Source organism: Novosphingobium sp. BL-S-19 (genome assembly GCF_055521675.1).
Window position 1 is genome coordinate 830,873 of record NZ_CM145497.1, and the last position, 57,671, is coordinate 888,543.

Sequence of the window (57,671 nt, forward strand, 5' to 3'; positions counted from 1 at the left end):
TGTCGACGGCACCAAGGTCGTCACCCAGAAGCTCGACAACGATACGCCGGGCAAGTTCATGGATGTCGACTATCCGCTGCCGGAAGCGCTGACCAAGGGCAAGAGCCAGGTCAAGGTGCGCATCGTGCCGCATGATCGCAGCTCGGCCGGTCCGATCTTCGGCATGCGCCTGTTCACGGCCAAGCCCGCCAAGTGAGTTCAACGAACATGACTGCCCATAACGAAGTCGCGCTCACGCTCGGCGAAGCCGATGCTCTTGCCCGCAAGGTCCTTCTGGCCTGCGGGCTGGCGCCCGATCATGCCGCCGCCGTGGCTCAAACGATGGTTTCGGGCGAGCGGGACGGCTGCACCTCGCACGGGCTTTACCGCCTGCTCGTCGCCGCAAATTCGGTGGCGCGCGGGGTGGTGGAGCCCGATGCCGTGCCCGAAGTGAGCGAGCCGGCCAAGGCGCTGGTCAAAGTGGACGGCAAGGGCGGCTTCGCCCAGCTTCCCTTCGAACGCGGGATGCCGCTGCTGGTGGAGAAGGCCAAGGCTTACGGCATTGCCGCCATGGCGCTGAACAACGTGGTCCACTTCGCCGCGCTCTGGCCCGAGGTCGAGGCGTTGGCGGAGCAGGGCCTTGTCGCACTCGCCTTCACGCCCAGCCACGCCTGGGTCGCGCCGGAGGGCGGCACCAAGCCGGTCTTCGGCACCAACCCGATCGCTTTCGGCTGGCCGCGTCCGGACCGCGCGCCTTTCGTGTTCGACTTCGCCACCAGCGCGGTCGCGCGCGGAGAGATCGAACTGCACCGCCGCGCGGGCAAGGCGATCCCGCCGGACTGGGGCTATGACGCCGATGGCCGTCCCTCCACCGATGCCAAGGCCGTGCTCGACGGTGCGATGCGCACGTTCGGCGCACACAAGGGATCGGCGCTGGCGGCGATGGTCGAATTGCTGGCCGGGCCGCTGATCGGCGACATGACCAGCGCGGAATCGCTGGCGGCCGACGAAGGCCGCGGCGGCTCGCCGATCGGCGGCGAACTGATCGTCGTGATCGACCCGGCGGGCTTCCTGGGCGACAGCGTGGACGAATACCTGAAGCGTGCCGAGACGATGTTCGAAACCATCGAAGGGCAGGGTGCCCGCCTTCCCGGCGCGCGCCGCCTGCTCGCCCGCGCGCGTTCGCAAGTGGAAGGCGTGCGCATCCCCGCGCAGCTCCACGCCGACATTCTCGAAATTCTCGAAAGGGGAAATTGACGTGAAGAATACGCTTGGCCGCGCGCTGCTGCTGGCCGGCGCGGCGCTTGCCGCGGGCATCGCTCACGCTGCGATTGCCGCCCCCGCCGCCCAGACCGCGCCGAAGACTTCTGGAGCCCAGACCCCCGACGAGGCTTTCGAAGCAATCTACACCGCCGAATACGCCTGGCGCCTGCAGCAGAGCGGCCCCAGCGAGGATGGCCCCAAGGCTGAGCGTCTCGCGCTTCCCGATGTGGGCGCCAAGGCGCAGGCCAACCGCCTTGCTGCGTGGGAAAAGGTTGAAAAGCAGCTTGCCACGATCGACGTCGCCAAGCTTTCGCCTGAAAACCGCATCAACTTTGCGGTCTACAAGGGCCAGATCGACGCCTTCGTCGCCGCCCAGCGCTATCGCGATTACGAAAAGCCGTTCAACGCCGACACCAGCTTCTGGGGCGAACTGGCCGATTGGGCCCGCTCGCCGCTGCGCGACCAGCAGAGCGCCGAAGACTTCGTGGAAATGCTGCGCGAAATCCCGCGCTACTACGACCAGCAGATCGACAACATGCGCGCGGGCCTGAAGCGCGGGTTCTCCGCCCCGCAAGTTACGCTGACCGGCCGCGACAAGGGCATCGAACTCGTCGTCGACGCCAAGACGCCCGAGGACTCGCCGTTCTACGAGCCGTTCAGGAAGCTGCCCTCGACGATCCCGGCAGCCGATCAGGAAAAGCTGCGTGCGGCGGCCCGCGCCGCGATCACCGGCAGCGTCGTGCCCGCGCACGCCAAGCTGCTGACGTTCATGCGCAGCGAGTACGAAAAGCAGGCCCGCAAGTCGCTGGCCGCCTATGCGCTGCCCGACGGCAAGGCCTATTACCAGTCGAAGATTGCCGAGTTCGTCACGCTCGACAAGTCGCCGGAGGAGATCCACCAGATCGGCCTCAGCGAAATGGCGCGCATTCGCTCGCAGATGAACGAAGTGATGCAGCAGGTTCAGTTCAAGGGCGACCTCAAGGCGTTCCTGCACTTCCTTCGCACCGATCCGCAGTTCTATCCCAAGACGCCGAACGAACTGCTCTATCGCGCCGCATGGATCGCCAAGACCTTCGACGGCAAGGCCTCACAGTTCTTCGGCCACCTGCCGCGCAGCCGCTTCGCGATCAAGCCGGTGCCCGATGACGTGGCGCCGTTCTACACCGGCGGCCGTGGCGGCCCGGGCATCTACCTCGTCAACACGTATGACCTGCCCAGCCGCCCGTTCTACTCGCAGATCGCGCTGACGCTGCACGAATCCGCGCCGGGCCATGCCATGCAGATGCCGCTGGCGATGGAGAACAAGGACCTGCCGGCCTTCCGCCGCGACACGTATCTCTCCGCATACGGCGAGGGCTGGGCGCTCTATTGCGAGGCGCTGGGCGAGGACATGGGCATGTATGAGACGCCCTATGACCGCTTTGGCATGCTCAGCTATCAGGCCTGGCGCGCCTCGCGCCTCGTCGTCGATACCGGCATTCACGCCAAGGGCTGGACCCGCGAACAGGCGCAGCAGTACTTGCGTGACAACACCGCGCTTTCCGATCACGAGATCGAGACCGAGGTCGATCGCTACATCTCCTGGCCGGGTCAGGCGCTGTCGTACTACATGGGCCAGCTCGCCTTCATGGACGCGCGCAAGAAGGCGGAAACCGCGCTGGGGCCGAAGTTCAACATTCGCGCTTTCCACGATGCCGTGCTGGAACTGGGCGGCGTGCCGCTGCCGGTGATCGACCAGCGCGTCGATCAACTCATCAAGGACGGCGGCAAGGGGCCTTACCCCGATGAGGAATAGTCTCGCAGTGGTTCTGGCGGCGTGCGCGTTTGCGCCCGCCGCCTCGGCGCCCGTTTTCGCGCAACAGGCACCTGTCGCCCGTGAACTGACCGTTCCGGGCAACCCGATCCTCGCCGACGGGGACTATTACTCCACCGATCCCGCCCCCTTCGTGGCGGACGGCCAGCTCTGGATCCTTGCCGGGCGCGATGAGGCGGCGAGCGACGTCAACGACTTCATCATGCCCGAATGGCAATTGCTGAAGACGGCCGATCCCGCCTCGCACAAATGGACGCACTATCCGGCGATCCTGAAGCCCGAAAACGTCTTCACCTGGGCCGAAGAAGCCCGCGCCTACGCCGGGCAGATCATTCAGGGCCCCGACAAGCGCTACTACCTCTACGCCCCGGTGCTGGAGAAGAACAGCGACGCCAAGGACCGCTTCGCCATCGGCGTGGCCGTGGCGGACAGCCCGCTCGGCCCCTGGCGCGATGCGCATCCGTCCGGCCCGATCATCTCGCAGAAGGTGCCGGTCGCCAACGATATCCAGAACATCGATCCGACGATGATGATCGACGACGATGGCCGGGTCTACATCTACTGGGGCACGTTCGGCCAGCTTCGCGGCATGGAGCTGGAGCGCGACATGATCACGCCCAAGGGGCCGGAGCTGGATATGAAGGGGCTGACCGGCTTCTTCGAAGCGCCGTGGATCATGAAGCGCAAGGGCACCTATTACATGCTCTACGCCGGCAACAAGGCCGGCCCGACTTCGGACTGCACGCCCGCCGTCTACCACGCCTGCATCGCCTACGGCACCGCGCCCTCGCCGATGGGGCCGTGGACCTATCGCGGCGTGGTGCTGAAGCCGGTGTCCTCCACCACCTCGCACTCCGGCGCGGTGGAGTTCAAGGGGCAGTGGTATCTGGCCTACCACACGGCGGACGCGAAAGGCGGGGGCCATTTCCGCCGCAGCGTGGCGCTGGACAAGATGGAGTGGGACGACAGCGTCTCGCCCGCGCGCATCCTGCCGGTCGTGCCGACACTGCGCCCGCAGCCGCCACTCGCGCCCACGCGCAATATCGCGCGCGCCGCATGGGCCACTGCCTCGAACGATCCGGTGCCGGTGCAGTTCTGGATCAAGTCGCTCAACGATGGCGTGGTGAAGGAGGCTCCCCTCCCGCCCGACATGTGGGGTAGCTGGTCACCGAACAATCCGCCAAGCCAGTGGATCGAGTATCGCTGGGACCAGCCGGTAACGGTGAACGGATCGCGCATCCGCTTCTGGAACGACCAGCCCGCCGGTTCGGGCGTGGGCGTCGCTCCGCCGGCGAAATGGCACCTTGAGTACTGGCAGAAAGGCTGGAAACCGGTCCCCGGCGCCAGCGCCTACGGCACTGCGACCGACGCCTTCCAAAGTGTGTCCTTCCGCCCCATCACCACCCGCTGCCTGCGCGCGGTGATGGACGCATCCACCGATGGCAAGACCCATGCGGCACTAGCTGTCCAGGAATGGGAGGCGCTGGCGCCGAAGCCGATGTCCGTCGTCGTACGGAAGGACGCTGGCGCGCCGGATTGCCGCTAAACATCGTAATTCCGCCGGATTCAGCCGGGTTCTTCGCGGGGCGCAAGTCGATGGACTTGCGCCCCGCTTCGCATTCGCATTCCGGAAATTTCACATACCGTCATTACTCAGACAAAAAATCACAATCACTGTCACAATCGTCTTGACTCGATTCAGATATCGTAGGACGTATACGATATAAACATGACAGCCGGAAAGCCCGGCGGCAGGGATCGAAACAGGGGGTTTTGCTATGACATCGCTAAAGATTTTGAAGCTTTCCACTGCGCTCACCACGGTGATCGCGATCGGCGCTGCCGCTCCGGCCTGGGCGCAGGACCAATCCGGTTCCACCACTGAATTGTCGGACCAGACCGAAGCCGCCAGGACCGACATCGTCGTTACCGGCGTGCGCGGCGCGGTCGTCGCGGCGACCGAAACGAAGAAGAAGTCGAAGCAGATCGTGGACTCGGTCGTGGCCGAGGATGTCGGCAAGCTGCCGGACAACAACGTGGTCGATGCATTGGCGCGCGTGACCGGCGTGCAGATCGACCGTGCGCGCGGCCAAGGCCAGAGCCTCACCATCCGCGGCCTTGCCGAAGTGCAGACGACCGTGAACGGCAACAACACCAACCTGGGTGATGGCCGCTCGCTCAATCTGTCCGATATTCCGGCCGAACTTCTGAAGCAGGTGGATGTCTACAAGACCCGTACCGCCGATCAGGTGGAAGGCGGCATCGCCGGCACCGTGAACGTCGAATTGCGCCGTCCGTTCGATCTCAAGAAGGACTGGACGATCGCGGGCAGCCTTCGCGGCTCCTATGACGATATTTCAAAGAAGGTCAGCCCTTATGGCAGCCTTCTGGTGGCGAACCGTTTCGATACCGGCATCGGCGAGATCGGTTTCCTGGTCAACGCCTCGTGGACCAAGACCAATTACCGCGAGAACTATATTGAGAGCGAATCGCCCTTCGAACGTACGCTTGATGATGGTTCGACGGTCGTAATCCCTTACCGCGCTTACTACGGCATCGAACAGGGCAACGTGAAGCGTCCTTCGATCAACGCAGTTCTGCAGTGGCGCGCCAACGACAAGCTCGATTTCGTACTCGAAGGCAGCTACCTTGGCTCGCGCGAAAAGCGTTCGGTAGAGCGTCTTTACGTTCAGGACATGAACGTCACCGGCACGCTGAGCGACGTCGTTCTCATGCCCGATGGTCGCACTGTGAAGTCGGCGACGATCACTAATGCCGCTGGCCTTCCTGCAGGGATCGATACCCAGTACAACAACTTCCACTCGAACCTCTATACCACGAACCTTGAGGCCCACTACAATTCTGGCATCATGCACCTCAATGCCAGCGCGCAGTACAACTGGTCGAATGAGGGCAACTACTTCGTCGAAACGATCATTCGTCCGGGCACGCTGACTTCGGCGAACGTCGACTTCGCATCGGACGTCTACAGCAAGGGCGCACCGTCGATCTCGTTCAACGGCGTCGACATGTCCGACATCTCCAAGTACGTGGTCGACCGCTTCCAGGACAACCGTGGCGGTTCGAAAAACAAGGAATTCGCGGCCCAGGCCGACCTGACGCTGGACATTATGCCCGACGGTCTGCTGCGCAACCTTCAGGTCGGTGGCCGGTTCAACCGCCGCGTGACCAGCCGCTATTACGGGTATCGCGATGGCTTCCCCCGTGTGAACGGCACTTATGCGCCGTTCAGCACGTTCCCGGGCTACGATTCGGCGTCGCTGGTCGGCCCGGACATCGGCGGATCGACGGCGGAATGGTATCGCATTCCCGGTTCGGTCGTAATGTCCAACGTCGCGGCCATCCGCGAGTATATCCAGCAGTACGATCCGGCTGATGCAGAGCGTTTCTCGAGTATCTACCCGCCCAGCGACAACGGCCAGACATTCCGTTCCACCGAGCACAACTTCGCTGCCTATGCGCAATTGAACTATGCGTTCGACGTCGGCACGATCAAGGTGGATGGCCTCGCGGGCGTTCGTTACACCAACACCTGGGGTACGTCGTACAGCTACAACTACCGTCCGGGTGACGCCACCAACGGCTATCAGGATATCGTTCAAGAATCGCCGGGCTTCGGGAACTACTACGATATCCTGCCCAGCTTCACGTCGATCATTCACTTCAACCCGAAGACGCAGCTCCGCCTGTCCTACACGACCAACGTTTCGCGTCCCGGTTTCTATGACATGCGACCGTTCTATTATGCGGAAACGCGTGGCACTTCGCCCGTCATCTATGCAGGCAACCCCGATCTGAAGGCTCAGCGCGAGCACTCGTTCGACGCGAGCGCGGAATACTACTTCGGTCGCGGCGGCCAGATCTCGTTGGCAGGATATTACAAGAAGGCGACGGGCTTCCTGTACTACAGCCGAGAACAGGCGTCGGCAGAGGAACTGGCCAACTATGGTGTCGATCTGTCCCAATATGGACAGAACGCGGTGGGCTACGTCGAGCAGCTGCGCAATGCCGGTGATGGCACGTTCATCGGCATGGAAGGCACTATTCAGTCGTTCTTCGACTTCCTTCCGGGCGTGTTGAAGAATTTCGGCGTCAGCTTGAATGCCAGCCACATCTTCAAGGCGCGCATCGAGTACCCGTATCCCGAGGATTTCCCGGGCGCGTTCGACTCCCCGGACACGTCGAAGTGGACGGCTAATGCGACGCTGTTCTACGATACGCCGCAGTTCAGCGCGCGCGTCGCGTACAATTGGCGTTCGTCGTATCGCATCGGCATCTGGCAAGAAAATCCGGAATACTCGCCCTATCAGGACGATACCGGCAAGCTCGACGCGGCAATCAACTATACGCCGGTGGATTTCATGACGCTCTCGCTCGAAGCGTCGAACATCCTCGGCAACGATATCTATCGGTATCACGGCAGCCAGGAACTTCTGCCGCTCGGCGTGCGCACTCTGGCCCGCACGGTTCAGGGCAGCGTCCGCTTCCGCTTCTGATCGCAGCGCTTCGGCGTGACCGGGAAAGGGGGCGTCGGCGGGAGTCGATGCCCCCTTTTCGCTGTCGGCGCAGGCCCCGTGGGTTTTACCTGGCTGGCGCCAAGCTTCGGATTTCGTTTGACTCCGCACGCACCTGGTGGTGCGAATAATGCAATTGCAGGTTAATTTGTAATATCGTATACGATATCTAGATTAACCAGAAACATCGCAGGACGATTCTCATTATGGCAATTGGTTGGAAGGGTGTGTTCCCCGCGGTCACGACCCAGGTGCGCGAAGACCTCTCCCTCGATCTCGCTGACACCCAGCGCGTCGTTGACGATCTCATCAACGACGGCGTGACCGGCGTGATCGCGCTCGGCACCGTTGGTGAAAACAACTCGCTCGAATTCGACGAGAAGGTTCAGGTCCTCACCGCGATCGTCGAAGCCGTGAACGGCCGCGTTCCCGTCGTCACCGGCGTTTCGGAATTCGATACCCGCCGCGCCGTGCGTTACGCGCAGGCTGCCGAAAAGATCGGCGCCGACGGCCTGATGCTGCTGCCGCCGATGGTCTACGTGCCCAAGGCCAAGGAACTCGTCGCGCACTTCAAGGGCGTGGCCGACCAGACCGGTCTGCCGATCATGCTCTACAACAACCCGCCGGCCTACCGCACGGTGATCGACAAGGACGTGCTGACCGCGCTGATCGATGTGAAGAACATCGTCGCCGTCAAGGAATCCGCGCCGGATACCCGCCGCTTCACCGATTTCCGCAACACCTTCGGCGATCGCTACACGCTGTTCGCCGGCCTCGACGACGTGGCTCTGGAAGGTCTCTACCTCGGCGCGCAGGGCTGGGTTTCGGGCCTCACCAACGCGTTCCCGAAGGAATCGGTCGAACTGGTCAAGGCGTTCGAACGCGGCGACCATGCCAAGGCCATGGAAATCTATCGCTGGTTCATGCCGCTCCTCCACCTCGATGCCGAGCATGACCTTGTCCAGTCGATCAAGCTGGCCGAGCAGGTCATGGGTCGCGGTTCGGAGCGCGTTCTGCCTCCGCGTTACGTCCTTGAGGGCGAGCGCCGCGCGGAAGTGATCGCGATGGTCGAGAAGGCCGCCGCCACCCGTCCCGACCTGACGGTCGCGGCAGCAGCATAAGGGAGCGTCGATGCGGCACACTTTCTTCTGCATCGACGGCCACACAGCCGGTAACCCCGTTCGCCTTGTGGCGGGCGGGGCTCCGCTGTTGAAGGGCGCCTCGATGTCCGAGCGTCGGCAGGATTTCCTGTCGCGCTTCGACTGGATCCGTACCGGCCTCTGCTTCGAGCCGCGCGGGCATGATATGATGTCGGGCGGCTTCCTCTATCCGCCCTGCGATCCGGCGAACGACATCGGCATCCTGTTCATCGAGACCAGCGGCTGCCTGCCGATGTGCGGCCACGGCACCATCGGCATGGTCACGTTCGGCCTTGAGCACGGCCTGATCCAGCCCGCGACGCCGGGCAAGCTGCGTGTCGAAGTACCCGCCGGCGTGATCGAGATCGCCTACGAAACCAGTGGTCCCAAGGTCACCTCGGTGCGCATCACCAATGTCCCCGCCTATGTCGCCGAACGCGGCATTGAGGTGGACGTGGAAGGCATCGGCCCGCTCTCGATCGACGTGTCCTATGGTGGCAACTACTACGCCATCGTCGAGCCACAGGGGAACTACACCGGCCTCGACGATCTCGGCGCCTCGCGCATTATCGAGCTTTCGGGCCGCATCCGCGAAGCCGTGCGCGCGAAGTACGAGCCGGTCCACCCGCTCGATTCCACGATCCGCGGCGTCAGCCACATCCTCTGGGCCGACAAGCCTAAGCACGAGGGCGCCGATGGCCGCAACGCCGTGTTCTACGGCGACAAGGCGATCGACCGCAGCCCCTGCGGCACCGGCACCTCGGCCCGCATCGCGCACCTGCACGCCACCGGCCGCCTGAAGGTGGGTGAGCGCTTCGTGCACGAAAGCTACATCTGCAGCCGCTTCATCGGCCGCGTGGAGCAGGAAGTCATGCTGGGTGACAAGCCGGCGATCATTCCCTCGATCGAAGGCTCGGCCATCGCCACCGGCTTCAACACGATCTGGATCGACCGCGAAGACCCGTTCTGGGCCGGTTTCCAGGTTACGTAATTACGATACCCACCCGATCGGCGGGTCTGCATTCCCTCTCCGCCGATCACTTTTTAGCCCCCGTCGGACTGCCGGCGGGGGCTTTTTTGTGCGGTAATGTTCGTGCGCCCTGCCGCAACACTCTTGCGCAGCCGCTCGGGCGCGTCTATTGGCCGTCTCAGCATCAAGAGTCGGACCGACGTTCGACGCCAACCTGCTCCCCGAGCAAGGTGGTGCCTCCGCAGGGAGGGATGTGGCCGGACCGGCAACTAAACGGGACCTTTCGCCACTGTCATACGTCGATCCGGATCTTGCCACGCAAGATACTCGAGGAAACGCAGCGATGACACAGCACCCCCAGCAGTTCGCAAGTGACAATTACGCCGGCATCTGTCCCGAGGCGCTTGCCGCGATGATGGAGGCGAATGCCGGTTCGGCCGTGGCCTATGGCGACGACGAGTGGACCCTGCGCGCCGCCAACAGCTTCCGCAGCCTGTTCGAGGCCGATGGAGAGGTGTTCTTCGTGTTCAACGGCACGGCGGCCAACTCGCTGGCGCTGGCCTCGCTCTGCCAGTCCTATCACAGCGTGATCTGTTCCTCCTCGGCCCACGTCGAGACCGACGAGTGCGGCGCGCCGGAGTTCTTCTCCAATGGATCGAAGTTGCTGGTCGCCCAGTCGGTGGACGGCAAGCTGACGCCCGAGGCGATCCGCGCACTCGCCGCCAGCCGTTCCGACATCCACTTCCCCAAGCCGCGCGTCGTCACCATCACCCAGCCGACCGAAACCGGGCAGGTCTATTCGATAGACGAGGTCAAGGCGATCTCCGCCGTCTGCCGCGAACTCGGCCTGAAGCTGCACATGGACGGCGCCCGCTTCGCCCACGCCTGCGCCGCGCTGGGCTGCGCGCCGGCGGACATCTCATGGAAGGCCGGGGTGGACGTGCTCTGTTTCGGCGGCACCAAGAACGGCATGGCCGTGGGCGAGGCGATCCTCTACTTCGACCGCGCGCTGGCGGCGGACTTCGACTATCGCTGCAAGCAGGCCGGACAGCTCGCCTCCAAGATGCGCTTCCTGTCGGCGCCATGGATCGGCCTGATCGAAAGCGGCGCCTGGCTGCGCAATGCCGAACATGGCAATGCCTGCGCGCGCCGTCTGGCCGAACTGGTGGGTGATCTGCCGGGGCTCTCGCTGAAGTTCGCGGTGCAGGCGAACTCCGTCTTCCTGGAGGCGCCGACACGGGTGCTGGACGATCTGCGCGAGCGCGGCTGGCGCTTCTACACCTTCATCGGCGGCAGCGCCCGCTTCATGTTCGCCTGGGACAGCGACCTTGCCCGCGTGGAGGAACTGGCGCGCGACATCCGCGAGATCGCCGCCGCGCAAGTGGTCCCGGCCTGATCAGGATGTGCAAAGGCCCGCCCGGTCTTGTGACCGGACGGGCCTCGCACAGATCCCACGGGGGGACACGGCGGCTTTCGGATACGGAACGAAAAGCCGCCGTGCGGGACGGGATCAGAAGTTCGCGGTGAAGCCCACGAAGATGGTACGGCCGAGCGAGTCGTAGACGCCCGGGTAGGTGTTGCCGTTGCCGAACGACTGCAGCAGGCCCGAGTCGAGGACCGGCGGGTCCTTGTCGAACATGTTGTTCACGCCTGCACGCAGGGTGAAGTTCTTGTCGATCGCCTGCGTCAGCGACAGGTCGAAGTAGTTGTAGGCGCCGATCTTGCGGTTCACGGTCGTCTGGTCGGCCGAGAGCAGCGGATTGTCGGTCAGGCTCGAAAGCTTGGTGCCGCCGATATAGCGCCAGGACAGCGAGACGGTCGTGTCGGTCGGCGTCATCCACGAAAGACGCGCGACATGGCGCCATTCGGGGGTCGGCTGGCCGCAGGTGTACCCGAACAGGCCCTTGCAGTCGTACGAGCCGCCGCCGGGGACCGGCTGCGAAACCTGCTCGATCAGGTAGGTGCCGACCACGCCGAGGTTCATGCTGCCCAGCTTGCCGATGTTGAACGTGTAATCGGCATTCACGTCGAGACCGGAGGTTTTGAGGTAGCCCGTGTTCATCGTGGTCGAGATGATATAGCCCGAGTTCTGGCCGAAGACCTGGCCCGAACGCGGATCGCGCACGAACAGACCGCAGTAGTACGGATCACCGGTGGAAGCGCACTGACCCATGATCAGCGAAGGCGCGATCGAGCCGATGTAGTCCTTCACCTTGATGTTGTAGTAGTCCACCGAAACCGAGAAGCGACGCAGCGCCTTCGGCGTGATGACCACGCCAAGCGTGTAGGTGTCGGCAGTTTCCGGCTTGAGCGCGACGTTGCCGCCACCCAGCGCGGAGCACTGGTCGGACGGGCAATTCGGAATGCTGCCGTACATCGACTGCGTCACGCCAGTCGCCTGGCAGACCTCGAACGAGGCGCTGGGGCTGCTGCCGGCGCAGGGATCGGTGCCGTTGACGTTGCCGACCGATTGGGCGGCGAAGAGTTCGGCCACGTTGGGCGCGCGGATCGCGTGGTTGTAGCTGGCGCGGATGCGCAGGTCGTCGACAAGCGCCCACGACAGCTCACCCTTGTAGGTCCACACGTTGTAGCCCGACTTCAGGCCGGTGGAGTTCTGCTTGTTGTCGTAGGACGAATAGCGCAGGCCGCCGTTGATCGTCAGCGAGCGGAAGAACGGCTTGTCCTCGATCAGCGGGACTTCGATTTCGCCGAAGGCCTCGGTCACGGCGATGATGCCGTCGGAAGGCAGCGTGCCGTTCTGCTGGGCGACTTCGTCAGCCGTGAAGTTCAGCGTTTCGCGGCGGCGTTCCACGCCCAGCGCGATGCCGACGCCCTTTTCGGCCCAGGGCAGGGTCACGCCCATCTGGCCGAGATCGCCGCTCAGCGAGCCCGAGATCACGCCCAGCGAGTTGCGCGAAGCGGTGTTGCTCTCGCCGAAGATGTAGGCGGCCTGATCCGCCGTCACGCCGCCGGGGGTGAAGACGTTGATCGGAATGCAGTTCGGATCGGTGCCGTCGATGACCGAGCGGCAGGTCGGCACGCCGTTGACGTTGACCGCATTGAGCGCGAGGCCGGCCTTGGCCTGGTTCACGTCGTTGAGGTACGTCTCCTTGTACTTCACCAGCGAGTACATGTAGTTGACGTCGTAGCTGAAGCCGCTGCCGATATCGCCGCGCACGCCTGCCGAATAGCGATAGTCGTTGAAGCGCAGATTGTCGCGGCGCGGCTGGCCGACCACGCGGTAGCCGACGTTGGTCGGGGCAGTGGCGTCGGTGCCTGCTGCCGAGCCGCAGATGGCGCTAAGCTGAGCGGCGCTGGCATAGGGGTTGTTACAGGAAACGTCGAAGGCCGTGCCGAACCACACTGCCGAAGGCGCCACCTGCGAGAAGGTCTGGTCCTTCATGTACATGAAGCTGCCGTAGACTTCGGCTGCCTTGCTGAACTGGAAGTGCGCGAAGCCGCCCGCCGTGTAACGCTCGTCCGAGCGCTGGAGGTAGTTGTCCGGCGAGGTGTTGTACGCATACGAATTGTCGTATGGCACCAGCGTGCCGCTGCCGTCGCGGTTGTTGATGAGGGTCTGGCCCTTGTAGGGGCTGAGATCCGAGAGCGGAATGAACGAGCCGTAGGGCGTGTTGCTCGAACCGCCGCAGAACAGCTGGTCGAAATTGCCGGAGCCGACGACCGATTCACGATCCTGCAGGGCGCAGGCGGAAACGTCGCGGCTGGACTGGCGGACCGGGCTGATGTGGCGATAGCCGCCATAGACGGTGATGTTACCGCGGCCGTCGGCAAAATTCTTGCCCGCCGCGATAGTGATGTCCTGCTTGCCGCCGTCGGCGACCGAGGACGGGGCCGTGTCGTAGCCTGAGGCGCTTTGCAGCGCGCGGAGCGAGCTGTTGTTGTTATTGTGCTGGGAGAAGCCGGTCTGGGCATCGACGCGAACGCCGTCCAGGTCCTTCTTCAGCACGAAGTTCACCACGCCCGAAAGCGCGTCCGAACCATAGACTGCCGAAGCGCCGCCCGACATGACATCGACACGCTCGATCAGGGCGCTGGGGATGAAGGCAAGGTTGATCGCCTGCGAAGGCATCATGCGCTGGCCGTCGATCAGCGTGAGAACGCGGTTCGATCCGAGGTTGCGCAAGTTGATCTTGGACGTGCCATCCGAACCGTTCGAGACGTTCTCATTGGCGTCGGCGGTGAACTGCGGCAGGCGGTTCAGCACCTGTTCGACCGAGGTCGCGCCCTGGAACTTGAACTCGTCGGAACCGACGACCGTCTGCGGGCTGTTGCTTTCCAGGTCGGCGCGCTTGATGCGGGTGCCGGTAACGACGATGTCGGCGGCGGGGGCCGCTTCGGCTGCATCCTGCGCGAACGCCGTGGTGGTGCTGACAGTCCCGGCGATGAGCGCCGATATTGCTGCAGCGCAATAAAGTGTCTGGTTACGACCCCTCATGGGCATGACTCCCTTGTTCAATGCGCCAGTGTTGCGACACATTTCGCGTCATGTCAAATATAGTATACGAAATAAGTTATCTGTCGTAAAAATGCCGCAATGGCACGCGGTTGCGCGGTTTTCCGGGCTTTGAATGCGCGGTGAAGGGAAAGCGGGAGTCTCTCCGCGGGACATCGAAAGCCTGTTTCGGCCTGCGCAGGGCAAACCGAATCGTCCGACTATTGGTAGCGGCATGCAGTGCCGGTCAGGCCGCGGTGACGCGGATCGGTATGCCGGAAAAGCGCGGCATGAAGTTGATCGGCTCCAATGTCTCGACCAGCGAGGTCAGTTCGCCGGGATTGGAGCCGCCATCGGCGACCGGATCGCCGGAGCCCGTCAGCGCGCCGAACATGTGCGACATCGAGACGACGCCGCGCCGCAGCCGGTCCTCGGCCTGGACGAGCGCACGGATCGTGCCGTGGGGGGAGGCGATCTCCACCAGCGCATCGTCCTCCAGCCCCAGCGCGGCCATGTCGAGCGGGTTCATCCAGGCGGGATTGACCGGATAGCGTTTGCGGGCGGCGCGGGAATCGCGGAACGCACCGTTGAGTGTATGCAGCGTGCGGCGGCTGACGAGGCGCAGCGGATAGCCATCGTTGGGAGGTTCCGTGGCATAAGCGCGGAATTCCGCCGCGACGTCGGCGGGCATGAGCTGCAGCTTGCCGCCGGGATTGGGCGCGGGCTGCACGAAGGCCGGTTCGCCATCTGGGCGCAGGCCTTCGGGATGGGCGGCGAGGCTGTCGAAATCGACTTTGCCCTCGGCCGCCAGAAAGCGGCAGAGCGCTTCGGGATCGGGCTTTTCGGTCAGGCTCAGCGGAAGGCCGCGCGGGATGTCTTCAAAACGCTGGCCATAGCTCCAGGACTTGAACGTCAGCGGCAGGCCCATGCGCGCGGAGACTTCCCAGAAGAACTCCCAGTCATGCAGGCAGCCCGGCGGCTTGGCGACGATCGGCGGGGCATATTGCGCGAAAGCTTCGGGAAACAGCGCGTCGGCGGCGAGGGTAAGGTCGTGGCGTTCGAAAGGCTGGCTGGCGGCGATCAGGTAGTGCGCGCGCTTGCCGGTTTCGTTGATCCGGGAATCGAGCGAGACGAGCAGATCCAGCTTGTCGAACGCGGCACTGGCGAGGGCCGGATCGCCCATGGCCTTCAGGGGATCGCCGCCGAAGACGATCAGCGCGCGGATGCGGTCTGGCGAATCCGCCGTGATCTCGCCCGGTAGCAGGGCGGAAGGAAACTCGCCGAGAAGCTGGCCGGTGTCCGCGCTCAGGCATTTCGGCTCGCGTTCGAAGCTGCGAGAGGGGGAGGCGGCTATCTCGAAGAACGTGCGAGGGCGCAGCGTGCCGGGATTGCGCACGAGGTCGCCCGCGCGGCGATATCCGCCGCAGAGCACGTTCACCAGTTCGATCATGTGATCGGCGAGGTTGGAGTAGGCCGAGAACGAAGGCCCGGTGCCGCTGCCGACCGCTACCTTGCGGGCTTCTCCCAGCCATTGTGCCGCCAGTTCGATCTGCTCGGCCGGCACGTCGGCGCGGTGCGCGGCCCATTCGGGCGTCGCTTCGGCCACCAACGCACGCACATCGTCCAGTCCGGAGCACCACCGATCGACGAAAGTATGGTCGCATGTACCGTCGCGCAGCAGAACATGGGCGATGGCAGCGAAGATCGCGGTATCGTGGCCGGGCAGCGGCTGGATCAGCAGATCGGCATAGCGCGCGGTTTCGGTGCGGCGCGGATCGATCAGGATCAGCTTCATGCCGCGCGCCCGCGCCGTTTCCAGCGCGCGGCCCGGCGCGCCGCTCTCAACCAGCGCGAACGGCGCGCCCTGATGGGTGACGACCGGATTGCCGCCCGCCAGCAGCGCCACGTCAAGATCGCGCAGTGCGTGGCGGCCGCTGGCGAAGGTACCCATCCGCGCCATCGTCACCCACTTGGCCGACTGGTCGATGGTCATCGTCGAGAAGAAATTGGGCGTGCCGAGCGCTGAAACCCACGCCCGTTCCATCAGCCCGCCCAGCGTGCTGCGATAGGCGCCGGTGCCGTGGTAGACGGCCACCGATCGCGGCCCATGCTCGGCCACGAGCGCGGCCAGCTTCGCGCCGATGGCGTCCAGCGCGGTATCTGGCTCTATCGGTGCGAACGCGCCGTCCGCCCCGCGCGCAAGGCACTGGAGCAGCCGGTTTTCCGCCCCGTTATGAAACTCCACCGAGGCAAGGCCCTTGGGGCAGAGGTAGGCGCCGTAGGGAGAAACCGCGCCGTCAGGCCGCACGCCCAGCATCCGGCCCTGATCGACATCGATCGCCATGGCGCAGGAGGCGCTGCAATTGCGGCAGAAGGTGCGGACGGTCTCCATCGCCCAGCGATGCGACCGTCCGCGCTTATAGGAAAGGCCGGGCGGCGGGTCTTGCCGTCAGGGGCAAGCGGGGCCGCCGTCCCGGCTTTACTTGCGGCCCTTCACCGCAACCATCACCACGCCGCGCGCGGGCACCTGATAGCCGGCGGGCAACGCGCCTGCCTTGGCGCCGCTCCACAGATCCTCGACCCCATCGACCGCGGCAAGGCCCGCATCGGCCGGCGTCAGCGACAGCGGTGCCGGCGCATCGCCCCGGTTGAACAGCGCCAATGCCACGCGGCCATCGGACAGCGGCTTGGCCCAGACTTCCATCGAACCCGCCTTGCGCACCGGCTTGCCCTGCACGCCAAGCGTATCCTGATCGACGGCGATCACGCGGCGGTTGGTGAGCATCGCCAGCGTTTCCGGGCTCATCTCGCGAAGGTCATGCCCCATCATCAGCGGCGCGGCGGACATGGCCCAGAGCGACATGTGGGTACGGTATTCGTCCGCGCTCATGCCGCCGTTGCCGATCTCCAGCATGTCCGGGTCGTTCCAGCCATGCGGGCCGGCCCAGGCGGGATTGCCGTTCTTGTCGAAGCCGATCTTGGCCATCGTCGGATAATCGTCCGTGATGTCGCCGGTCGTGCGCCAGAGCACACCGCCCACGTCGCGGCCCCAGCTGCCCACGTCGAAGCGGCCATATTCGCAGAGCGAGAACACGATATCGCGCCCGGTCCGCTTGCCGGCTTCCTGCAGCGCCTTGCCCATTTCGTAGTAGCTGCGCTTCACGGTGTCGGCATCGGCGTAGAACCATTCGCCCGAGCAGAGGTCGTACTTCAGGTAGTCGAAGCCCCAGTCGGCATACGTATCGGCGTCCTGCTTCACATGGCCGTAGCTGCCGATGTAGCCCGCGCAGGTCTTAGGCCCCTGCGAGGAGTAGATGCCGATCTTCAGCCCCTTCGAATGGACGTAGGCGGTCAGCGCCTTCATGTCGGGGAACTTGGCATTGGGCTGGAGCACGCCCTTGGCATCGCGCTCACCCTGCCAGCCATCGTCGATATTGATGTAGATGTAACCGGCATCGCGCAGGCCGGACGAGACCATGGCATCGGCCATGGCGCGCACGGTCTTGTCGTCGATATGATCGGCGAACTTGTTCCAGCTGCTCCAGCCCATCGGCGGGGTGGCGGCCAGCTTGCTGGGGATCGGTGCGCCCAGCGCGGGAAGCGCCGAGAACTGGAAGGCGCGGGCCTTGGCGTCCTTCGCGGTGCCGGGGCGGCCGGTGCTGTCGATTTCCGATTCCCAGATCTGGCCCTTCAGATGGGCGCGGCCGTCCTCGATGGCGACGCTCCACTGGCGGGTCAGGTGATCGCGGTCGTTGAGGTTGCGCGCCTCGAACTTCAGCACGCCGCCTTCGATGTGCGGGTTCATCATCTCGACCGGGCCGTACCACTTGGTCGTCACCGAGCCGGCGATCTTGCCGCCCTTGGAAGTGACTTCCATCATCGTCACGCCGGGGGTGGGCGGCGTATCGTCGAACAGCCAGACGCCGTCATAGGCGGTCTTGGCGAGCGCGGGCGAGGTGCCGGCGAGCAGTGCAGTTGCAATCCCTGCAGCTTTGATAAAGGCGTGTTTCATCGCGATCTCCTTGGACCGTGTCGCATTCGGAAAAGGTGGAGCGGGAAGGGGTGGGGGATGCCGGCCGGGCATCCCCCGAAAAGGTTACGCGGCAGTCTGCGCTTCGAGAGCGGCTTCGCTGCGGGTGCGGCCGTAGAGGCAGTAGGCGACGAGGCCGATGACGTTCCAGGCGCCGAAGCGGACCAGCGTGGTCGAAGGCAGGCTGAACAGCAGGTAGGCGCAGCCCAGGATCGTCAGCGTGCCGACCACGTAAGGCTGCGGGCACTTGAACAGACGCGGCAGCTGCGGCGCGCGGCGGCGCAGGATCATCAGGCAGGCGCCGACCGAGATGAAGGCGATCAGCGTGCCGGCATTGGCCAGCTCGGCAATCTCGTCCAGGCGGAAGATGCCGGCGACGAGGGCGATGGAAATGCCGGTGATCAGCGTGATGCGGGTGGGGGCGCCAGTGCGCGGGCTGATCTTGGCCAGGCTGCGCGGCAGCAGACCGTCACGCGCCATAACAAAGAACACGCGGCTCTGGCCGTACATCATCACGAGGATGACCGAAGGCAGCGCCAGCACGGCGGCAAGTGCGATCAGGTGCGCGGCAACCGGCTGGCCAAGCTGGCGCAGCACGAGAGCGAGCGGCTCGGGCGAGTTGGCAAGCTGCTGGAAGGGCAGGGCGCCGATCGCGGTGATCGCCACGGCCATGTAGATCGCGGTGCAGACCACCATCGAACCGACGATGCCGATGGTGAGGTCACGGCCCGGGTTCTTGGCTTCCTCCGCCGAAGTGGCGACTGCGTCGAAGCCGTAGAAGGCGAAGAACACGATGGCCGCTGCCGCCATCACGCCGCGCTGCATGCCGCCCACTTCGGTGCTGGCAAAGCCATAGGGCATGAAGGGGTGCATATTGTCGGCATTGAAGGCGGGCGCTGCCATGAACACGAAGATCGACAGCGCGACCAGCTTGATGATGACCAGCACGATGTTCAGCGTGGCGCTTTCACGCGTGCCGGCGATCAGCATGCCCATCACCGCCAGCGCCACCATTACGGCGGGCAGGTTGATCACGCCGCCGCCATGCGGGCCGACCAGCAAGGCATGGGGCAAGTGGATTCCGGCGGATTGGATCCAGCCCACCAGATAGCCGGACCAGCCGACCGCCACGGTGGAACAGGCCAGCGAATATTCGAGGATCAGGCTCCAGCCCACGACCCAGGCGATGGTCTCACCCATGGCGGCGTAGGAGAAGGTATAGGCGCTGCCCGCGGCCGGGATCATCGTCGCCATTTCGGCATAGGCCAAGGCGGCGCAGGCGCAGACCGCGCCGGCAACCGCAAAGGCCAGGATCACGGCGGGGCCGGCGCGCTCGGCGCCGACGCCGGTCAGCGTGTAGATACCGGTGCCGACGATCGCGCCGACGCCAAGGGCGATCAGGTGCGGCCAGCTCAGCGTCTTGGCAAGGGAATGTCCGGAATCGCGTTGCGACAGTTTTTCTATGGATTTACGCGGTCCGAGCATTCGGTCCCCCAGGTTTTAGTCGACCGGCTTGGTCAGCCCGTCTGTTCGGCGGTGAAATGGGCACGCAAGTCGTCAAGCGTGCTGGCGATGTGCTGCGTGAGCAGGCCTTTCACCTTGGTCGCATCTCCGGCGAGCCAGGCTTCGAGCAAGTCACGGTGTTCGGTATGCGCGCGGTCCCCGCGGCCGGCCGGCTCCAGATGGGCCAGCACGTAACGTTCGGCCAGAACCTCAAGCCGTTCCACCAGCTGGGTGGTCAGCAAGCGCTTGGCCGGGCGGACGAGCGCGACGTGGAATTCGCGGTTGCGCACGGCCACGTCGTTCAGATTGCCCGATGCGGCGGCGTCCAGCACCTCGAACGCCTTGATCGCGGCTTCCTTGTCAGCCTCTTCCGCCAGGGTGGAGGCATAGGCGGCCGCAGCCGGCTCGATCGACAGGCGCAGCTGATAGATTTCTTCTGCCTGGTCGCTGGACATCGGGCGGACGAACCAGCCGCGATTGGCCTGGCTGGTCAGCAGGCCTTCATGTTCAAGCCGCGCGAGCGCTTCGCGCAGCGGGATCTTGCTCACGCCCAGTTCGGCGGCGAGCGCATCCTGCCTGACCGGCTCCATGACAGGCAGCTTCCCTTCGACGATCCTTTCGCGGATCACGTCGAAAATACGTTCGGCAAGCGTGCGGACGACGATTGTCACCAGAGGGTCTCCATATAGATCGCCCCCATGCGGCGCGATGCCGCGTCAGGGCTGACGTATACGGTAGATGATGTATCACAGGCCCGCAATCTCGCCGTCCACGGTGCAAAGCATTGCACCCGGCTAAGGCCTTGTGCGTATTGGCTGTCCGAACCGGGGAAAACCGGAAGCATGGGTGATGGTCTGCCTTGCGTGGATTCTGGAATGCGTTTATATCGTATACGATCTCATTTCAGCTTTGCAATGGAGTTTTTGTGTCGCGCATAGCAGTGGTCGGCGGAGGGGTAGTCGGCCTGTCGGTTGGCATCGAATTGCTGGAGGCCGGAAACGCGGTTGTCCTGATCGATGCCGATGATGCCGGGCAGGCGGCAAGCTGGGGCAATGCCGGCCATATCGCGGTGGAGCAGGTGGAGCCGCTGGCCTCGCTGGAGGCCGTGCGGTCGATGCCGCAGCGCCTGTTCCTACGCGGCGGGGCGCTGGCGTTTCCGCCTTCCGCTGTCGATGCCTGGCTGCCGTTCGGCCTGCGATTGCTGGCTGCATCGGCGCCTTCGCGGTTCCGCAAGGGCTGTGCGGCGCTGCGCCCGCTGATGGAAGCGGCAATGCCGGCGTGGGTTTCGTTGACCGAGCGGATCGGCGCGCCGGACCTGCTGAAGCAGGATGGTCATTTCGTGCTCTGGAACGAGCCGCGCAAGGCGATTGCCGGCAAGGCAGCGTGGGAAGCGGCCGATACCGGCGTGGCACGGGTTCAGGCGGCGACTCCGGCCGAGCGTGAGATGCTGGGCAAGCTGGGCGCCTTCAAGGTGGCTGGTGCGATCCGCTTTTCGGGGAGCGGCCAGATCGCCGACCTTGCGGATTTGCGCGATGCGCTGCGCGTTGCTTTCGCGGCGCGGGGCGGCGCGATGGTTTCGGGCAGCGCGAAGCTGCGCCGGACCGGCAGCGGCGTCGAGGTTGAGGGCGTCGAGGCGGATCGCGTGGTGGTCTGCGCGGGCGTGCGCTCGCGCGCGATCATGGAAGCGCTGGGGCACAAGGCTCCGATGATCGCGGAGCGCGGGTATCACATCCGCGCCGATGCGGCGGGCTGGCCCAGGGACATGCCGCCGGTGGTGTTCGAGGAGCGATCGATGATCGTCACCCGCTATCGCGACAGCCTGCAGGCGGCGAGCTTCGTGGAATTGGGCAAGGTCGATGCGCCCGCCGATCCGCGCAAGTGGGAACGGCTGGAACAGCATGTCGCCGAACTGGGCCTGCCGGTAAGCGGGCCGTTCCGGCGCTGGATGGGCTGCCGGCCGACGCTGCCGGATTACCTGCCGGCGATCGGGCGTTCGGCGAAGGCGGACAATCTCTACTATGCCTTCGGGCACCAGCATCTGGGGCTGACGCTGGCGCCGATTACCGGAAAGCTGGTTGCCGCGATGATGGCGGGCGAGCAGCCGGCAGTGCCGCTGGAACCGTTCGATATTCGCCGGTTCGGCTGAAAACCGGACGGCAGGAAATCGGGGGCGGGAAATCGAGGGCGGCGGTGCGGAACCGCCGCCCTTTTTCGTGTCAGGGTGCGCCGATGGTGAACGAATAGGTCAGCGGCTTCAGCGCGATGCGATAAGGCATGTGCGCCCGACCATCGAGGTTCCAGCCGGTATCGCCGCCCACGCCCGCCTGCGCGGCATCGATCAGCAGCGTGCCGTTTCCGTGCGGGCGAATGTCAGAGCTATGCGCCTGCGATGGCGGCTTCATCGCCAGATCGGCATAAGGGAACGCCAGCGCATTGACCGAAAGCGGCTGCGCGCCGGTGACGCGGAAGCCGGTTTTGGCACCCGTCAGTTCGATCCAGCGCACATCGGTCTTGTTGCCCGATTCCTGCGGCCTTGCGTAGTCGTGGAACTGCTCGGCCACGGTGCCCTGCCACTGGGCGATCAGGCCGCCGGTCTTGCGATCGGCATAAGTCTCCTGCGGCCCGCGCCCAAACCAGCGAACATGGTCGAGCATGGCAGGCGTCTCGAAAGCCAGCCCCACGCGCAGCGGATCGGGCAGGGTATCGCGCAGCGGCTCGAAATGGACGGTGACGCCCACCGACCCATCGGCGGCCATCGTCCAGCGCGTCTCGGTCTTCACCGAGCCGACGCCCATGTCGTGGTGGACGACGATGGCATTGCCGTCCCGCTCGATGCCCTCGACGCGGCGATGCTCCGAGAAATACTGCCACATCGCATGGCTCTTGGGCACGCCCGAGCCGACGTCATTATCGGTGGGTGAGCGCCAGAAGTTCGGCGCGCCGCCGGTCAGCAGCAGTTTGCCACCGCGCTCGTAACGGGTGACGAGGCCGGTCGCCTTGTCGATCTCCAACACCGCATCGCCACTGGCGAGGCGAAGGGTCGAGGCGGTTTCGCTGGGCGCGACGGTGCCGGCCGCAACCGGCAGTACGGCGGGGGCGGAAAGTTCGAACTGCTCCCAGCCGACGACATGCCCGGCGGGCTGGGTCGGCACCGCTCCGGCCTTGGCACGGGCTCGCAGGACCAGGATTCGTTCGGCTGAGGGGTTCTTCGCCGCCGGGATCGGCACGGTGAGCGGGGCAGAGGCTCCCGGTGTCACGTCAGGTGTCGCCAATGTACCGCTAGCGACATCCTTGCCGTTCTCCATCACCGTCCAGTCGAGCGTGAAGCGCGAGAGGTCGATATGGTCGTGGCGGTTGATCACGCGGTAGCCGCTGGCGTCATGGGTAAAGGCGATCGGCGCCTGCACCTTGGCGAGTTCGTAGTATTCGGGATCGGGCGTGCGGTCCGACTGGATCACGCCGTCACCCACCGGGCTGTCGTCGCCGTGGACGCCGGGCGCCTTGGGATCGGGATCGTAGTCGAGGCCCTGCCCCCAGTAAGTGCGACCCTGCTTGTCCTGCAGCTCCATGGTCTGGTCCACCCAGTCCCAGATGAAGCCGCCCTGCAGCTTGGGATAGGCGCGCATCGTATCCCAATAGCCCTGGAGATCGCCCAGGCTGTTGCCCATCGAATGCGCGTATTCGCACAGGATCAGCGGCTGGGTGAAGTTCGGATCCTTGGCGTAGTCGATCAGCTTTGGCACGTCGTCATACATCGGCGCGAAGATATCGACGTAGCTGTTGGTCGGGTGCCGCCAGTTGCTCATGCTCCAGCCGAGGAAGTTGATCAGGCGGGTGGGATCGTTCGCGCGCACCCATTTGCCCGCCGCCTCGAAATTCGCGCCGACGCCGCTTTCGTTGCCGAGCGACCAGAAGATGATCGAGGGGTGATTGCGATCGCGCTGCACCATGCGCTCCACGCGGTCGAGATGCGCGGCCTGCCACTTGGGATCGTTGGCCAGCAGGTACTTGGGATCGTTGCCGTGTTCCTGCGAGAGGCTGAGATAGCCGTGGCTCTCGATATTGGCCTCGTCCATGACGTAGAGGCCATATTCGTCGGCCAGATCGTACCAGCGCGGATCGTTGGGATAGTGCGATGTGCGCACGGCGTTGACGTTGGCCGCTTTCATCAGTTCGATGTCGCGGCGCATCGTCGCTTCGGAAACGACGTGGAAGGTCTTGGGATCGTGCTCGTGGCGGTTGACGCCGCGGATCATCACCCGCTTGCCGTTCACGCGCACTTCGCCGCCGGCGATCTCCACCGTGCGGAAGCCGATGCGGCGGCTGGTTGCCTCCACCAGCTTGCCGTTGGCATCGAGCAGTTCGACCAGCAGCGTGTAGAGCTGCGGATCCTCGGCCGACCATGTGCGCACGGCGGGAAGGGTACCGTTCAGCGAAACCGTGCCGCCGTTCGCAGCGCCTTCGCGTGTCAAAACCGCGCGCTGCCCGTCCAGCACGGTCGCCCGCACGCGCACGGCGGCGGGTTGGCCGGAAAGATCGACCTTCAGGTCCAGCTTGCCGTCGCGGTAGTCGTTCTCCAGCCCCGCATCGACGGTGAGGTCGCGGATATGCGTGGCAGGGGCCGCGTAGAGCGTGACGCTGCGCTCGATGCCGTTGACGCGCCAGAAGTCCTGATCTTCCAGATAGCTGCCATCCGCAAAGCGATAGAGTTCGATGGCAACGGTGTTCGTGCCCGCATGGGCATAGCGCGTCACGTCGAATTCGGCGGGAAGCTTGGAATCCTCCGAATAGCCGACGCGCTGGCCGTTGACCCAGATGTAATAGGCCGCGCCCGCCGCGCCGACCGTCAGCAGCAGCTTGCGGCCCGACCAATTGGCCGGAACGGTGAACTCACGGCGGTAGGAGCCGACTTCGTTGAGGTCATGCTCGATCCACGGCTGGTTGCGCGGGAACGGATAGCCGCTGCCGACGAAGACCGGGCGGCCGTGCCCTTCGGCCTGAAGGATGCCGGGAACCTTCATCGTCTCCCACCCGCTCACGTCGAAGCCGGGCTTGTAGAAATCGGCCGGGCGCGCCTCGGGATTGGGCGAGAGGTGGAACTTCCAGTCGCCATCGAGCGAGAGGTGATAGCGGGACTTCGTCACGTCACGCGAAAGCGCGCCGGCGCGGGTTTCGAAGCCATCGAAAGTCGTGTGCATGGGCTCCGCGCCCTGGCGGATGACCTCGGGCTGTTCCCATTCCGCCGGCGTGTTTTGGGGCGTGGTTTCGGCATAAGCCGGAGCCAGCGAAAGGCCAAGTGCGAGGCTGCCGATGGCGCAGCCCTGAAGAAGATATCGCATGATCACTGACCCTGAAGGCTGCGGACGAAGAAGGTGGAAAGTCGGCGCGTCACGTAGTCGATCGGGCCGGTAGAGCGGCCCACGGTGTGCTCGCCGCCGGGCACGACAAGGAGGTCGAAATCCTTGTTCGCATTCACCAGCGCGTTCACCACCCGCATGGTGGAGGCAGGATCGACATTGCTGTCCTGCTCACCCACGATCAGGAACAGCTTGCCCTGCAGCTTCGCGGCATTGTCCACGCCAGAGGCATCGGCATAGCTCTTGTCCACCGGCCAACCGAGCCACTGTTCGTTCCAGCTGATCTTGTCCATGCGGTTGTCGTAACAACCCGCCATGGCGACGCCGGCCTTGTAGAAATCGCCATGGAACAGCAGCGCGTTGAGCGTCGATTGCCCGCCTGCCGAGGCGCCGTAGATGCCGACGCGGCTGATGTCGTAGGACGGATCCTTGGCGGCCATGGCCTTGTGCCACAGGATGCGATCGGGGAAGCCCGAGTCCTGCAGGTTCTTCCAGGCCACGTCCTGAAATGCCTTCGAACGGTTGGCCGTGCCCATGCCGTCGATCTGCACGACGATGAAGCCAAGGTCGGCCAGCGCCTGCATGCCGATCACCTTGTCGCCGCCCGAGTGGTAGCCGAAGGGCCAGAAGGTCTTGGGCACGAAACTGTCGTGCGGGCCGGCGTAGATGTTCTCGATCACCGGGTACTTCTTCGCCGGATCGTAGTCGTGCGGGCGCACGACAAGGCCCCAGATATCGCTCTTGCCGTCGCGGGCCTTCGCCGTGAACACTTCGGGGGCGTGGAAACCGGCAGCAGTAAGCCGGCTGATATCGCCCTTGGTGATCGTCGCCACCACGGCGCCGTCGCTGCTGCGGTGGAGTTCGCCGACGGTCGGCATGTCCACGCGCGAATAGGTATCGACGTAGAACTGCATGTCGGGCGAGAAGCGAGCGGTGTGATCGGCGCGCTCGGGCGTCAGCGGGGTGAGGTTCCGACCGTCGAAATCGATGCGGTAGTAGTGGCGGAAATACGGGTCTTCCCCCGCGTTCATGCCGCTGGCGGCGAACCAGATTTGGCGCTTCTTGTCGTCCACCTTGACCACTTCGCGCACGACCCACGCGCCGGTGGTGATGCGGTTCTTCACTTTCCCGGTCTTGCCGTCCATCAGGTAGAGATGGTTCCAGCCATCGCGCTCGGAGGCCCAGACGATTTCGCCCCCAAGCCCGTTCACGTCATGCGCGAAGCGGCGGTCGGCGTAGAAGAAGGTCTTGGCATCTTCGGTAACGGCGGCATGGGCGACGCCGGTCTCGGCATCGACGGCAATGATCCGCGCCTGCCCGAAGCCGCGCTTGTCGTAATCGAACTCGACGCTCTTGCCGTCTGCGCGCCAGCGGGCCTGCGAAAGCTGGTAGGGATTGGGGAACAGCGCGGGACCGACGACCGTTTGCCGCCGATTTGCCACGTCGAACAGCACGGGCTGTTCCTGATCGACCGCATCGCCGGGCTTGGGGTAGAGCTGGCTGCGCAGCGCGGGCTGAAGCTGGCCATCGGGCGCTGCCTCGACGCGCAGGACGTGGCGGGCATAGCCGGGGCGCACGCGGTAGATCATCACATGGCGGCTGTCGGGCGACCACTCGATGGTTTCGGGATCGTAGAAATTGCCTTCGGTGCCGTCGCTGCTGAGGCGTGTCAGGTCCTTCGAACCCGCAGGACGGACGACAAGATTGTTGTCCTCCACCAAGGCTTCCCACTTGCCGTCGGGCGAGGGGCGCGGGTGATTGTCGGCAGGCACCGAGAGATCGCGCACCACGCCGAAGCCGCGCGGGCGACGGGGATCGCTCTGCGCGGTGCAGCGATAGTCGGTCAGCGTGCAGGTCCAGCCCGCATAGTCGATCTCGAAGGCGATCGTCTGGCGGTCACCGGCATAGGAGAACTGCTCGAACGGCAGGCGCAGCGGATCGATGGCCTTGCCCATGGCCTCGCCCAGCGCCTTGGCAAGCCGCTGCTGGTCGAACGCCGCCAACTTGGCCTGCGTTTTCAGGTCGTACGTCTCGAATGCAAAGCCGCCCTCGACCGTCTTGCGATAGGAGAAGGCGTTGCCGTCCGGCGTCCAGGTTGCGGGCCAGGCGATCTCGCGCGTCAGGTATTGCCAGTCCGCGCGGAGCGAAGCCGACCGCGCGATCTCCGCCTCGCCCGGCGCGGCCGTGGCAGCGATCGGCAACAGCACGGCGGTGCAGGCCAGCAGCATGGCGGCAAGACGGGAGCGACGCGGGGGGGATTTCATCGGAAGCGATACCTCGGCTTTTGCCGGGATTCCCGTCCGATCGGCGCTGTCGGTCCGTCACCCGCATGGGTACGAAACGCGCGCGCCTTCGATGATGGCTGAGATACCCCGACAGTGTGACCGGGTTATCGTATACTATATTTCAACATCGGCAACCGGGATATTGACGGGAGACCCGGCACGCCGCTGCGCACCGGGTCTCCGGCAGGTCAGGCGATGGTCGGGACGATGCCGCCTTCGACGCGGATCGCCGCGCCATTGGTGATCGCGCCCAGCGGGCTGGCCAGCAGGGCGACTTGCGCAGCGATCTCGTCCGCTTCGATCAGGCGGCGGATCAGCGAGAGCGGGCGCAGCTTGGCGAAAAATTCCGCCTCACGCTCGGCCTCGGGCGCGTCCTTGTTGTCGACGACGGAGCGGATGAACTCCACGATCCCTTCCGAACGCGTGGGCCCGGGCAATACCGAATTGACCGTGACGCCGGTGCCGCGCGTCTGTTCGGCAAGGCCGCGCGCAATGGCAAGCTGGGCGGTCTTGGTCATGCCGTAGTGGATCATCTCACCGGGGATCACCAGCGCGCTTTCGCTGGCGATGAAGATCACGCGGCCCCAGTTCTTCTCCAGCATCTTCGGGAAGTAATGACGGGCAAGGCGCGCGCCGCTGACCACGTTGACTTCGAAGAAGTGGTGCCAGTCGGCATCGGTGATCTCGGTAAAGGGCTTGGCCTCGTAGATGCCCAGGTTGTTGACCAGGATATCGACCTCCGGCGCGGCGGCGATCAGGGCTTCGGCGCCTTCCGCCGTGGCCGGATCGGCCAGCACGGCGCGCACTTTTCCGCCGTTGGCGGCAAGGGCGGCCACTTTCGCGGCGGCGGCGTCCAGCTTTTCCTGATTGCGGCCGGAGATGATCACATCGACGCCTTCGGCGGCCAGTCGTTCGGCAATGGCAAGGCCGATACCGGCGGTGGAGCCGGTGACGAGGGCAGTCTTGCCGTTCAATTTCAGATCCATGCGAGAATTCCTTCGGGGGGAGAGGTTGGAACAGTCGCAAGATAGGCGGATCGGGGATTGATGATTAGAGCGGATCAAGGCATCTCAGAATTGCATCAAAATCACGAGTGACGCGATGGACAACCGCTTTGGCGAAATGCAGATCTTTCTGGCGGTGGCGCAAAGCGGCAGTCTGGCCGGAGCCGCCCGCGCGCTGCGGCTGACGCCGTCTGCGGTCAGCCGCGCGCTCGCCCGGCTGGAGGCGCGCGTGGGCGTGCAACTGATCGCGCGCACTACCCGTGCGCTCTCGCTGACGGCGGAAGGGGAAGTCTACCGCGACCGCGTGGCCGGGCTGATCGCCGAAGTCGACGATGTGGAGCGCGATCTTGGCGGCGCGCAGGACATGCCGAGCGGGCCCTTGCGGATCAACAGTTCAGTCCCCTTCGGCACGCAATGTCTGTTGCCGATCCTGCCGCGCTTTACCGGGCGCTATCCGTTGGTGCAGGTCAATCTGGCGCTGTCGGACGAACTGGTCGATCTGGTGGAATCGCGGGCGGACATCGCCATCCGCATCGGGCCGCTGCGGGATACCGGGCTGAAGGCGAAGAAACTGGGGCGCAGCGCCATGGCGTTGGTGGCCAGCCCCGCCTATCTTGCCTCGCGCGGAACCCCGGCCCATCCGCGCGATCTGGCCCGCCATGCCTGCCTGCAATTCAGTTTTCGCCGATCGATGGACACCTGGCCGTTCCGGATCGACGGCGCGCTCCACCAGCGCGCCGTGGAAAGCGCATTCCTGGGCAATTCGGGCGAAGTCGTGCGGATGATGGCCGTGGCGGGCGGCGGCATCGCGCGCCTGGGCCGGTTTCACGTCGCCGCCGATCTGGCGGCGGGGCGGCTGGTGGAAGTGCTGGCCGAATACAATCCGGGGGATGGGGAAGACATCCACGCCCTTTATGTGGGGCACCGGAGGCTGGCCTCCCGCATCAGGGCTTTCCTAGACTTTCTGGAGGCGGATTTGCGACTGCCGTGACGGCTTTTCAATTTATTCGAACAGTTGCCGCAAGTTTATCCGGCTGTTTCGGAAAGCGATAAAGGCGCATTCCCACTGCAACGCAGCCGGCCTCTCCGGCGCACCAGCAGGAGAAGCGCCATGACCCGGATGATCGAAGCTTTCAACGACCGCGCCCGTCCTTTCGCGGACATGGCGCAGCCCGTGATCGTCGCCATCGGCACCGCCGGCCTTACGGGCGGCACGATGGCCGCCCTCGGCATGCTTGCCGACCGCGCGCTGCGTCGCCGCCGCACGCACTGAACCGCCGTTATCGCTTCGGACAGCGCGCCAGCGGCACGATCAGCGGCGCATCGTCCAACATGCGGCTGAAGCCGGTGACGCCGTAGACAGTCCGCAACAGTTCCTCAGACAGCACTTCGGCCGGCGAGCCATCGGCCACCAGCCGTCCCTCGTCGATCACCAGCAGGCGGTGACAGTACCGCGCGGCGAGATTGAGGTCGTGCAGCACGGCCAGCACCAGCGCCCCGCCTTTCGCCTCCCGCGACAGCATTTCCATGACATCGATCTGGTGACCGGGATCGAGCGAGGCCAGCGGCTCATCCACCACCAGCGCCTCCGCCCCCACTGCCAGCGCGCGTGCCAGTAAGGCGCGGGCGCGTTCGCCGCCGGAAAGCTGGGTTGCGTCCCGCGCGGCCAGCTGGCGCACGTCGGCGCGGTCCATGGCGTCGTCGATCGCGGCCTGATCCTCTGCGGAAATTCGCGACATCGGGCCGAGATGCGGCAGCCGGCCCAGCGAAACCAGTCGCTCCACCGTCAACGGCCAGTGCAGCGTCTGGCCCTGCGGCAGATAGGCGATCCGGCGGGCCCGCTCTCGCGCGGGGAGCGCGGAAAAGTCCTGCCCGTCCAGCGTCACCGTGCCACGATGCGGGGGCACCAGACCTAGCATCGCGCGCGCCAGCGTCGATTTGCCGGCGCCATTGGGGCCGATCACTCCGACCAGCGTGGCCGGTTCCAATCGCGCGTCGATCCCGTGCAGGACCTCCTGTTTGCCAAGGCGGACGGCAAGATCCTCGATAGCGATCATCACCACAGGCGGCGCTCCCGCAGCAGGTGGACAAGGAAGACCGGAACCCCCAGGAACGCGGTGACCACGCCCAGTTTCAGCTCGGCGTCGGTGGGGATCAGGCGCACGAGAATATCCGCGCCGGTCAGCAGCACGGCACCGCCCAGCAGGGAGGGGACCAGCAGGGCGGAGGGGCTGCGATCGGTGAGCGGGCGGATCAGATGCGGCACGATCAGGCCCACGAAGCCGATGGCGCCGGAAACTGCCACCGCACCGCCCACGCCGATGGCAAGGCCCAACATCAATCGGCGGCGCGTGCGGCGCAGGTCCACGCCCAGCGAGCGGGCGCCGTCCTCACCCAGCGACAGGGCATCCAGCGCGCGCGGATCGGCCAGCAGCAGCGCGCCGCCGATCAGCACGCAGGGCAGCGCGATCCACACGTGCTCCATCGCCCGGTTCTCGATCGAACCCAGCAGCCAGGACATGATCTCCATCGCCGCGAAGGGATTGGGCGAGAGGTTCAGCGCCAGACTGATGCCGGCGCCGGCCAGCGTCGCCACGGCGATACCGGCAAGGATCAGGCTCAGCGGGCTTTCGGACCGGCCCGCAAGCGCGAACAGCAGGCCGATCGCGCCGATGGCCGCGATGATGGCCATCAGCGGCAGGATCGCGGTGTGCCATTCGGAAAGCCCGAAATAGAGCGCGATCACCGCCCCCAGCGCGGCGGCATTGGATGCGCCCAGCACCGAAGGTTCCGCCAGCGGATTGCGCAGATAGCCCTGCAGCACCGCGCCGGACAGGCCAAGGATCGCGCCGACCATCAGGCCGATCAGCGTGCGGGGCAGCCGCAGTTGCAACAGGATCGCCCGGGCAACGTGGTCACCGTCGCCGGTCAGCGCTGCCAGAATGCGGCCGGGCGCCAGCGATACCGGCCCCAGCGCCAGAGAGGCGATCGCGATCGCGATCGCAGCGCAGGCAAGCGCCGGGATCAGCGCCGAATGGCGGGATGGAAGTGAACTGTTGAACGACGGCACGAAAACCTCGCATTGGATCGGCTACCCGTCACGCTTGTGTCCCGGGTCCGTGTTGGTATGGAGCCCATGCCATGGGCTTTGGGAAAATACATCATCGTCTGCGTCTTGCCGCCTGCATCGCCCTTGCGGTGCTGCCCGGCATGGCGGTGGAAAGCGCGGCCACCCGTCCGGCGCAGGCGGCCGGCTCGACGCCCAATTCCAGCGGCGCGCGCCCGCATCGGATCGTCTCGCTCAACCTCTGCGCGGACCAGCTGATCGTCGCGCTGGCGGACCGGGACCAGATCGCCGGGCTGACCCGCTATGCCACCGATCCGAACATGTCGGACGTCGCGGCAGCGGCGCGGGGCCTGCCGGTCTTCGGCGGCGCCGCGGAGGAAGTGCTGGCGGCCGATCCCGACCTTGTGATCGGCATGCCCGCGCGTCGCAATCCCGCCATCGCGGTGTTGAAGGGGCAGCATTACCCCTCGCTCGATCTCAAGTCCGCGCATGATTACGCCAGCATCCTTGCCTCGATCCGCGACGTTGCCCGCGCCGTCGGCCATCCGGAGCGCGGGGAGGCGATGATCGCGCGGATGAATGCGGATCTGGCGGGCCTGCGCAGCGTTGGCCATGGCCGCGTGGCCGCCTATTACCAGCGGCGCGGGTACCTGACCGGCACGGGCACGCTGGTGGATGACCTGATGACCCGTGTGGGCCTTGTCAATCTGGCCGGAAAGCTGGGCAAACCCTCGCTTTCGCAGATGAGCCTTGAGGAAATGGCCATGGCCCACCCCGACTTCATCGTGGTGGACAGCGCCACGCTGAAAGTGGCCGATCAGGGCACGGAGATGATGCAGCACCCGATCCTGGCGGACATTCCGCGCGTGGCCATTCCGCAGGCCTGGACGGTCTGCGGCGGGCCGGCCTACGTCAAGGCCGCAAGGTCGCTGGCGCAGCAGGTCAGCGCTCGCTGACATTGACGCGCCAGTCCAGCCGGGCCTGCCAGCCGCGCCGTTCGAGTTCGGGAACCACATCGGGCCCCAGCGGGCGGCCAAGGCAGAGCAAGCCGATCAGGCGCCAATCCTGCGGCACGTCCAGCAGCTTGGCGACATAGTCCGGCTTCACCACCGAAACCCAGCCGAGCCCCAATCCGCGCGCCCGGGCGGCCAGCCAGAGCGTATGGATTGCCAGAACCACCGAATAGCCGCGCGTTTCCGGCATCGTCGCCGCGCCAAGGCCGCCGCCGATGGGCGTGGCATCGTCGCAGAACACCGCGATGACTTCGGGCGCTTCGCGCATTCCGTGAAGCTGCAGCGCGGAGTAGGTCGTTTGCCGGTCTTCGGACATCGCTTCCCCCGCGCGGGCGACTTCCAGATCGGCATGAACGGCCAGCGCCTCGCGCAGTTCGCCCGAGCGCACGCGCACGAAGCGCCACGGCTGCGAATTGCCCACCGAGGGCGCGAGTTGGGCCGTGGCCAGCAGTTCGGCCACGACCTCTTCACCCAGCGGATCGCTGCGGAAATGGCGCACGTCGCGGCGCCATGCCAGCAGTTCTGCCAGTTCGTGCTGGAATTCGGGACCGAACTGCGGCGCCATGCCTAGAATTCGATGCCCGCCTGCGCCTTCACGCCGGAGCGGAACGGGTGCTTCACCAGCGTCATTTCGGTGACGAGGTCAGCAGCTTCCATCAGCGCATCCGGGGCATTACGGCCGGTGACGAGCACATGCTTCATCTCGCCGCGCGCGGTCAGCACTTCCAGCACTTCGTCGAGCGGCAGGTAATCGTAACGCAGCACGATGTTGAGTTCGTCCGCCAAGACCATGTCATAGGCCGGATCGGCAACCATGCGCTTCACTTCCTCCCACGCCTCGCGCGAGAGTTCGATGTCGCGGGCACGGTCCTGCGTGTTCCAGGTGAAGCCTTCGCCCATCGGCTTGAATTCGACCTGATCGGGGAAAGCATCGAAGACGACCTTCTCGCCGGTGGTCATCGCGCCCTTCACGAACTGGACGACGCCCACTTTCTTGCCGTGGCCGATGGCGCGCACCACCATGCCCAGCGCGGCGGTGGTCTTGCCCTTGCCCTTGCCGGTGTGGACGATCAGCAGGCCCTTTTCGACCGTCTTTCCGGCCATGATCTTGTCATGCGCGGCCTGCTTCTTCTTCATCTTCTCGGCGTGCTGTTCGTCGCTACGCTGCACCATGGTCATGCTCCTGAAAGGGCCGCGAGCGTCAGGCCCGCACTGTTCGATCGGGGTTTCCAAAGCCCGCGCTCCAGCGCCTCGGCAAGGCGCGCGGCGGTTTCGCGCAAGGCGGCGGGATTGGCCTCCGCCATGAAGCCGCGCACCGCTTCGTCTTCGATAAACGCGGCGTGGACGGCGTCGAAATGGTGGTCCTTCACCGCATGGGTCGTGGCGGCGAAGGCAAAGAGGTAGTCGACTGAGGCGGCGATCTCGAACGCGCCCTTGTAGCCGTGGCGCATGACGCCGGCGATCCACTTGGGATTGGTGACGCGCCCGCGTACGATGCGGCCGATCTCGTCCTCCAGCGTGCGGACCACCGGGCGCTCAGGGCGACTGTGATCGTTGTGATAGCTGATCGGGGCGCGGCCCTTCAGGTGCTCGACGGCAGCGGCGATGCCGCCTTCGAACTGATAGTAATCGTCGCTGTCGAGCAGGTCGTGCTCGCGGTTGTCCTGGTTCTGGACCACGGCATCGACCGAGGCGAGGCGTGCGGCGAAGAGTCCGCGCTCGGCATCGCCCTCCACCCCGCCGCCATAGGCGTAGCTGCCCCAGTCGAGATAGACATTGGCCAGATCGCCACGCTCGTGCCAGATTTTCTCGTCGATCATGGCCTGAAGCCCGGCGCCGTAGGCACCAGGTTTAGAGCCGAACACGCGCGAACCGGCGCGGTGGGTGGCCTGCGCTTCGGCCTCGCCATCTTCGACCAATTTGGCGATTTCCACGCGGTGGCGCTCGGCAGCGGGGTTGTCACCCAACGGTTCGTTGAGCGCCATTACTGCGCGTGCGGCGCTGTCGATCAGGTCGATCTGTTCGGGGAAGGCATCGCGGAAGAAACCGGAGACGCGTAAGGTCACGTCCACGCGCGGGCGGCCGAGTTCGGCCACGGTCATCACCTCGAAGCCGACCACGCGGCCCGAAGTCCAGTCCCAACGCGGGCGCACGCCCATCAGCGCGAGGGCCTGCGCGATGTCGTCGCCGCCGGTGCGCATGTTGGCGGTGCCCCATGCGGAAAGGGCCACGGCCTTGGGATACTCGCCCTCGCGCTGGAGGTAGTCCTCCACCAGTAGATCGGCGGACTTGCGGCCGAGTTCCCAGGCAACGGCAGTGGGCACGGCGCGGGTGTCGACCGAGTAGAAGTTGCGCCCCGTGGGAAGTACATCAGGCCGTCCGCGCGTGGGGGCGCCGGAGGGGCCGGGTAGCACGAAGCGCCCGTCGAGTCCGGCCAGCAAGGCTTCGGCCTCGCGCGGGCCGCACAGATCGATGCGGGGGGCGAGGTCGGTGCGGATGGCGTCGAGAACGGCCAGCGTCCTGTCCCCCGCTCCGCTCATCCTGAGCTTGTCGAAGGATGCTGGCGCTGTGCTGTGGTCCTTCGACAAGCTCAGGACGAGCGGAAGTTGGGTTGTTTCGCTAACCCATTCCGCTGCCAGCAATTCGAGCCGTTCGACGGTGTCGCCGTGGGTGCGCCATGGTTCATCGGATACCGCCCCGAGCGGTTCCGGCCGGACGCCATTCCAGCGATCGCCCATCCGGCAGTCGAGCGGGTCGAAGTCCAGACCGAAGTCCTCCGCCATCGCCCGCAGCAGCGAGGCCTGTCCGGCATGGTCATAGCCACGCGGCGTGCGGGCCAGCGCCACTAGCAGGTCACGCCGCAAGCGGCCTTCGGGCGACTGGGTGAAGACATGCAGACCATCGCGGATCTGCAATTCCTTCAACTCGCAGAGGTAGTTGTCGATGGCCGAAAGGGCATCGTCGTCATCACCGCTGGCCCCGGCATCGCGGTCGAGGCCGTGGCTGCGCGCCAGATCGAGAATGTCCCTTCGCAGCCGGTCGAGACGGCGCGGGTCCATTCCGGCGGCGAGGTAGTATTCGTCCACCAGCGCCTCAAGCTGCTTGAGCGGGCCGTAAGTCTCGGCACGGGTCAGCGGCGGGGTGAGGTGGTCGACGACCACGGCGCCGATGCGGCGCTTGGCCTGCGTGCCTTCGCCGGGGTCGTTGACGATGAAGGGGTAGAGTTGCGGCAGCGGCCCGGCGCAGATCTCCGGGAAACACTCGCGCGAGAGCGAGATGGCTTTGCCGGGCAACCATTCCAGATTGCCGTGCTTGCCGACATGGACCACCGCCTGCGCGCCGAAGTCCTGCGCCAGCCAGACGTGGAAGGCGAGATAGGCGTGCGGCGGGGGCAGGGCCGGGTCGTGATAGCTGGCCTTGGGATCGATATTGTAGCCGCGCGCGGGCTGCACGGCGACGGCTAGCTTGCCGAAGCGGTGGACCGGCAGGCGGAATGCGCCGTCCCGCACGAAGGGATCGGCGGATGGCTCGCCCCAGCGTTCGACCATGGCCTTGCGCGCGCTGTCGGGCACCGCTGCGGAGGCGGCTTCGTAGACCGACAGCGGCAGCGAAACTTCGCCGGGCCGGCCCAGTGATGTCAGGTCGTTGGTCACCCCGCCGGTCATCACGCGCATCAGCGCGGCGCCGTCCTTCGATGCTTCGCGGGTGTCGTAACCCGCCTCGTCCAGCGCGGCGATGATCGCGGCGGTGCTGGCGGGGGTATCGAGGCCGACGCCATTGCCGATGCGTCCATCACGGTTGGGGTAGTTCGCCAGCACCAGCGCGACGCGGCGCTCAGCAGACGGCGTGCGGCGCAGGCTCGCCCAGTTGGCGGCGAGATCGGCGACGAACGCCACCCGGTCCGGCGCGACGCGCGGGACGACGATGCCGCACTGGGTCACTTCGTCGAAGCGTTCGGCGGCCTTGAAGGCGACGGCGCGCGTGAACAGGCGGCCGTCCACTTCGGGCAGCGCCACATTCATGGCGAGATCGCGCGGGCCAAGGCCGCGCGCGGCGCCTTGCCACTCGCTTTCCTCGACGCCCGCGAAGGCGACTTGCAGGATCGGGCAATCGGCCTTCTCCAGAATGCCCGGCCTGCGGTCATCGCCTGCGGAGGAGGAGGCGAAGCTGGTGGCATTGACGATCACATCGGGCGCGACCTCGCCCAGCAATCCGCCCAGCCAGTCTACTGCGAAAGGCTCCCGCAAGGCGCGGACGTGGACGGCAGCGACGTTGAAGCCGCGCTCCTGAAGTGCCGCGATCATGGCGTCCACGGCGTCCAGCGTGCCCGCGATCATCAGTGCGCGGTAGAACACCAGCAATGCTAGCGGGCGGCCCTCGGTCCAGCCTGCCTGCACTTCGGCAAGCCCGGCGCGCTCGGTGCCCGCAAGATAGAGCCCGGCGTCGGCCACCGGCACCGGATCGTCCGGCTCGCCCGCGTCATGGCCGATGGTCCGGGCGGCGGTGCGCAGGAACGACAGCGCATTGGCCGTGCCGCCCTGCCGCAGATAGTCACGCATCCGCTCGCGCAGTTCGGCGGGCAGGGTGGAGGCGCGGTCGAGTGCGGGATCGGCCTCCCGCCCGTCGGCAATGGCGGCGAAGGCAATGCCGTTCTCGCGCGCGACGCGGGCGATTTCGTCGATGCCGTAGCCCCAGTAGCTCTTGCCGCCGAGCAGGATCACGCAGACGAATTTGGCCTTGGCGATCACCTTTTCGACATAGAGGTCGATCGAATAGGGGTGGCGCAGTTGCAGCAGGTTGGCGAGGCGAATGCTGGGTGCGCCTTCGGGCATGCGCGCCGCCGCGCCCGCGAAGCAGGCGAGTTCGCTGTCCGCCACGGTGAGGATCACCATGTCGCCGGGAGACTGGTCGAGGTCGATCGCCTCCTCGCCGTTGGAGATCGTCCCCGGCGTGGCGGACAGCAGGTGCATCAGGCGTTCACGACGTCGAGAACGTCCGCCAGCCCCGCCTCGATGGCAGCGCGGTCCAGCCCCTTCTGACCGATGACGACCAGCTGCGTGCGGCGCGCTTCCTGCGGCAGCCAGGCGCGGTCGTAGAAGTGCTGGATGCGCGGGCCGACGGCCTGCACGACAAGGCGGCTGGGCTTGCCGCCGACGGCGACCATGCCCTTCACGCGCAGAATGTCGTGCTCTGCGATAAGGTCGTTCAAACGGGCGAGAAGCGCGTCGAGATCGACCACATCGCCACCAGAGACGACGAAACTATCGAAGTCGTCATGGTCGTGATCCTCGTCCAGCCCGTCGATGTGCGAGGGGCGGGAATCGAGATCGTCCTCGGCCGCGGCGGTGATGCCCAGCAGCGCCGCGATGTCGACGGCGCCGTGATCGGCGCGCACGATCTTCACGCCGGGGCGCGTTTCGGCCAGCACCAGCGTCTCGACATGGGCGAGCGCATCGGCGTCGACGAGGTCGGTCTTGTTGAGTACCACCATGTCGGCGCAGCCCAGCTGTTCCTCGAACAGTTCTTCCAGCGGGCTTTCGTGGTCCAGCATCGGATCCGCCGCGCGGGCCGCTGCCAGTGCCGCCTCGTCGGTGGCAAAGCGGCCGGCCGCGACGGCATCGGCGTCGATCAGCGCGACCACGCCGTCAACCGTGGCGCGGGTGCGGATGTCGGGCCACTGGAAGGCCTTCACCAACGGCTTGGGCAGGGCAAGGCCGCTGGTTTCGATGATGATGTGATCGGGCTTGTTCTCGCGGTCGAGCAGCTTCTGCATGGTCGGCAGGAAATCGTCGGCGACGGTGCAGCAGATGCAGCCGTTGGCCAGTTCGACGATATCGTCTTCCGGGCAGGCTTCGTCGTTGCAGCCCTTCACCAGTTCGCCGTCGACGCCGACATCGCCGAACTCGTTGATGATGAGGGCGAGGCGGCGGCCCTTGGCGTTCTGCAGCAGGTGGCGGATCAGCGTGGTCTTGCCGGCGCCAAGGAAGCCGGTGATGACGGTGGTGGGAACTTTGCTCAACGGTCTTCTCCCGCGCGCCGGTAACTCGGAAACGGGCGGAGCGTCTCGCCGCGTCCGGATGGCCGAAACGCGACGCCTGGCCTGCGACGACGGACAGGCGCGCGCGCCCGACGTGGCATGCCGTTGCGGCCCCGGCCGCATGCATCACGTCGCTCAGACGGAAGAGTTACCGTGCCTTGGCCATTCCCTGGGCCACGGCAAGAGCGACATCGCGCCGGCAGGTCTCCTGGCTCGCGGGTCATCACGCGATGCACGGCCTTCCCAGGCCCCGCATGATTTAGCGTCCGACCCAGTGGCTGCGGCGGAAATCGTCGTCCCGCCGCGAATGTGCATCGCGCTCACCGCTTACAGTTGCAGGGACAGCCCCGGAATCGAGCGGGCGGGCCGCTCTTACCGTGTTCCCGTATTAAGCCCCTTGCGGGGCACCGGCGCGATCTTGCCCGCCGCCGTTGGAGCGGTGGCAGACAGGCAGGCTCCTAGCCTTCGTAACCATGGCCCGCAAGCCTGCATCCGGACGGCGCATTCGGCTGCGGCGTCATTCCGCACCGGCGTTCCGGCGATGCATGGCTATTCCACGTCAGTTTTAAGCTTCGGGCGATTGACTCGACCACCGCCAACGCCTAGCAGCCGAATTTGTGCGAATGGCTCGCAATAGCATGTCGGAAGGTGGTCTAAGCGTGAAAACAACGACTTCATCCGGCAAACCATTCGGCCCGAGTCCGGCTGATTTTGCGGCGGTGCTGCGCTTGGCGCGCGTCGCTCGGTAACAGGCAGGACAGGCGCCATGGCTTCCTCTGCAACCGGCATTACCAGGACGAACCTAGCAGCCCGGCTGCTGGCGGCGATACCGGCCAACTATGCGCTGTCTTCGCTGGCCACGGCCTGCATCGCGCGCGGGCTGGCGTATGGCATGGGTGTCGCGCCGGCGGAGGCGAGCGTGGCGGGTACTCTGCTGTCGTTCGCCATCTTCGCCACAGTGGCGCTGATCGCGTTCGGCATGCGCTCGATCGCGCGCGTGTGGCTGTGGATGGCCGTTTCGGGCGGCGTCATGGCCATTTGGCTATGGTTTTCCCTGCAAGCGGGGGGCCGGCTGTGAAGGATAGCCTGCGGCAATCGATGGCGCTGGTGCACACCTGGTCCGGCCTCGTGCTCGGCTGGTTGCTGTTCGCGATGTTCGCCACGGGCACCTCTGCCTATTTCCAGGACGAGATCACGCGCTGGATGCAGCCAGAGGTTGTGGGCGATGCCGATCCCGTCAAATCGGCGCAAGGGGCGATCCGCTATCTGGAGCGCAAGGCGCCCGACGCCGGCTTCTGGTATCTGTCACTGCCCAACGGCCGCAGCGCGACCACGCAGTTGTTCTGGTATCCCGGCACCGGCGCCGCCGCGCAGACCGAAGCCGTGGTCGATCAGAACGGTGACGAGGTTACCGCGCGCGAGACGCGCGGCGGCTATTTCCTCTATCGCTTCCATTTCGACCTGCACTACATGCCGGTGCTCTGGGCGCGTTATCTGGTCGGCATCGCGGCGATGTTCATGCTGGCGGCGATCCTTTCCGGCGTGATCACGCACAAGAAGATCTTTGCCGATTTCTTCATGCTGCGCTTCGGCAAGGGGCAGCGATCCTGGCTGGACGCGCACAATGTGACAGCCGTGCTGGCGCTGCCCTTTCATCTGATGATCACCTTCACCGGGCTGGTCACGCTGATGACGATGTACGTGCCCTGGGGGATTCTGGCGAACTACGCATCGCCTGATACCTTTCAGGCGCAAGTCTTCGGAGAGGCCGCCGCGCCCGAGCGTAGCGGCACCAAGGCTCCGCTCGTCGATATCGGGCCGCTGATGCGGGCCGCTTCCGCGCAGTGGGGTGGCCGCCAGGTCGGCTACGTGCGGATCGACAATCCCGGTGACGCGAAAGCGACCGTGGCGGTGACGCGCGGACCGGGAGAGGCCATGGGATCGCGCGGCGAAGTGCTGACCTTCGAAGGGGCCACCGGCCGCGTACTCAACGGCAGCCTGCCCAAGGGCGCGGCGCTTGAGACCGAAAGCGTGATGATCGGCCTGCACACTGGGCGTTTCGCGCAAATGGGCCTGCGATGGCTCTATTTCCTCAGCGGGCTGGCGGGCACGGCGATGGTGGGCACCGGATTGGTGCTATGGACGGTCAAGCGCCGCCAGCGGCTGCCCGATCCGCAGCGACCGCACTTTGGTTTCCGGCTCGTCGAACGGCTCAATATCGCCGTCGTGGCCGGTTTGGGCGCGGGGATTCCCGCCTATTTCCTGGCCAATCGGCTGATACCCAGCGGCCTGGCGGATCGGCCGGATTGGGAAATCCACACGTTGTTCGCCGTCTGGCTGGGGGTCCTGCTTTGGGCATTGGTGCGGCCTGCCGCGCGTGCCTGGGTTGAAGGGCTGACGCTTGCGGCGGTGCTCTATGCTGCCGTGCCGGTCGTCAATGCCTTCACCACCAGCCGCGGTCTGCCGATCAGCATTGTGCGCGGCGACTGGCTGTTCATCTCGTTCGATCTGGTGATGCTGGCTCTGGCAGCCCTGTTCGCGCTGGGCGCTGCAAAGCTTTCCGCGCGGTCGCGCAAGGCGGGCACCGACGGTGCGACAGGGCGAGACCGGGCGGTGCGGGCATGACCCACATTCTTGCGATCCTGTTGGCGCTTGGCGGTTTCGTCGCACTGGCGCTGTCGATGTCCCGCCATCAGCGGGACCTTGCCGGGCGCACCCTGGCCAAGAGTCAGGCCCATGCGATCCGGGTTGCCGGATATGCCTTGCTGGCGCTGGCTTTCGGGGTGGACGCCATGGCGTTCGGCGGCGGCTATGGCGCGGTCGCCTGGTGTGCCCACTTGTCGGTGGGCGCCTGGTTGACCATCGCGCTGCTGCACTGGCGCAAGGGCTGATCGCCCGCCGCCGGTTCGATCAGCAGAGCGCGTGCAGGCGCGCGAAATCCTCCTCCACTGCGCGGCCCAGCATCGCGCGATAAGCCGCGAAATCGGGCATGTCCGGCGTCACCAGACCCAGCATCGGATCCTCGCCCGCTGCCAGCTTGCGCAGGGCGAGCGGGGTGGCCGCGGGGACCAGCTGCGATCCTTTGCCGACCTCCAGCGTCGTCAGGATGCCGAACATCCCGCCGTCGATCGTCGGGCGTGAAAGGATGGCAAGCCGGTACTGCCCCTGTTCGTTGGTGACGAGATAGATGTGCCCGGAAAGGTTGGGCAGCGACACGTGGCCGCTCTGTTCGAAACGCCCATCCGAACGGCCGGATTCGGCATAGGCCAGACAAGCACCGGTCGCATCCCAGCGGATCGTGATGAGATAGGCGAACAGGCTGCCCGGCGTGCCGAAGCTGGGGCGTAGCGTCAGGTAGCGGCCTTCCAGCCACGCCACCGCTGAGTGTGCGTAGGCGCCCAGCGCCTCGCTCGCCACGTCGCCGCCTTGCGGGGCGGGCACGGTGCCGGGCCGCGCCGTATCGGGGCGCAGGCTGACGCCCAGCGCTTCCTCGATCCGCAGCAGCGTGGCCAGCGTGAAGGGGCGCTTGCCCGCCAGTGCCTTTTCCAGCGTGGACAGGCTGATACGCGCCATGTCCGCCAGCGCCTGCCGGGACATGCGGCGGCGTGCGATCTCTTCGCGCACGAGGCGTGCGGTTTCCGCGCTTTCGGCGGAGGGCGGGGCGGAATCCGGAAGGTCGGTCATGGTCATTGCTGCCTATTTCCGCACAAATGCGCACACGCCGTCAATGGCGTGTGCGCATTGACGTATTTCCCGCACATCGGCGGCAGGAATTGGCCAAGACTGCTCGTGGCTGTGCGGGCCGCCGTGCGCATAGAGGGAGGGCTCCGGATTATCGAAGGAGCCTCTCCATGCCGCACTTCCTCTCTTTCCGCCGCGCCCTGATCCCTGCCGCCATGCTCGCGCTGGCGGCCCCGGTGGCGCTGGCCGTTCACACCACTGCCGCCGTTGCCGCCGACGATGCGGACGATGCCGCCGCATCCGACGATGGCCCGCCGGCAGGCACGCTGATGCTGACCGGGCAGGGCGTCGCCAATAGCCTTCCGGCCGTGCGGCTGGGCACCGACATGGATGTGACGGTGACCGGGCAGGTCGCCCGCGTGCGGGTGACGCAGGCCTTCCGCAACACCTCCGACAAGTGGATGGAGGCGCAGTACCTCTATCCGCTGCCGCAGGATGGTGCGGTGGATTCGCTGAAGATGGTGGTGGGCCAGCGCGTGATCGTCGGCCACATCCAGCCGCGCGAAAAGGCGCGCGAGACCTACGAGGCGGCCAAGGCCAGCGGCCGCAAAGCAGGGCTGGTCGAACAGCAGCGGCCCAACATGTTCACCACCATGGTCGCCAATGTCGGCCCGGGCGAGACGGTGCTGATCTCCATCGAGTATCAGGCCCCGGTTTCGCAGGCGAACGGCACGTTCTCGCTGCGCCTGCCGCTGGTGGTGGGGCCGCGCTATACGCCGCCGCATACGCTGGGTTCGGAGGCGGCCGTGGCCGACGCCAATGCCGTGACGGCCGCGCCGGTGCTGGATCCGAAGGTTGGAACTGCTCTCAATCCCACGACGATCTCGGTCCACCTTGCGCCCGGTTTTGAAGTGGCCAACCTCATCAGCCGCTACCACAAGGTCAGCATCACCGGTCCGCTCGATAATCGCACGATCAATCTTGCCGATGCCAGCGTGCCGGCCGACCGTGATTTCGTGCTCGACTGGCGCTCGGCCTCTGCCGACCCGACGCTGGGCCTCTTCGCCCAGCACACCGAAAAGGGCGATTACGTGATGGCCTCGGTCACGCCGCCGGCCGACCTCTCCAACCTGCCGCCGCCGCCGCGCGAGATGGTCTTCGTGATCGACAACAGCGGATCGATGGGCGGGGATTCGATGGATGAGGCGAAGGCCAGCCTGATCCACGCGCTGGGCACCTTGCGCCCGCAGGACCACTTCAACGTGATCCGCTTCGACGACACGATGACGCGCCTGTTCGAACACAGCGTGGCCGCCACGCCCGATCAGGTGGCGCTGGCGAAGCGCTTCGCCGGATCGCTGGAGGCGCAAGGCGGCACCGAGATGCTGCCGGCGCTGAAGGCGGCGCTGGAGGACGCTGGAACGGGGGGAGAGGCGGACGCGCTGCGCCAGATCGTGTTCCTGACGGATGGCGAGATTTCCAACGAGCGCGAGATGATGGCCGCGATCGGCGCCGATGCCGGGCGCAGCCACGTCTTCATGGTCGGCATCGGTTCTGCCCCGAACGACTATCTGATGGAGCGCATGTCCACCATCGGCGGCGGCGTCTACACCCATGTCGGCGCGCCGGGCGAAGTGGCGGCGAAGATGATGCCGCTGCTCGATGTGCTGAGCCATCCGGCGGTGCGTGACCTGTCGGTGCGGGTAGAGGGTGGCTCGCTGGACCTTACGCCCTCGCGTCTGCCGGACGTTTATGCCGGGCGGCCGCTGGTGCTGGTGGGGCGGACCGAGCACCTTGCCGGCACGCTGACAGTCAGCGGCACGATTGGCGGCAAGCATTGGGAGCGGCGCGTGGACCTTTCCTCGGCCCTGCCGAGCCCGGCGATCGAGAAGCTCTGGGCGCATCGGCGCATCACCGATGTCGAGGCGGATCGCGCGCTCGGCAAACTGGAGGACGATGCCGCCGATGCCGAAGTGGAACGGATCGGCATGGAAAACGGCATCGTCACCAGCCGTACCAGCCTTGTTGCGGTGGACGAGACGCCCTCGCGCCCGGCCGGCGCGCGGCTGACGAAGGAGGAATTGCCGATCAACCTCCCTGCGGGTTGGGACTTCGACAGGCTGTTCGGCAAGGACGCGGTACAGACACAGCCGGGCGGAGACCTCGCCGCGACGCAGGCCGACGCGCTGGAACTGCCGCAGACCGCCACGGGCTTCGTCGGTCTGGTGGGCAAGGGGCTGGCGATGCTGCTGGCGGGCCTTGCGGGCCTTGCCATCCTGCTGCGCCGGAGGGCGGCATGATCCGGCTGGCTCAGGTGAAGGAGGCCGCGCACGGGCGCGGCCTTCTGGTCCTCCTGCTCCCGGCGTTGTGCCTGGCGGGCGTGGCGGAAGTGGGGCGGGGGCTCTATGTCCCCGCCAAGGCCATGGTCGCGCAGGTCTTGTTGGACCGGGCATTCGATCGCAGCCTTGCACTCCATGCTCCGCAAAAGCCCTGGGCCTGGGCGGACATGACCCCCGTGGCCCGGATTTCCGCACCCCGGCTGGGCGTGACGCGGGTGGTGCTGGACAGCGGATCGGGGCAAGCGCTGGCCTTCGGGCCTACGCTGCTACCGGGCGGAGCGACTTTCGGCCAGCCCGGAACCGCCGTCGTCGCCGCGCACCGCGACACGCATTTCAGCTTCCTGCGCGATTTGCACAAGGGGGACGAGATTACCGTCCAGACGCGTGACGGACTGCAGCGCCGTTATCGCGTCACCGGATCGGACGTAGTGCGCTGGGACGGCTATGCGGTGTCGGAACTTGCCAGCGGCGAACATCTGGATCTCGTCACCTGCTGGCCCTTCGACGCGGTGCGGCGTGGGCCCTGGCGCTATGTCCTCCATGCGGAGCGCGTTTAGGGCCGGAGCGTGTCAATCAATTGGGGGGGAGAAGCCACAGTTTGAATGACCGTCCGCTTTTAGTGGTACGAGCATAGTTGTCGAACGGTGGTAAAGTCGGGGGGAGCGGACATCCTCACCTAATGAGGTGCAAGGCAATTTCCGCCCCGAGCAAGCATGAGGCTATCGTTGCCCCCTTGATGTCCACACCTGCGTTGAGAGCTTTACTAATCGCATCAATGTCTGCGCTACTGGCGGCGATGAGCTTGAATGTCTCATGGTCCATTCGACCACGTGCGCGGTGAGCGCGCGCCAATTTCAGGCCACCGACATATTCCGGTTGCCGGTTCAAATCCGCTGTAACGCTTGTACCATCGGCCTTCAGCGCGGTAATTCTATTAGAAAAATGGCGGACACCTAACTCCTCCAAGATCGGGCGACTGAAGGCCAAAGGTAGCAACTCAACCAGTCGACAGGCCTCCCCTTCAGAAAAGCCGTCGCTACGAAGGGCTTCAATTTTATGATCGTCCGAAGGGCCCCAATGCTGGGCAATTATCGTCGCGCCTCGAATAATCAGGGCTTCTGACATTTCAGCTTTTTGCCATGGTAACCTCATGGGCAAGAGACCTATCGCCCCATCCGAATGTCGGCAATGTCGGCGCATCCGGAACGGCAAATTGTAGAGGGAATGAGAGGTTAGCCGCCTTCGCCGGGAGGAAGATCGGCCGCGTTGTCTAGGCGTTTTCCGGTTCGGCTTCGGCCGCGACTTGCGCCGGCTCGCGCCGCCGTCCTACCCAGACCGCGCAGGCCAGCAGAACGAGGGCAACCGGGATAGCCACCATCAAGCTCGGCTTGGCCAACAGGCAGAACGAGGTGAAGCCGATCGTCATGCCGATCCACGAGGCGTACTTGGCATGGCGCGGGATCACCCGCTCCGCCCGCCAGGCGCGCAGGCCGGGGCCGAAACGGGGATGATCGAGCAGCCATGCCTCCAGCCGCGGCGAAGATCGGGCAAAGCAGGGCAGGGCGAGGATCATGAAGTCCGTGGTCGGCAGCAGCGGAACGAAGATCCCGATCACGCCCACGCCCACCAGCGCAAGGCCCAGCACCAGCCAGGCCATGCGCGATGTCCTGCCCCGGCGGAGCAGGTCGTCGGTATTGTCGGGCCGCTCAGGCGAAGCGGGCATCGGCGAGCGACCGGACGCGTTCGAATGCGGCCTTGGCGCCGGCTACGGCGCGCTCTTCTTCCTCTTCAGTAAGATTAGCGGCATCCAGCCCTGCCACGAAAGCACGCCAATGCGCCGCCGGGCCTTCGGGCGCCGGGGCGAGGTGGCGGGCACCGTGATGGTCCGAAAGCCCGATCTTGGCGGCCTCCTTGCGCAGCAGCGCCGCGCCCATGTTCGAACCTTCGGCTACGTAGAGCCAGCCGAGCGCGGTGGGCACGTCCACTGCCGCGCCGTCCGCGAATGCCGGAGGGCCATCGGCCTCCGGCAATGCGCGGTCCAGATCGGCAAGGTCCGCCGCGATCAGGTCTATCCGCTGCCGTTCGGCAAGGCCCGGCAGAACGTACTGCAGGGCCTCGACCGAATAGAGCGCGGCGATGTCGCGGTGGAACAAGTACTGCATCTCCACGAAGCGGGCATAGCCCGGCACGCTGGCGAAGGGATCGGCCGCCATGATCGCCTTGTCCAGGCGATCATGCATGTCGTGCGTCCCGGCGCGAAGCGATTGCACCAGCGTGGGTGCCAGCGCGTTGTCAGCAGGTTGGGTCATGATCCGGTACGGGCCTTTCAGAACGAGATGAGCGCGGTCGCCTTCACGGTGCGGCCGGGTTGCGAATAGAACAGCTTGCCGATGCTGCCGCTGTCCGGCAGGTCGAGCGCGTTATAGTAGGTCTTGTCCAGCAGGTTGTAGACACCGACCTGAATGCGCAAGCCCTCCGCGAACGCAGGACGCACCCATGCGGTTGCATCGATGATGCCGTAGCTGGGCGTCTTGTTGAGATCCGACGCCGGATTTTCCACCTTGTTGCGCGATGCGGCCACCGTGCCGGACAGGTCCAGCCCGAAGTTTTCGTGGCTGTAGCCCACACCCATAACCGCGCGCAGCGGCGGGATCGAGTTCAGGTGGTAATCGTCCTCGGTATTCTTGCCGTTGGCATAGGCGATCGAGGCCCAGGTCCGCCAGTTCTTGGAGAATTCCCAGTTTCCGCTGGCTTCCACGCCGTAGATGCGGACGCGGTTGAGGTTCATGTACTTGAACACGCCGAAGGGATAGCTGCCGGAAAGCCCGGCGGCGGCGGCCGTCGTCGTCACCGTGTCGATGAAGTTGTGGTAGTTGTTGTGGTAATAGGCCACGCGCAGGCCCCGCTTGTCATCGCCGAAGCGGGCGCCGAATTCGTAGCCCTTGCTGGTTTCCGGCTTCAGGTCCGGATTGCCGATGCTTACGTAGCTGCCGGTACCGCCGTACGTGAGGTAAAGCTCGGTGGCGGAAGGCGCGCGGAAGGCCTGTGAATACTGACCGTAGAGCGTCAGCTTCGAAAGCACTTGTGCCTCCACCAGCACTTTGGGCGACCAGCGCGTGTCGGAAGACTTGGCGGGCAGGCCCTCGTAGGCGGCGTTTTCGGTGTAGCTGGGCGTGTCCTGCGGCGAACGACGGTAATAGTCGTAGCGAATGCCCGGCGTTACATGCAGCCAGTCCGCCGCGCCGAAGCCGATGCGGTCCTGAATGACGAAGCCAAGGTCGGTTCCGTGCACGGTCGGCATGTCCGACTGGTTCACGTGGAGGAACGAGCAGGAATAGATCGCGGCGGTGCAGTTGTCCTGCCCGGCGGCATACTGGCTGGTGTTGGTGCGATAGGCTTCGCCGGCCACGGTGATCGCGTGCGAGATCGATCCGGTCTGGAAATCGGCGGTGATGTTGCCGTTCAGGCCGAACATCTCCACCTGAAGGTCGCTGTCGCGGATGTATTGGCCGATCGGTGCGGTCTTGCGTGTGCCGTCGGTGTAGGTTTGCAGGTTGCTGCGCTGCCAGTAGCTGACAAGGTGCGCCTCACGGATCGTGCCGCCATCGCCCTGATAGTCATAGCTGCCGGAGATCCGCTTGCGCTTGGTCTTCTCGTCGGTGAGGTAGGTGGAGTACGTCGATCCCACGCTGGTCAGCGTATTCTCGTTGTAATCGCGCGAGAAGATTTCGCCGGTCAGGCCAAGACGATGACCGCCGGGCAGGTATTGATGCAGCTTCACCAGCAGGTTGAGCTGGTCGTAGCTGGCCGGGTTCGCATCGGTGCGGGTAGAGCCCGTGCCGCCGGTATTGCCCTGGTTCTTGGTCTCGTTGCCGTTCTGGTAGCCGCCCTGAATCAGGAACAGCGTATCCTTGCTGCGCACCGCGGCGGCCTGATTCAGATAGATGCTGTCGCTGGCGCTGTCATAGGTAACCTTGCCAAGCCCCGCCTGCGTCTTGCCGTCCACCAGCAGGTCTTCGGGATCGAGCGTGCGCAGCGCCAGCGCGCCGGCCAGCGCGCCAGTGCCGAAGAAGCTGGAATCGGCGCTTCTCACCACGTCGATTGCGCTCAGCGAGTTGAAATCGAACGAGGCAACGCCGCCCTGCACACCGCGTGCGCCGTCTTCCAGCCAAGGGGTGCGGATACCGTCGATGGTGGTCAGCACGCGGTTCGAATCGAGCCCGCGAATGTTGATCGAATTGTTGTTCGGGTTGAAATTCACCCCGGCATCGACGCGGCGGGCGTAGTCGGTGAGGCTGTCGACCATGCGTTCGCGCAGGGTTTCGGCCGTGGTCGTGGTGGTGAGGACGCGGGGCTTGCCGGTGCTGCTGCGATCGGCGTCGGCATCGTCGGTTTCCGCCTTGGCCTTGACCGGGAAGCTGCCGAGACGAACGGCATCGTCCTTCGACGCCCCACTCGCCGTCTGCGCCAGCGCAGGGGTGCAGGGAACGGCGAGAAGCAGCGCGGCAGCGGCCCAGTCGATGCTCGCCTTGCTCGTTCCTGTCAGCAGACCCATATCCATCAATGATTCCTTTCCACGAATGCGAGGCAATAGCAATAAGAACAGGCAGGAGCGGCACGACCGCGCGCGATTCCTGCCGAAAATGTGAGAGCCCCAGGCGCATCCCTAAGAGCGCCAACGCCGCTCATTTATCCTACTGCTATTGATTCGCAATAGAGTTTGTGAGACGAGCCGCGCATTCGCTTTTGAGGGGATGGATTTTCATGACTCGTTCAAACCGATTGCGGCTTGCGCTCGCCTTGGCCGGCTGCGCCTTTCCCGTGCTCGCGGGCGCGCCGGCGCTGGCGCACTCGCCCTACCTGCTGCCCAATGGCTTTACGCTGGAGAAAGGCGACCACGTGACCGTGGAAGCGGCATTCAGCGAACATGTGTTCGTGCCGGCCATCGCCATGCAGTCCGACGCTTATCAGGTGGTCGGCCCCGATGGGCAGGCGACACCGCTGAAGCCGGTGATGCTGCGCGATCTGGCCGTGCTGGAAGTGCCGACACCGGCTGACGGCACCTATCGCATCACCAGCGGCGAACGGCAGGGCCGCGTCGCCAAGGCCGCGCTGATCGACGGGCAGTGGGAATTCATCGACCCGCGCCGCCCGCTCCCCGCCGGGGTGACGCCGGTGGACATGCAGAGCATGACCAAGGCCGAAACTTACGTCAGTCGCGGCACCCCCACACAGGCCGCGCTGGCGCCGACCGGCAAGGGCATCGAATATCGCGCGATCACCCATCCTGCCGCCATCCGCGCCGGAAAGCCGGCCGAATTCCAGGTGCTGTTCAATGGTAAGCCGCTGGCGAACGCCGATGTCGAAGTGGAGGAAGGCCGCCCCGGCGAGGTTGAAAACCGCCGCCTGCCGCTGATCACCAGCGACGCGCAGGGGCGCTTCAGCATCACCGCGCCAGAGCCGGGCCTCTACTTCGCGATGACCCGCCACCGCGTGAACGCCGCCGGCGCCGATCCGGCGCGCAGCTACACCTATGCCCTGACCTATTCCGTTAGCGAATGAGAAGAACCATGACCAAGAAATCGATCCGCACTGCCCTCGCTCTGGCCGCCTCATTGGCGGTGACGGGCACCGCTCACGCCGCCTCTCACGACCGGGCGACGTTCATCAAGGAGCAGGACCTCGACGGCGACGGCAAAGTCGGCAAGGACGAATACCAGCGCGGCCGCGACGCCGAATTCGCGCGGATGGACCGCAATCACGACGGTGTGCTCTCTCACGACGAATATGTCGGCGATTATCGGGAGCGGCTGGAAAAGGAACTGCTGACCGAACCTGCCGCCTCTCGCGAGGAAGAGCGCACGCGCCAGATGCGCCAGGCCGATGTGCGGTTCGGTGTGCTGGACAGCGACAAGTCCGGCGGCATCACTCATGCCGAATTCGACGCATCGGGCTGGGCGATGTTCCTGCGCCACGATGCCAACCACGATGGTTTCGTCTCGGCAGACGACGCCAACGTCAAGCAGGACGCCGATTCCTAATCGATGAGCCGCGCGGCGGATCGCTTGCCTTGATCCGCCGCGCTGCCTAACCGGCGGGCATGAGCAGCCTCGTGATCCGGCCCTTCGTCCCCGCGGACGAACAGGGCGTCGTCGACGTGATCCTCCCGATCCAGCGGGAGGAATTCGGCCTTGCCATCACGGCCGACGACCAGCCCGATCTTCGCGCGATTCCGACCTTTTACCAGGTCGGATCGGGCGAATTCCTGGTCGCGGAGCATGAAGGCCGGATCGTCGGCACGATCGCCATGAAGGACATCGGGGGAAATAGGGGGGCCTTGCGCAAGATGTTCGTCGCGGCCGAATTCCGGGGCAGGGAATTCGGCGTCGCGCAGGCGCTTCTGGCCCGGCTGCTCGAATGCTCGCGCGCGGCGGGGACGCGGCAGGTCTTTCTCGGCACGACCGACCGTTTCCTCGCCGCGCATCGCTTTTACGAAAAGCACGGCTTCCGCCTGATCGACGCGGCGGACCTGCCGCAAAGCTTTCCGCGCATGGCGGTGGACACGCGGTTCTATGCGCTGGAACTTGCCCCCGAATAAAGGCATCCTCGGCCCTATCGCGACTTGGTGGGGGCCGTATGGCGGACGAACAGGGGCAAGACTATACGGGCCGCAATATCGTCGTCTGCTGCGACGGTACTTCGAACCAGTTTTCGCAAGACCGCACCAGCGTCATCAAACTCTTTCACGCGCTGGTGAAGGATGAGGCGAGGCAGGCCGTCTACTATCATCCCGGCATCGGCACCCGCGCGCCGACGGGCATCGGCACGAAGACCGGGCGGTGGCTGGGGCAACTGGCCGGGCTGGCTTTCGGCTACCGCCTTCAGGACGACATTGCCGACACCTATCGCTACCTTGCCGACACCTATCGGCCCGGAGACCGTGTCTACATCTTCGGATTCAGCCGGGGCGCCTATACCGCGCGCGTGGTGGCGGCGATGCTCCATTGCTATGGTCTGGCGATGCGGGGGAACGACCCCTTGGTCCCCTATGCCGTCAAGATGCTTTGGGCCATGGCACGCGCCCGGCCCGGCGATCCCTACAAGGCGCGCGCGCAACTGGCGCGCGATTTCAAGGGCACGATTTCCGCCCGCGATTGCCCGGTGCATTTTCTGGGCGTGTGGGACACCGTGAACTCGGTCGGCTGGATCGGCAGCCCGCTGACCATTCCCTACACCCGCTTCAATCCGGACGTCGCCATTGTCCGCCATGCCAAGGCGCTGGACGAGCGGCGCGGCTTCTTCCGCGTCAACTGGTTTCGCGAGGATCCTCGGCGCGACATTCGCGAGGTCTGGTTTCCCGGCACGCACTGCGACGTTGGCGGCGGCTGGCCGGAGGCGGAGAGCGGGATGTCTAAGTATCCGCTGCAATGGATGGCTGCCGAAGCGCAGAAGGCCGGTCTGCTGCTCGATCCTGACCGGTTGGCGCAAGTGCTTGGCGAAATCCCCGGCCCATACGCGCCGGCCAGTCCCGAGGCGAAGATCCACTACGGCATGCATCCATGGCTATGGGCGCTGGCCGAATTCGTTCCGAAAAAGCACTGGAATTTCGCGCGTGAGCGGTGGGAGTGGCGGATGAACCTGTTCCGCCGCCGCACCCTGCCGGCGCAGCCGATCGTGCATGACGTGGCCTGGGAAGTGCCCGGCTATCGCCTGCCCGAAGGGGCGATCAGGCTTTCGGAACTCCCCTGAAGATCCCGTTCAGACCGCCAGTACCAGCGTATCCCCTTCGCGCGGCAACGTAGCTTCGTAGCCGGGCAGGGGCGCGAACGTTTCGTCCAGCACTTCCGCGTCGGAGAGGCCGGCCAGCTTGAATTGACCCAGCCGCTGTTCTTCCGGCGTGCGCCAGGCCTTGCTCATGTTCAGGGCGCTGACGAAGAGATCGCCGTGCCGTTCGAACAGCAGATGCGGCGCCAGCTTGATCGCAGCGCCATTGTACTGCGTCATCACGGTGCGCTGATGCGCGATCGCCGCCATGATCTGCATTCGGGTCTCGCTCATGCGCGTACGTCCGGGATAAACTCATTGTGCATCGCAGCATAGTGCGGCCTGAGCGGCGAAATTTCAAGGGTGGTGATCGGGGCGTTTTATGCAATCGTGCTTGCGATAGGGCCTAATTCATCAACTAATGCGCTGTCAAAAAACGACTATTCCGGGTTTCGACATATATCGGACAAATCGCCGACATCGATGTCATGAATGACCCCTTTTGAACACAACCATCAGGTCATGGTTAAATGCGTGTAAACCGCCGTTTCCACAGGGAATGCGTCTATAAGTAGATGAACGGATTGCGCCAATTTGGCGTCACGCCGAAAGAAAGGCGACACACGCGCTTGCACCCTCGCAAACCATTGCATATGGGCGCTTCGCGTAAGTCGCTGATCTAACAGGTGAACTAACCATCTGCCGGCCATGGGGCATCGCACGCGATGGGGCCGGGCAGCGACAGACATGAAATTACTGGTGGGGCATATGACGGAATCGAAGCAGAAAAATCGCAAGGCAACCGACGCGGCAAAAACGGCTGCGGCCGCGCCTGCCGCTGGCCCGCAAGTGAACGGCAGCCTGCCGCTCTATCGCGATCCGCGCCCGGTGCATTCCGCCACGCACGCCGATGCGGCGGTCATTGTCGCGCCTACCGATTTCGGATTCGCTGCCGCCGCGCCGATGGTGCAGCTTTCGGTCGACGAGTTCGAGCGCGCCGCGCTCGATTACCCGATCCTGTTCTTCGGCGACGATCGCCAGCCTTACGTGGTCACCGCGCTTGAGGCGGAGAAGAACCTGTTCGTTGCCGAGGGTGGATACCGCCCCGGCGCCTATATCCCGGCCTATCTGCGCCGCTATCCCTTCGTGTTCGCGCGGGACGAGGGCAGCGACCGGCTGATCCTTTGCCTCGATCACGCATCGGGCCGCGTGGCGGCCAAGGGTGACGACGCGGGCGCGGTGGCGCTGTTCGAAGACGGCACGCCCACCGAACTGACGCTGCAGGCGCTGCGGTTCTGTGAGAACTACGAAGCGGCACAAGCGCGCACGCGCCTGCTGGTGGCCCTGCTGGAAGAACTGGACCTCTTCGAAGTGAAGCGCGTCCACTACACCGCGCCGGGTGCCGCAGAGCCGAGCCTGCTGGTGGAATACCACACGGTGGACCGCGCCCGGTTCGAGGCGCTGCCGGCCGACGCTTTCCTGCGCCTGCGCGATGCCGGCGCCCTGCCGGCGATCTTTGCGCAGATCGCTTCGCAGGCGAAGTGGGAAGCGCTGGCGGCGGTCGCCGGCCAGCCCTGATTTTCGGCGCGATTCATCACCCTGCTTTCCCCGTCCGCGGCGAAGGCAGGGTGATTTTCCGCGCCTTAACGGGGCGGAAAACGGCGGAAAAGCTTCTCTGCATATTCGCGTAAGAGAATAATTTTCCTGAATTTTTATGTGTTGTTCCGGATTCCTGCTGTGCGGCGCCTGCCTTACAGCAGCGACAACCTGCCCCGGGGAGGGCGGGCGGAGCGGATTACCGGTCCAGAGCCGGGGGGGCTTACCTTGAACATCTTCGAAACTTTCGCCGGCCGTTCCACCGAAGGCGAGGCGACCAGCCGCGCCGGTACCGAAAACGGGGGCGCAATCCGCGTCGCCGGGACAGGTGGGGCGCGAAAGCTTCGCATGACTGCATCCGCCGCCACTTTGGCGGCATTGATGGTTCTGGGTGGCACGGTGCCGGTGGCCGCGTCCGCGGCGCCCACCCCCACGCCGACGCCGACACCTACCCCCACCCCGACGCCGGCTCCCATCGTCACGCCGCAAGTCGGCGCGCAGATCAAGAACCCGCTGACCGGCGCGTTCGAGACCGTCACGGAAGTGCTCTCCCCGGCGCAAGTGAAGACGGACGCCGACAACGTCATCCTGCTGGCGGACGAAGTGGGCCAGACCTTCGACGTTTCGGGTACCACGTATACCGTTACCGAAGTGACCAAGGACGGGGACGGGACGGTGACCTCGGTCAAGCTCTCGAACTCGGCCAACGACAAGATCAGCGACAATGCCGCGGTCACCTCGATCGCCCCGGCGACCAACGCCACCGGTGCCGACACGATCGCGCTGCCAAGCAATCCCGGCGACAGTGTCTATCGCAACGTCCAGCGCGGCCGCAGCGGTGGCAACGGGCATATCGGCCTGCTGTTCGTTTCCGCCGGAGACGGCGGTTCGGGCTCCAACGGCCCGAACATCACCGACACCATCAACGGATCGATCAGCTCGCAGTCCAGCGGGCTGGCGGCGGTTATCGTCCAGAGCATCGGCGGCAACGGCGGTAACGGCGGCGACGGCTATCTCGGGTCCGACGGCGGCACCGGCGGCAGGGCCGGCGTGGGCGGCAACGTCAATCTCGTCAGCAATGCCAGCGTCGTCACGACCGGCACCAATGCTTACGGCATTCTGGTGAGCAGTTCGGCAGGCAAGGGCGGCGCCGGCGGCGACGGCTGGCTTTCCAGCGGCGGTTCGGGCGGTGGCTCGCCGGGCGTGGGCGGCAATGCAGCGGTAACCAACAACGGCAGCGTGGCGACCAGCGGTGCCGGTTCGATCGGTATCCTGGCGCAGAGCCTTGGCGGTTCGGCCGGCAGTGGCGGTGACAGCTTCGGCCTCGTCGCTTCCAGCGGCGGCGGCAGCTTCGGCGGCAAGGGCGGCGATGTCCTGGTCAATCAGGACGGTGTCGTCCAGACCTCGGGCGATGGCGCGCATGGCGTGCTGGCACAGTCGATCGGCGGTTCCGGCGGCAGCGGCGGCACCAGCGGCGGCGTTTTCGCCGACTCCAGCTCGGGCGGCGCGGGCGGCCCCGGCGGCAATGCCACGATCACCGCCGATTCAGATTCCTCCACCAAGACCACCGGCGACTACGCCCACGCCTTCTTCGCGCAGTCCGTGGGCGGCGGCGGTGGCAATGGCGGCACGACGATCGGCGCGGTGGCGCTGGGCAGTTCGGGTAGCCAGGGCAGCGACGCCGGCACCGTCAACGTCAGCATCGACGAAGGCGCTTTCGTTTCGACGGCGGGCATTGGCTCCTACGGCATCCTGGCCCAGTCGATCGGCGGCGGCGGCGGCAATGCCGGCGTCAGCGGCGGCCTCGCGGCCCTGGGCGGCACCGGCGCGGGCGGCGGCAACGGCAATACCGTGCTGGTGTCCTCCGGCGCGACGATGGTGACCACCGGCTATTCGGGCAAGGGCATCTTCGCGCAGTCGATCGGCGGGGGCGGCGGTTCGGCGGCCGGTACCGGGGGTCTCGTCTCGCTCGGCGGATCGGGCGCGGGCGGCGGCAATGGCGGCCTGGTGCAGGTGACGCAGACGTCCGGCGGCTCGATCACCACTTCGGGCGCATGGGCCGATGCGATCTTCGCGCAGTCCGTGGGCGGCGGCGGCGGTTCGGGCTCCGGCTCGGTCGGTCTGGTCGGCCTTGGCGGTTCGGGCGCGAGCGGCGGCCTTGGTGGCACCGTGATCATCGACAATGACGGCGCTCTGAAGACCACCGGCGATTATGCGCGCGGCATCTTCGCGCAATCGGTGGGCGGCGGCGGCGGCTCGGGCGGCAATTCCACCGGCCTTGCTGCCATCGGCGGCAGCGGGTCCGGCACCAGCCCCGGCGGCAACGTCACCGTGAGCAACGGCGGCTCGATCTCGACCTCTGGCAGCCGGTCCATCGGCATTCAGGCGCAGTCGGTGGGCGGCGGCGGCGGCGACGGCGGCAGCTCCACCGGCCTGATCTCCATCGGCGGTTCCGGCGGCGGCGGCGGCAACGGCGGCATTGTCACCGTATCCAACAGCGGCATGATCACCACCAAGGGTGACGGCGCGCTGGGCATCATCGCCCAGTCCATCGGCGGCGGCGGCGGCAACGGGGGGTCCAGCAGCGGTCAGCTCGCCATCGGCGGTGACGGCGGCAACGGCGGCGTGGGCGGCAAGGTCGTCCTCAACCAGACCGGCCTCGTTTCCACATCGGGCGACGATGCGACCGCGATCTTCCTGCAGTCGGTCGGCGGCGGCGGCGGCAATGGCGGATCGGCCGTGGCGGCCGGCGCGTTCATTTCGGCCGGCTTCGGCGGTTCGGGCGGCGGCGGCGGTGCCGGCGGCGACATCTGCGTCAACACCAACAGCGCCTGCACCACGGCCAGCTCCAGCATGGGTGCGGCCTATATCGAGACCTTCGGCGACCGGTCGACCGGCCTCTTCGCGCAATCGGTGGGCGGCGGCGGCGGTAACGGCGGCTTCGCGCTTTCGGCCTCGGTGGGCATTGGCGGCAGCGCCTCCATTGCGTTCGGCGGCAGCGGCGGCTCGGGCGGTTCGGGCGGCACAGTGCGCGTGGGCCTGCAGGGCACCATCGCCACCAAGGGTGACCTTTCGGACGGCATCTTCGCCAGTTCGGTGGGCGGCGGCGGCGGCAACGGTGGCTTCTCGCTGGCGGCCAGTGCCTCGCTCGGCACGTCGCTGGCGATGAGCTATGGCGGCACCGGCGGCTCCGGCGGCGCGGGCGGTCTGGTCGACGTTGAGAGCGCGACCACCATCTCGACCGAGGGCGTGCAGTCGCGCGGCATTTTCGCGCAGTCGGTCGGCGGCGGCGGCGGCAACGGTGGCTTTTCGGGCAGCGCGGCGCTGGGCGTCGGCGCGATCAGCTCCACTTTCGGCGGCGTTGGCGGCGCGGGTTCGGATGGTTCGACCGTCAAGGTGGTCTCGGTCGGCAATATCTTGACCAAGGGCGATCAGTCGGACGCGATCTTTGCCGAAAGCGTCGGCGGCGGCGGCGGTAACGGCGGATTCGCCGTGGGCCTTGCCGGCGGGGCGGCGGGCGCGGCCAGCCTGACCTTCGGCGGCGGCGGCGGCAACGGCGGTGCGGGCGACGACGTAACCGTCTCCTCCACGGGCGACCTTTCGACCGAGGGCGTCAGCGCCAACGGTATCTTCGCGCAGTCGGTTGGCGGCGGCGGCGGCAATGGCGGCTTCGCTGTCTCCGGCTCGGCTGGCGGCATCGGCGCGATGTCGGCGGCCTTCGGCGGCAGCGGCGCGAACGGCGGCAAGGGCGCCAAGGTCACCGTTTCCAGCACCGGCACGATCACCACGGTGGGCGACCTGTCCAACGGCATCCTGGCCCAGTCGGTCGGCGGCGGCGGCGGT

General features: G+C 65.7%; 43 protein-coding genes and 2 riboswitches (2 of these 45 running past the window's edge). Of the genes, 23 read left to right on the forward strand and 20 right to left on the reverse strand.

Going from position 1 to position 57,671, the window contains the following annotated elements; translation table 11 throughout:
- The 8 genes from ACZ1JV_RS03680 to ACZ1JV_RS03715 all read left to right on the forward strand — a co-directional run.
- Nucleotides 1-196, forward strand: partial view of a beta-L-arabinofuranosidase domain-containing protein gene (locus ACZ1JV_RS03680; RefSeq protein WP_465149632.1) — the end only. Its footprint begins 2,171 nt before the window's first position; only the last 196 of its 2,367 coding nucleotides appear in the window; the start codon falls outside the window, past its left edge; the stop codon is at nt 194-196.
- 11 nt (nt 197-207) lie between these two features.
- Nucleotides 208-1,236, forward strand: a complete 1,029-nt coding sequence (locus tag ACZ1JV_RS03685; RefSeq protein WP_465149633.1) for an Ldh family oxidoreductase — start codon at nt 208-210, stop codon at nt 1,234-1,236.
- Nucleotides 1,232-3,037: a DUF885 domain-containing protein gene (locus ACZ1JV_RS03690; RefSeq protein WP_465149768.1), complete on the forward strand. Its 1,806-nt coding sequence runs from the start codon at nt 1,232-1,234 to the stop codon at nt 3,035-3,037. The genes ACZ1JV_RS03685 and ACZ1JV_RS03690 overlap by 5 nt, the downstream gene beginning before the upstream one ends.
- The gene (locus ACZ1JV_RS03695) at nt 3,027-4,601 is read left to right on the forward strand and encodes a family 43 glycosylhydrolase (RefSeq protein WP_465149634.1); all 1,575 of its coding nucleotides are present in this window, start codon (nt 3,027-3,029) and stop codon (nt 4,599-4,601) included. Before ACZ1JV_RS03690 ends, ACZ1JV_RS03695 begins: the two co-directional genes overlap by 11 nt.
- Nucleotides 4,602-4,833: 232 nt before the next feature.
- Complete coding sequence (locus ACZ1JV_RS03700; RefSeq protein ID WP_465149635.1) at nt 4,834-7,572, forward strand: TonB-dependent receptor; 2,739 nt, start codon at nt 4,834-4,836, stop codon at nt 7,570-7,572.
- 224 nt (nt 7,573-7,796) lie between these two features.
- Complete coding sequence (locus ACZ1JV_RS03705; RefSeq protein ID WP_465140076.1) at nt 7,797-8,711, forward strand: dihydrodipicolinate synthase family protein; 915 nt, start codon at nt 7,797-7,799, stop codon at nt 8,709-8,711.
- Nucleotides 8,712-8,721: 10 nt separating this feature from the next.
- On the forward strand, nt 8,722-9,720 hold the full coding sequence (locus ACZ1JV_RS03710; protein WP_465149636.1) for a 4-hydroxyproline epimerase: 999 nt from the start codon (nt 8,722-8,724) through the stop codon (nt 9,718-9,720).
- Nucleotides 9,721-9,875: 155 nt separating this feature from the next.
- A riboswitch (SAM-I-IV-variant riboswitch) is annotated at nt 9,876-9,982 on the forward strand.
- A 60-nt stretch (nt 9,983-10,042) separates the two neighbouring features.
- Nucleotides 10,043-11,095 carry a threonine aldolase family protein gene (locus ACZ1JV_RS03715; RefSeq protein ID WP_465149637.1) on the forward strand — a complete coding sequence of 351 codons (1,053 nt, stop codon included), beginning with the start codon at nt 10,043-10,045 and terminating at the stop codon, nt 11,093-11,095.
- Nucleotides 11,096-11,209: 114 nt separating this feature from the next.
- Here the strand turns inward: ACZ1JV_RS03715 and ACZ1JV_RS03720 are convergent, their stop codons facing one another.
- The 5 genes from ACZ1JV_RS03720 to ACZ1JV_RS03740 form a co-directional block, all read right to left on the reverse strand.
- Nucleotides 11,210-14,155 (reverse strand): TonB-dependent receptor domain-containing protein, encoded by a 2,946-nt coding sequence (locus tag ACZ1JV_RS03720; RefSeq protein WP_465149638.1) that lies wholly within the window; start codon nt 14,153-14,155, stop codon nt 11,210-11,212.
- 244 nt (nt 14,156-14,399) lie between these two features.
- The gene (locus ACZ1JV_RS03725; protein ID WP_465149639.1) at nt 14,400-16,544 is read right to left on the reverse strand and encodes a molybdopterin-containing oxidoreductase family protein; all 2,145 of its coding nucleotides are present in this window, start codon (nt 16,542-16,544) and stop codon (nt 14,400-14,402) included.
- Between the two features lie 87 nt (nt 16,545-16,631).
- Nucleotides 16,632-18,164, reverse strand: a complete 1,533-nt coding sequence (locus ACZ1JV_RS03730; RefSeq protein WP_465149640.1) for a glycoside hydrolase family 27 protein — start codon at nt 18,162-18,164, stop codon at nt 16,632-16,634.
- A gap of 84 nt (nt 18,165-18,248) precedes the next feature.
- On the reverse strand, nt 18,249-19,667 hold the full coding sequence (locus tag ACZ1JV_RS03735; RefSeq protein ID WP_465149641.1) for an amino acid permease: 1,419 nt from the start codon (nt 19,665-19,667) through the stop codon (nt 18,249-18,251).
- Between the two features lie 32 nt (nt 19,668-19,699).
- On the reverse strand, nt 19,700-20,356 hold the full coding sequence (locus tag ACZ1JV_RS03740; protein WP_465140070.1) for a GntR family transcriptional regulator: 657 nt from the start codon (nt 20,354-20,356) through the stop codon (nt 19,700-19,702).
- A 254-nt stretch (nt 20,357-20,610) separates the two neighbouring features.
- Here ACZ1JV_RS03740 and ACZ1JV_RS03745 point away from each other — a divergent pair, with 254 nt between their 5' ends.
- On the forward strand, nt 20,611-21,831 hold the full coding sequence (locus ACZ1JV_RS03745) for an NAD(P)/FAD-dependent oxidoreductase (protein WP_465149642.1): 1,221 nt from the start codon (nt 20,611-20,613) through the stop codon (nt 21,829-21,831).
- A gap of 70 nt (nt 21,832-21,901) precedes the next feature.
- Here ACZ1JV_RS03745 and ACZ1JV_RS03750 read toward each other — a convergent pair whose 3' ends face one another.
- The 3 genes from ACZ1JV_RS03750 to ACZ1JV_RS03760 all read right to left on the reverse strand — a co-directional run bounded on the left by ACZ1JV_RS03750 (nt 21,902) and on the right by ACZ1JV_RS03760 (nt 28,313).
- Nucleotides 21,902-25,024, reverse strand: a complete 3,123-nt coding sequence (locus tag ACZ1JV_RS03750) for a glycoside hydrolase family 2 TIM barrel-domain containing protein (RefSeq protein ID WP_465149643.1) — start codon at nt 25,022-25,024, stop codon at nt 21,902-21,904.
- Nucleotides 25,025-25,026: 2 nt separating this feature from the next.
- A complete protein-coding gene (locus tag ACZ1JV_RS03755; protein ID WP_465149644.1) occupies nt 25,027-27,306 on the reverse strand; it encodes a S9 family peptidase in 2,280 nt (759 codons plus the stop codon).
- A gap of 209 nt (nt 27,307-27,515) precedes the next feature.
- Nucleotides 27,516-28,313, reverse strand: a complete 798-nt coding sequence (locus ACZ1JV_RS03760) for an SDR family NAD(P)-dependent oxidoreductase (protein ID WP_465149645.1) — start codon at nt 28,311-28,313, stop codon at nt 27,516-27,518.
- A gap of 115 nt (nt 28,314-28,428) precedes the next feature.
- Between ACZ1JV_RS03760 and ACZ1JV_RS03765 the strand changes: the two genes are divergently transcribed.
- Both ACZ1JV_RS03765 and ACZ1JV_RS03770 read left to right on the forward strand, forming a co-directional pair.
- Nucleotides 28,429-29,322, forward strand: coding sequence for a LysR family transcriptional regulator (locus ACZ1JV_RS03765; protein WP_465149646.1), 894 nt, complete (start codon nt 28,429-28,431; stop codon nt 29,320-29,322).
- Between the two features lie 120 nt (nt 29,323-29,442).
- Nucleotides 29,443-29,604 carry a hypothetical protein gene (locus ACZ1JV_RS03770; protein ID WP_465149647.1) on the forward strand — a complete coding sequence of 54 codons (162 nt, stop codon included), beginning with the start codon at nt 29,443-29,445 and terminating at the stop codon, nt 29,602-29,604.
- A gap of 7 nt (nt 29,605-29,611) precedes the next feature.
- Here ACZ1JV_RS03770 and ACZ1JV_RS03775 read toward each other — a convergent pair whose 3' ends face one another.
- A complete protein-coding gene (locus ACZ1JV_RS03775; protein WP_465149648.1) occupies nt 29,612-30,394 on the reverse strand; it encodes an ABC transporter ATP-binding protein in 783 nt (260 codons plus the stop codon).
- The gene (locus tag ACZ1JV_RS03780; RefSeq protein WP_465149649.1) at nt 30,388-31,401 is read right to left on the reverse strand and encodes a FecCD family ABC transporter permease; all 1,014 of its coding nucleotides are present in this window, start codon (nt 31,399-31,401) and stop codon (nt 30,388-30,390) included. Before ACZ1JV_RS03780 ends, ACZ1JV_RS03775 begins: the two co-directional genes overlap by 7 nt.
- A 71-nt stretch (nt 31,402-31,472) precedes the next feature.
- Between ACZ1JV_RS03780 and ACZ1JV_RS03785 the strand changes: the two genes are divergently transcribed.
- The gene (locus ACZ1JV_RS03785) at nt 31,473-32,354 is read left to right on the forward strand and encodes an ABC transporter substrate-binding protein (RefSeq protein WP_465149650.1); all 882 of its coding nucleotides are present in this window, start codon (nt 31,473-31,475) and stop codon (nt 32,352-32,354) included.
- Here ACZ1JV_RS03785 and bluB read toward each other — a convergent pair.
- The 4 genes from bluB to cobW are packed head-to-tail and all read right to left on the reverse strand — an operon-like array spanning nt 32,341 to nt 38,430.
- Nucleotides 32,341-32,976 (reverse strand): 5,6-dimethylbenzimidazole synthase, encoded by a 636-nt coding sequence (gene bluB / locus ACZ1JV_RS03790; protein WP_465149651.1) that lies wholly within the window; start codon nt 32,974-32,976, stop codon nt 32,341-32,343. The genes ACZ1JV_RS03785 and bluB overlap by 14 nt on opposite strands.
- 2 nt (nt 32,977-32,978) lie before the next feature.
- Nucleotides 32,979-33,584: a cob(I)yrinic acid a,c-diamide adenosyltransferase gene (cobO, locus tag ACZ1JV_RS03795; protein WP_465149652.1), complete on the reverse strand. Its 606-nt coding sequence runs from the start codon at nt 33,582-33,584 to the stop codon at nt 32,979-32,981.
- 2 nt (nt 33,585-33,586) lie between these two features.
- On the reverse strand, nt 33,587-37,381 hold the full coding sequence (cobN, locus tag ACZ1JV_RS03800; RefSeq protein ID WP_465149653.1) for a cobaltochelatase subunit CobN: 3,795 nt from the start codon (nt 37,379-37,381) through the stop codon (nt 33,587-33,589).
- Nucleotides 37,381-38,430: a cobalamin biosynthesis protein CobW gene (gene cobW, locus ACZ1JV_RS03805; protein ID WP_465149654.1), complete on the reverse strand. Its 1,050-nt coding sequence runs from the start codon at nt 38,428-38,430 to the stop codon at nt 37,381-37,383. Before cobW ends, cobN begins: the two co-directional genes overlap by 1 nt.
- Nucleotides 38,431-38,629: 199 nt before the next feature.
- Nucleotides 38,630-38,875: riboswitch (cobalamin riboswitch) on the reverse strand.
- A 339-nt stretch (nt 38,876-39,214) separates the two neighbouring features.
- Here cobW and ACZ1JV_RS03810 point away from each other — a divergent pair.
- From ACZ1JV_RS03810 to ACZ1JV_RS03820, 3 genes are read left to right on the forward strand one after another with little or no spacing between them, the layout of a single operon-like run.
- Nucleotides 39,215-39,526: a hypothetical protein gene (locus ACZ1JV_RS03810; protein ID WP_465149655.1), complete on the forward strand. Its 312-nt coding sequence runs from the start codon at nt 39,215-39,217 to the stop codon at nt 39,524-39,526.
- The gene (locus ACZ1JV_RS03815; protein WP_465149656.1) at nt 39,523-41,073 is read left to right on the forward strand and encodes a PepSY-associated TM helix domain-containing protein; all 1,551 of its coding nucleotides are present in this window, start codon (nt 39,523-39,525) and stop codon (nt 41,071-41,073) included. Before ACZ1JV_RS03810 ends, ACZ1JV_RS03815 begins: the two co-directional genes overlap by 4 nt.
- Nucleotides 41,070-41,339 carry a DUF3325 domain-containing protein gene (locus tag ACZ1JV_RS03820; protein WP_465149657.1) on the forward strand — a complete coding sequence of 90 codons (270 nt, stop codon included), beginning with the start codon at nt 41,070-41,072 and terminating at the stop codon, nt 41,337-41,339. The genes ACZ1JV_RS03815 and ACZ1JV_RS03820 overlap by 4 nt, the downstream gene beginning before the upstream one ends.
- A 19-nt stretch (nt 41,340-41,358) precedes the next feature.
- Here the strand turns inward: ACZ1JV_RS03820 and ACZ1JV_RS03825 are convergent, their stop codons facing one another.
- Nucleotides 41,359-42,138 carry a helix-turn-helix domain-containing protein gene (locus ACZ1JV_RS03825; protein ID WP_465149658.1) on the reverse strand — a complete coding sequence of 260 codons (780 nt, stop codon included), beginning with the start codon at nt 42,136-42,138 and terminating at the stop codon, nt 41,359-41,361.
- A gap of 161 nt (nt 42,139-42,299) precedes the next feature.
- On the opposite strand from ACZ1JV_RS03825, the gene ACZ1JV_RS03830 reads away from it, so the two are divergent.
- Both ACZ1JV_RS03830 and ACZ1JV_RS03835 read left to right on the forward strand, forming a co-directional pair.
- Nucleotides 42,300-44,429, forward strand: coding sequence for a marine proteobacterial sortase target protein (locus ACZ1JV_RS03830; RefSeq protein ID WP_465149659.1), 2,130 nt, complete (start codon nt 42,300-42,302; stop codon nt 44,427-44,429).
- Nucleotides 44,426-45,025 carry a class GN sortase gene (locus tag ACZ1JV_RS03835; RefSeq protein ID WP_465149660.1) on the forward strand — a complete coding sequence of 200 codons (600 nt, stop codon included), beginning with the start codon at nt 44,426-44,428 and terminating at the stop codon, nt 45,023-45,025. Before ACZ1JV_RS03830 ends, ACZ1JV_RS03835 begins: the two co-directional genes overlap by 4 nt.
- 115 nt (nt 45,026-45,140) lie before the next feature.
- Here ACZ1JV_RS03835 and ACZ1JV_RS03840 read toward each other — a convergent pair whose 3' ends face one another.
- The 4 genes from ACZ1JV_RS03840 to ACZ1JV_RS03855 all read right to left on the reverse strand — a co-directional run bounded on the left by ACZ1JV_RS03840 (nt 45,141) and on the right by ACZ1JV_RS03855 (nt 49,029).
- The gene (locus ACZ1JV_RS03840) at nt 45,141-45,593 is read right to left on the reverse strand and encodes a hypothetical protein (protein ID WP_465149661.1); all 453 of its coding nucleotides are present in this window, start codon (nt 45,591-45,593) and stop codon (nt 45,141-45,143) included.
- 145 nt (nt 45,594-45,738) lie between these two features.
- The gene (locus ACZ1JV_RS03845; RefSeq protein ID WP_465149662.1) at nt 45,739-46,191 is read right to left on the reverse strand and encodes a YbaN family protein; all 453 of its coding nucleotides are present in this window, start codon (nt 46,189-46,191) and stop codon (nt 45,739-45,741) included.
- Nucleotides 46,175-46,777: a biliverdin-producing heme oxygenase gene (locus ACZ1JV_RS03850; protein WP_465149663.1), complete on the reverse strand. Its 603-nt coding sequence runs from the start codon at nt 46,775-46,777 to the stop codon at nt 46,175-46,177. Before ACZ1JV_RS03850 ends, ACZ1JV_RS03845 begins: the two co-directional genes overlap by 17 nt.
- A 17-nt stretch (nt 46,778-46,794) precedes the next feature.
- Nucleotides 46,795-49,029: a TonB-dependent hemoglobin/transferrin/lactoferrin family receptor gene (locus tag ACZ1JV_RS03855; RefSeq protein ID WP_465149664.1), complete on the reverse strand. Its 2,235-nt coding sequence runs from the start codon at nt 49,027-49,029 to the stop codon at nt 46,795-46,797.
- A 203-nt stretch (nt 49,030-49,232) separates the two neighbouring features.
- Between ACZ1JV_RS03855 and ACZ1JV_RS03860 the strand changes: the two genes are divergently transcribed.
- The 4 genes from ACZ1JV_RS03860 to ACZ1JV_RS03875 are packed head-to-tail and all read left to right on the forward strand — an operon-like array spanning nt 49,233 to nt 52,217.
- On the forward strand, nt 49,233-50,030 hold the full coding sequence (locus ACZ1JV_RS03860) for a DUF4198 domain-containing protein (protein ID WP_465149665.1): 798 nt from the start codon (nt 49,233-49,235) through the stop codon (nt 50,028-50,030).
- 8 nt (nt 50,031-50,038) lie between these two features.
- On the forward strand, nt 50,039-50,509 hold the full coding sequence (locus ACZ1JV_RS03865) for an EF-hand domain-containing protein (RefSeq protein ID WP_465149666.1): 471 nt from the start codon (nt 50,039-50,041) through the stop codon (nt 50,507-50,509).
- A gap of 59 nt (nt 50,510-50,568) precedes the next feature.
- A complete protein-coding gene (locus tag ACZ1JV_RS03870; RefSeq protein ID WP_465149667.1) occupies nt 50,569-51,066 on the forward strand; it encodes a GNAT family N-acetyltransferase in 498 nt (165 codons plus the stop codon).
- 38 nt (nt 51,067-51,104) lie between these two features.
- Nucleotides 51,105-52,217, forward strand: a complete 1,113-nt coding sequence (locus ACZ1JV_RS03875) for a DUF2235 domain-containing protein (RefSeq protein ID WP_465149668.1) — start codon at nt 51,105-51,107, stop codon at nt 52,215-52,217.
- Nucleotides 52,218-52,226: 9 nt separating this feature from the next.
- Here ACZ1JV_RS03875 and ACZ1JV_RS03880 read toward each other — a convergent pair whose 3' ends face one another.
- Nucleotides 52,227-52,526, reverse strand: a complete 300-nt coding sequence (locus tag ACZ1JV_RS03880) for a hypothetical protein (protein WP_465149669.1) — start codon at nt 52,524-52,526, stop codon at nt 52,227-52,229.
- Between the two features lie 474 nt (nt 52,527-53,000).
- Here ACZ1JV_RS03880 and ACZ1JV_RS03885 point away from each other — a divergent pair, with 474 nt between their 5' ends.
- A complete protein-coding gene (locus ACZ1JV_RS03885) occupies nt 53,001-53,810 on the forward strand; it encodes a SapC family protein (RefSeq protein ID WP_465149670.1) in 810 nt (269 codons plus the stop codon).
- Between the two features lie 246 nt (nt 53,811-54,056).
- Nucleotides 54,057-57,671: the beginning of a hypothetical protein gene (locus tag ACZ1JV_RS03890; RefSeq protein ID WP_465149671.1), read on the forward strand. It continues 14,568 nt past the right edge of the window; only the first 3,615 of its 18,183 coding nucleotides appear in the window; its start codon is at nt 54,057-54,059; its stop codon lies beyond the right edge, outside the window.

Coding starts and splice junctions, on each gene's coding strand:
- ACZ1JV_RS03685 (WP_465149633.1), top strand. CDS start 208: ATGACTGCCCATAACGAAGTCGCGCTCACGCTCGGCGAAGCCGATGCT.
- ACZ1JV_RS03695 (WP_465149634.1), top strand. CDS start 3,027: ATGAGGAATAGTCTCGCAGTGGTTCTGGCGGCGTGCGCGTTTGCGCCC.
- ACZ1JV_RS03700 (WP_465149635.1), top strand. CDS start 4,834: ATGACATCGCTAAAGATTTTGAAGCTTTCCACTGCGCTCACCACGGTG.
- ACZ1JV_RS03705 (WP_465140076.1), top strand. CDS start 7,797: ATGGCAATTGGTTGGAAGGGTGTGTTCCCCGCGGTCACGACCCAGGTG.
- ACZ1JV_RS03710 (WP_465149636.1), top strand. CDS start 8,722: ATGCGGCACACTTTCTTCTGCATCGACGGCCACACAGCCGGTAACCCC.
- ACZ1JV_RS03715 (WP_465149637.1), top strand. CDS start 10,043: ATGACACAGCACCCCCAGCAGTTCGCAAGTGACAATTACGCCGGCATC.
- ACZ1JV_RS03720 (WP_465149638.1), bottom strand. CDS start 14,155: ATGAGGGGTCGTAACCAGACACTTTATTGCGCTGCAGCAATATCGGCG.
- ACZ1JV_RS03725 (WP_465149639.1), bottom strand. CDS start 16,544: ATGGAGACCGTCCGCACCTTCTGCCGCAATTGCAGCGCCTCCTGCGCC.
- ACZ1JV_RS03730 (WP_465149640.1), bottom strand. CDS start 18,164: ATGAAACACGCCTTTATCAAAGCTGCAGGGATTGCAACTGCACTGCTC.
- ACZ1JV_RS03735 (WP_465149641.1), bottom strand. CDS start 19,667: ATGCTCGGACCGCGTAAATCCATAGAAAAACTGTCGCAACGCGATTCC.
- ACZ1JV_RS03750 (WP_465149643.1), bottom strand. CDS start 25,024: ATGCGATATCTTCTTCAGGGCTGCGCCATCGGCAGCCTCGCACTTGGC.
- ACZ1JV_RS03755 (WP_465149644.1), bottom strand. CDS start 27,306: ATGAAATCCCCCCCGCGTCGCTCCCGTCTTGCCGCCATGCTGCTGGCC.
- ACZ1JV_RS03760 (WP_465149645.1), bottom strand. CDS start 28,313: ATGGATCTGAAATTGAACGGCAAGACTGCCCTCGTCACCGGCTCCACC.
- ACZ1JV_RS03765 (WP_465149646.1), top strand. CDS start 28,429: ATGGACAACCGCTTTGGCGAAATGCAGATCTTTCTGGCGGTGGCGCAA.
- ACZ1JV_RS03770 (WP_465149647.1), top strand. CDS start 29,443: ATGACCCGGATGATCGAAGCTTTCAACGACCGCGCCCGTCCTTTCGCG.
- ACZ1JV_RS03785 (WP_465149650.1), top strand. CDS start 31,473: ATGGGCTTTGGGAAAATACATCATCGTCTGCGTCTTGCCGCCTGCATC.
- bluB (WP_465149651.1), bottom strand. CDS start 32,976: ATGGCGCCGCAGTTCGGTCCCGAATTCCAGCACGAACTGGCAGAACTG.
- cobO (WP_465149652.1), bottom strand. CDS start 33,584: ATGGTGCAGCGTAGCGACGAACAGCACGCCGAGAAGATGAAGAAGAAG.
- cobN (WP_465149653.1), bottom strand. CDS start 37,381: ATGCACCTGCTGTCCGCCACGCCGGGGACGATCTCCAACGGCGAGGAG.
- ACZ1JV_RS03810 (WP_465149655.1), top strand. CDS start 39,215: ATGGCTTCCTCTGCAACCGGCATTACCAGGACGAACCTAGCAGCCCGG.
- ACZ1JV_RS03820 (WP_465149657.1), top strand. CDS start 41,070: ATGACCCACATTCTTGCGATCCTGTTGGCGCTTGGCGGTTTCGTCGCA.
- ACZ1JV_RS03825 (WP_465149658.1), bottom strand. CDS start 42,138: ATGACCATGACCGACCTTCCGGATTCCGCCCCGCCCTCCGCCGAAAGC.
- ACZ1JV_RS03830 (WP_465149659.1), top strand. CDS start 42,300: ATGCCGCACTTCCTCTCTTTCCGCCGCGCCCTGATCCCTGCCGCCATG.
- ACZ1JV_RS03835 (WP_465149660.1), top strand. CDS start 44,426: ATGATCCGGCTGGCTCAGGTGAAGGAGGCCGCGCACGGGCGCGGCCTT.
- ACZ1JV_RS03840 (WP_465149661.1), bottom strand. CDS start 45,593: ATGTCAGAAGCCCTGATTATTCGAGGCGCGACGATAATTGCCCAGCAT.
- ACZ1JV_RS03845 (WP_465149662.1), bottom strand. CDS start 46,191: ATGCCCGCTTCGCCTGAGCGGCCCGACAATACCGACGACCTGCTCCGC.
- ACZ1JV_RS03850 (WP_465149663.1), bottom strand. CDS start 46,777: ATGACCCAACCTGCTGACAACGCGCTGGCACCCACGCTGGTGCAATCG.
- ACZ1JV_RS03855 (WP_465149664.1), bottom strand. CDS start 49,029: ATGGATATGGGTCTGCTGACAGGAACGAGCAAGGCGAGCATCGACTGG.
- ACZ1JV_RS03860 (WP_465149665.1), top strand. CDS start 49,233: ATGACTCGTTCAAACCGATTGCGGCTTGCGCTCGCCTTGGCCGGCTGC.
- ACZ1JV_RS03865 (WP_465149666.1), top strand. CDS start 50,039: ATGACCAAGAAATCGATCCGCACTGCCCTCGCTCTGGCCGCCTCATTG.
- ACZ1JV_RS03870 (WP_465149667.1), top strand. CDS start 50,569: ATGAGCAGCCTCGTGATCCGGCCCTTCGTCCCCGCGGACGAACAGGGC.
- ACZ1JV_RS03875 (WP_465149668.1), top strand. CDS start 51,105: ATGGCGGACGAACAGGGGCAAGACTATACGGGCCGCAATATCGTCGTC.
- ACZ1JV_RS03880 (WP_465149669.1), bottom strand. CDS start 52,526: ATGAGCGAGACCCGAATGCAGATCATGGCGGCGATCGCGCATCAGCGC.
- ACZ1JV_RS03885 (WP_465149670.1), top strand. CDS start 53,001: ATGACGGAATCGAAGCAGAAAAATCGCAAGGCAACCGACGCGGCAAAA.